This window comes from Pseudochelatococcus contaminans (assembly GCF_014195635.1).
In the GTDB taxonomy this organism is placed as follows: Bacteria; Pseudomonadota; Alphaproteobacteria; order Rhizobiales; family Beijerinckiaceae; genus Pseudochelatococcus; species Pseudochelatococcus contaminans.
Map to the genome: position 1 here is coordinate 864,235 of NZ_JACICC010000001.1, position 57,671 is coordinate 921,905.

A 57,671-nucleotide genomic window follows, 5' to 3' on the forward strand; every position below is an offset into this window, starting at 1 on the left:
ATCGCCCGCTGCCCCCGTGCCGCGATAGCTGGCCGTGATGAACAGCAGCGCGCGCTCCAGCGAGGCCAGGCTTTCGCGGCTCATGGCGATGAGGGTGCCGGCGCTGCCCAGAGAGCGCAGCGTCTGCTGATGAGCAATGCTGGCGGCCTTGCTTTTGGGATCGAAGACCGAGCGCGAAAGCGCGTTGATCTGCTCCGCCGTCGCCTGCAACAATTCGGCCGTGCGGTCGATGACGGTTTCGATCAGTCCGTGGAAAATGGCATCGGCGGTGGTGCCCGCCCCGCCCGCGCGTGAGGCGCGGGTGACATACATCGGGAATGCGCGTGGCTCGTCGTAACGCACGGTCGCCAGCGTGTTGCCTTTCAGCACGAAGGTAACGCCGGCCATGTCCGGCTCGTCATCGACAGCGACGATAAGCTTGACGGTAATATAGCGCGCGCCATTCTCATGGTAGAGAAGCTCGGAGGCCTCGATGTCGTCCATATCCTCCTGAGTCGGCATTTCGATGTTCAGGGTTTGCTCGACGAGGCGCTCCTCGGAGCGGGTCGGCTGGACGAGATCGATCCACAATGCATCAGCCGGTATGGGCTCACCGGGCTCCAGTTGGTGTCGCACGAGGCGCGAGCCGGTGAGCGGCGTGTCGGCAGACACTTCCGCATCGGCGTGATTGTTGCCGCCACGGGGTTGCACGCCCGCAGGCGCGACGCTGTAGACGATCAGCATACCGATAATCCCTGATTTGATCCGTCGCGGAAACGCAACGGCATACGCGTGACAAGATGCTTATGCGGGGCTCAAACCGTCGTCAACGCTACCCGGTGTCGACAGCCGTTTCCCGTTTGGTAAAAGACACCTATACCTGCAATCCATGACAACTGTTGACGATTCGCCAGATATGACACTGCTGCTCACTTCTGTCACCGAGGATATCGCCCGTGGAGGCGCGCTGCTGCGCCAGGGGAGCCTGGTCGCCTTCCCCACGGAAACCGTCTATGGCCTCGGCGCGGACGCAACCAACCCGGAAGCGGTGGCCGCTATCTATACAGCCAAGGAGCGCCCGCGCTTCAACCCGCTGATCGCCCACTATGCAGACAGTGAAGAAGCCTTTCGGCATGGCATGTTTGACGCCACCGCCCGCAAGCTGGCCGATGCGTTCTGGCCGGGGCCGCTGACCCTCGTGGTGCCCAAGGCAGCCGGTTGTCCTATATGCGATCTGGCTTCCGCGGGCCTTGACAGCATTGCCGTGCGAGTGCCCGCGCACCCTGTGGCGCGTGCGCTGCTGCGCGAGGCAGGGCGGCCCATCGCTGCACCGTCTGCCAATCGCTCGGGACGCGTGAGCCCAACGACGGCAGCGCATGTTCTGGGCGATCTCGATGGCAGGGTCGCCGCAGTGATCGATGGCGGCAACACGGATGTCGGCGTCGAATCGACCATCGTTTCCTGCCTTGGCGACAGGCCGGTGCTGCTGCGCCCCGGCGGCGTGACCAGAGAAGCACTGGAGGAAGTGCTCGGCGAGAGAATCGATAGCCCTCCCTACGACACATCTGCGCATAGAGCGACGGATGACAGCGGGCTTGATTCCGCGCCTGTTGCCCCCGGCCAGCTTGCATCGCACTATGCGCCGCGCGCATACGTGCGGCTTGATGCCACGCAGATCAAATCCGGCGAGGCCGCCTTACTGTTCGGCGATCCCGTTCCGGGAACGGAGCATGCAGCAGCGGTCTTCAACCTGAGTCCGGCGGGCGATTCGAGAGAAGCCGCTGCGCGACTTTTTTCCGGCCTGCGGGCACTGGACCTGCCCGGTATCAGGACAATCGCCGTCGCTCCGATTCTCGACGATGGGCTTGGGGAGGCGATCAATGACCGTCTGCGCCGCGCCGCCGCGCCCCGCGCATAACGCACCCCAACGAAAAAGGGCGCCCCGAAGGCCGCCCATTCTCGTGACAATGCTCGCAAAACGCACAGATAGCGCCTCGGCTTGAAAAGAAGTATCAGGCCTTAAGCTTGGCAGCCAGCTTGGCGACATAAGCGCCCTGGAATTTCGCGCCATCGAGATCGACCTGCGACGGCTGACGGCTGCCATCCGAAGCAGCAATCGTCGTTGCGCCATAGGGAGAGCCGCCGACGATTTCGTCCAGACGCGTCTGGCCATCGAAAGAGTAAGGCAGACCAGCGATGACGAAGCCGTGATGCAGCAGCGTCGGCAGGAAGGTAATGAGGGTCGACTCCTGCCCGCCGTGCTGGGTGGCGGTGGAGGTGAAGACGGAGCCAACCTTGCCGATCAGCGCGCCCTTGGCCCACAGGCCGCCCGTCTGATCGAGGAAGGAGCGCAGCTGCGAGGTAACCGAGCCGAAGCGGGTCGGCGAACCGAAGATGATGGCGTCGTATTCAGGCAGTTCCTCGACTGTGGCGATCGGAGCCTTCTGATCGAGCTTGAAGTGAGCCTTGCGGGCGATTTCTTCCGGCACGGTTTCCGGCACGCGCTTCACAACGGCTTCCGCGCCCTCGGCGGCAGCGCCTTCGGCGACCGCGTAGGCAAGCTGCTCGACATGACCATAGGTGGAATAGTAAAGGACAAGAACTTTCGCAACCATCGCAGGTGCTCCTTTCAGGGACAGGTGCGGCAACATATCATCGTTGGATGGTCTGACAGCAGGTAAGTCCGCAGACCGTTGCTTGCAAATTTGCAAGGAACGGGAAACGATGACACCATTGCCACCGTGCTCCGGGAATGGTCAAAATGGCCATCACTTCCGCCCTCGCACTCCGCTCCCATATTGTCCTGAACAGAAGGCCCATCCGTGCAGCACCGTCATCCTGTCACAAGTGACTCGACAAGCCGTCTTTCCTGGGACGATTTCAGGCTCGTCCGCGCCATCTGCGACAGCGGCTCGCTCACCGGCGCAGCAGAGGCGCTGGGCGTCAACCACTCAACGGTGTTCCGCCGTCTGGCCGCGCTGGAGGATCTGCTCGGGGTCAAACTTTTCGACCGGCACCGCTCCGGCTACATACCGACACCGCCGGGCGAGGAAATGCTCGCCATCTCGGAGCGTTGGGCGGACGATGTTTCGGCGCTGGGGCGCATGTTGATGGGTTGCGGAGATGCCCCCGCCGGCGAATTACGCATCACAACGAATGACACGCTGCTGATGCACATGCTGATGCCGATCTTTGCCGGATTTCGTGAAACCTATCCGAGAATACGGCTGGAGATTCTGCTCTCCAACCAATTGCTGAACCTGTCGCGCCGCGATGCCGATATCGCCATTCGCGCCACCGACAATCCGCCCGAAACGCTGGTCGGACGCCGTCTCGCCACGCTGGCCTGGGCTTTATACGGACGGCGCTCTGACTTCGGCGACGAAACCGTCGGCATCGAAGACCTGACGGGCAGGAATTGGGTGCTGATGAATGATCATTTTGCCTCGATGAAGGCCGTGCGCTACGTCACCGAAACCGTTCCGCAGGAGCGGATCGCCTACCGGGTCAACAGCGTGCTTGGTCTGTCGGAAGCTGTGCAAGCGGGCATCGGCATCGGCCCCCTGCCCTGTTTCATCGCGGATACCCAGCCATCCCTGCGGCGGCTGATGCCCCCCAACAGCGATTTCGCCACAAGTCTCTGGCTGCTGACCCATGCCGACCTGCGGCGTTCGGTGCGCGTGCGTGCATTTCTGGACTACGCTGCGGCAGCGATCAGCCGGCTGCAACCGCTCCTTGAAGGCACCATGCAACCCGCTTCGCAACCCATCCCTGCGTGATCACGTCTGTCCGGGTTTGAGCTTGTAGAAGATGTGGCGGCCGATCACGTCCATTTTCTTCAGCCGGCTCGCCCAGAAGGGGCGCACATAATTGGCGTGGTAGTGCGTGGAGCCACCCACTTCGGCGTTGTACATCGTCCCGGCCATCACCTGATCGGCCACGCGCACAGCCGTCCGCCAGGAATGCTGATCCGTAATCCGCAACGACCGCCCCTCGCAGGCGAATGAGAACTGGCAGGCCTTGAACCGATGGCGGTTCTGATACACCACGCCGCAGACGCTGGACGGATACAGGCCGCTCTTGACGCGGTTCAACACTACCTGCGCCACCGCCGCCTGTCCCGCCTCGGCCTCGCCGCGCGCTTCGAAATAAACAGCCTCGGCAAGGCACTGCGCCTCGCGCTGCATGTTGCCCGCCTTGATCAGGTGCGTGTATCCAGCGGTTACCGGCCCTGATTTGACGATAGCCGACATATTACCGAAGGTCTGTCCCGGCTGGAGCGAAACAGGCGCGGCAGCGATCTCAACCGGAATGATTTCCGCCGGAACGGGTGTTACCGACGCAAGCGCCTCTGCCGCTGCCGTCGCGGGTGTAGAGCCGTCGCTCAGCATGATGATCGTGCCAGCTGCCCGTACATAAGCCGGTGTGGTGCGCGGGGCGAGCGCGTGGCGAATGGCAATCGCCTCTTCGTCGCTGATCTCCTCCATCGTCCACATTTCATCGGCAGTGGGGATTTCCGTCGTGCCTTCCATCAACAACGTTGGCGGTAGCAATTCGATGTCGCGCGCCAGCAGCGCCTGAGAAAATGCACCACGGCCCAAAGTCGCCGCCCTTGCGCTACGACTGATCGTGGCTGGAAGCGCCGTCAGGGGTGCGCCTTTCTTCGTCCGCACGGTTTCTGGCCATCCAGTGGAACCTTGCTTGATCTCATCGCGCAACGGAGGGGTTTCTTCGTCGGCGGACGCGAACGTCAACGATGCCGATCCGATGGATGCCTGCACTGCGGGTGAAGGCAGGCCGATCATGCTGGCCGTCGCCCGCGTGACACCGGGAACGATATCTGCATCCGTGAGTGCCATGGTTCGTGACACGTGTGACAGGCTGATGCCGGTCACATCCGTTTGCTGGCCGGCTGTCGCCGTGAATGATACCAGCATGCCACCAGCCAAGGCCCAAGGCGCAGCCGTGGCAAAAGCCCATACAATTCCGGATCGACGTCGACGCATGGCCACAACTCAACTTGACGAAATCTTTTCATGGTTATCGGTCGTCAAGGTTGAGGCTTGGTTAAAAAGAGTGCGAGAAAACGAACGGCATTGCTCGCTGACTGTTTTATCGCGAATTAAAAACAAGCGGGCGCGGTTGCCAATCAAGGCAGCCGCGCCCGTAAAATGATGAGTCGAGGGTGGCGATCAGGCCTGCCCTTCGGCCTTTACGTTGAGAGCAGCCTGTGCAGCGGCAAGGCGGGCAATCGGCACGCGGTATGGCGAGCACGAAACGTAATCCAGGCCGGTTTCTTCACAGAAGGCGATCGTAGCCGGATCGCCGCCGTGTTCGCCGCAGATGCCGAGCTTGATGCCGGGACGCGCTTCGCGGCCATTGCGGGCAGCGAGCGCGACCAGTTCGCCAACGCCCTCGCGGTCGATGGTGACGAAGGGATCCGTTGCGAGAATGCCCTTCGCAACATAGTCCCCAAGGAACGTGGAGGCGTCGTCGCGGCTGATGCCAAGCGTCGTCTGTGTCAGATCGTTGGTGCCGAAGGAGAAGAACTCCGCCGTCTTTGCGATATCGCCGGCACGCAACGCCGCGCGGGGCAGTTCGATCATGGTGCCGACATAATAGTCGAGCGTCACACCGGTTTCCTGCGCCACTTCCTTGGCAACGGCATCGATGCGAGCCTTGGTCAGATCCAGCTCGGCACTGGTCATGACGAGCGGAACCATGATTTCCGGCTTGATCGTCTCCCCGGTTTCCTTGGCCACCTGCGACGCAGCCTCGAAAATAGCGCGGGCCTGCATCTCGGCGATCTCGGGATAAACGATTGCAAGGCGAACGCCGCGGAACCCGAGCATCGGATTGAACTCATGCAGCGCGTGCGCACGAGCCTTGAGCTTGTCTGCGGAAACCCCAAGAGCCTGGGCGACCTCGGCGATTTCAGCTTCCGAATGCGGAAGGAACTCGTGCAGAGGCGGGTCCAGCAGGCGAATGGTCACCGGCAGGCCCTGCATGATCGTGAAGAGTTCCACGAAATCCTGACGCTGCATCGGCAGAAGCTTGGCGAGTGCCGCGCGGCGGCCTTTTTCATCATCCGACAGGATCATCTCGCGAACGGCAACGATGCGCTCCGCGTCGAAGAACATGTGCTCCGTGCGGGACAGGCCAATGCCCTCAGCGCCGAAATTCCGCGCGGTGCGGGCATCCAGCGGCGTTTCGGCGTTGGCGCGCACCTTCATGCGGCGAACAGAGTCAGCCCAGCCCATGAGCGTCGCGAACTCACCGGAAAGCTCCGGCTCAAGCATCTTGACTTCGCCGACGATGACCTGCCCGGTGCCACCGTCGACAGTGAGAATGTCACCGGCCTTCAGCGTGACGCCACCCGAAGTGAGCGTGCCGGCCGCATAATCGACACGCACGGAACCGGCGCCGGACACGCAAGGCTTGCCCATGCCGCGCGCTACAACGGCAGCGTGGGACGTCATGCCGCCACGCGTCGTCAGGATGCCTTCGGCAGCGTGCATGCCATGGATATCCTCTGGCGAGGTTTCCACGCGCACCAGAATGACCTTGCGGCCAACTTTCCTCGCCTCTTCGGCGGCTTCGGAGGTGAAGACGATCTCACCGCAGGCCGCGCCCGGCGATGCCGGCAGGCCGGTGACCAGCACCTTGCGGTCGGCCTTGGGATCGATCGTCGGGTGCAGAAGCTGGTCAAGCGCCGCCGGCTCAATGCGGGCGACAGCCTCATGCTGGGTGATGACGCCTTCGTTGGCCAGATCGACCGCAATCCGCAGCGCCGCCTTGGCGGTGCGCTTGCCGTTACGGGTCTGAAGCATCCACAGCTTGCCGTTCTCGATAGTGAATTCGAGATCCTGCATGTCGCGGTAGTGGCTTTCGAGCAGCGTATAGATGCGCACGAGTTCCGCATAGGCGTCCGGCAGCGCATTCTCAAGCGACGGGCGCGTCGATCCCGAGGCAACGCGTGCTTTCTCAGTGATATCCTGCGGCGTACGAATGCCGGCCACCACGTCCTCACCCTGTGCGTTGATGAGGAATTCGCCGTAAAGTTCCTTCTCGCCAGTGGAAGGGTTACGGGTAAAGGCGACGCCGGTCGCGGACGTTTCGCCGCGGTTGCCAAACACCATGGCCTGAACGTTGACAGCCGTGCCCCAGCTTGCCGGAATGGCATGCAGTTCACGATACTTGATGGCGCGGGAGTTCATCCACGAGCCAAAGACGGCGCCGATTGCGCCCCAGAGCTGTTCCTTGGGATCCTGCGGGAAGGGCTTGCCGGTTTCCTGCTCGACAATCGCCTTGTACTGCTTGACGAGTTCCTGCCAGTCGGCGGCGGACAGCTCGGTATCGAGTTCGATGCCCTTGCGTTCCTTGTAGATTTCGAGCACTTCCTCGAAATGATGGTGCGCGACATCAAGAACCACGTTGCCGTACATATTGATGAAGCGGCGGTAGCTGTCCCAGGCAAAACGTTCGTCACCGGCAGCCTTGGCAACCGCAACGACCGTTTCATCATTGAGGCCGAGGTTGAGCACCGTATCCATCATACCCGGCATCGACGCCCGCGCGCCGGAACGCACAGACACGAGCTGCGGCTTGGCCGGATCGCCAAAAACGTTCCCGGTCTGGCGGGAGATATACGCAAGCGCGTCCTCAACCGCCTTTTCCAGATCCGGCGGATAGGCATGGCCGTTGTCATAATAATAGGTGCAGACATCCGTTGTGATGGTGAAGCCCGGCGGAACGGGAAGTCCGAGATTGGCCATCTCCGCGAGGTTTGCCCCCTTGCCGCCAAGAAGATTGCGCAAGCCGGAAGAACCCTCAGCCTGACCATCACCGAATGTGTAGACCCACTTTGTCATCTGGCGTTCGCCTTTTAGAGCATGATTCCGGACCACCCTGCACGGTGCCCGAAAGCATATGCTTCCACTAGAAATGAACCCTGACGAAGGCGCCCGAAAGCCCTCCGCGCAGCACCATCCCGCTTCAAGACCGGACGACCGTGACCGTTCGGTCTCATGCCGATCCGGCCTCGACGCTTCGCATTTACTTCACGCGCTTAACCGCCGCAAGGACGATAAACGCCACGATCAGGTCCGCTGCCGCATAAGCCCGCCATCATGGCGGAAAAGCAACGCGTCAAACCGGATAACGGTCGCTTGGCGTAGTCGCTTGGCGCATCCGCGGGAAAAATGCAATCGACTCCACTCTGGAATATGAACAATTCACGACACGACGCATGTTGATTCGCAGTGTGTTGCCCATATTCATCGCTATTCTGGACCTGTCAGCCTCCGATGACGCCAAAATCGGCCACGGTCAAGGTGGCCAACCGGAGAGCGTCAAGCGTCCGCAGGCGATTCGCGCGCAGATCGGCGTCATCGGCATTCACCGTCACGGCATCGAAGAATGCATCGACGGCAGGCCGGAGCGCCGCAAGCGCACGCATGGCGGCTTCGAAATCCTCACGGGCGATTGCCTCACGAACGGATTCATTGGCCACGCGCAGCGCTTCAACCAGCACCTTTTCCTGCTCCTCACCACGGGCGAGAACAAGCGATGCATCAACGCCGCCGCTGAACGTGCGGCCATCCTTCTTTTCTTCGATTCGCAGAATGTTGACAGCGCGGCGATAACCGGCCAGCAGGTTGGCGCCGTCGTCGGTTTCAAGGAAGGTTCCCAGCGCCTCAACGCGCCGCACGGCAGCTGTAAGATCGTCCTGCCCGTCGAGCGCGAACACGGCGGCAATGAGATCATGCCGCGCACCCTTGTCGCGCAGATAAACGGTGAGGCGATCAGCAATGAACGACAGCAGATCGGCCGAAACAGCCGTCTTGTCGGACGAGACAGGCAGTGCATCCAGCGCTGCGCCGATCAGTTCGCCCAACCGCACACGCAACCCGTTTTCCAGAATAAGGCGGATCACACCAAGTGCGGCGCGGCGGAGGGCAAACGGATCTTTGGAGCCGGTGGGCTTTTCATCGATAGCCCAGAACCCTGCGAGCGTATCGAGCTTGTCAGCCAGCGCCAGCGCCACCGATACGGCGGAGGACGGCACGGAATCGGATGGCCCCTGCGGCTTGTAATGCTCCTCGATGGCGGCAGCGACAGACGCGTCCTCACCTTGCGCCAGCGCATAATAGCGGCCCATCAGGCCCTGCAGTTCAGGGAACTCGCCCACCATCTCGGTGACGAGATCTGCTTTCGCCAATGTCGCCGCACGCGCCGCGATGTCAGCATCGGCCCCAGCCAAAGGCGCAATCCGGCGTGCGAGCGACACGATGCGCTCGATGCGGGCGGCCTGCGTGCCGAGCTTCTCGTGGAACACGATGTTCAGGGCCTTCAGCCGCTCAAGCCGCTGATCGAGCGGTTTCAGGCTGCTGCCGGCAAACTCCGGCAAGGGCTTCTGATCCGTTTCCCAAAAAAATCGGGCGTCGGACAACCGGGCGCGCACGACGCGTTCATTGCCGGCAACAATCGCCGCACCGCCATCGCGAGCCTCGATGTTGGAAATCAGGATAAACTTGTTTGCGAGCTTTCCGGTAGAACGCTTTGTCAAAACAAAGCATTTCTGGTTTGCGCGGATCGTTGCCCGGATCACTTCCGGCGGCACCTGGAGGTAAGCGGCATCGAAGCTGCCTATCAAAACCACCGGCCATTCCACCAGCCCGCCGACTTCTTCGAGCAAGCCTTCGTCGGGCACGATCTCATAACCTTGAGCGAAGGCAATCGTGTTGGCATCCGCCTCGATGCGGCGCTTTCGCTCATCGAGATCGAGGACAACATGTGATTTTTCAAGCGCTTCGACGTATTTCTCAAAGCTGCGTACAAGGATTGGCCCTTGGGACAGGAACCGATGCCCGCGGGTTTCGTCGGATGCGACGATGCCGTCAATCTCGAACGGCACGACGTCCGGCGTTTCGGTTTCCGGGCCAAACGTGCACAGGATCGATTGTAACGGCCGCACCCAGCGCAGGCTGCCGGGTTCGGCAGATGCAGCGCCCCAGCGCATGGACTTTGGCCACGGGAAGCCGCGCACGACTGCAGGCACGATGTCCGCCAGCACGGCCGGCGTCTTGCGCCCCTCGCGGCGAATGCGGGCAACGTAGAACTCGCCCTTCTTCGGGTCCGCCACGATATCGGCCTCCTCGATGGAATTGAGGCCGGCGCTTTTCAAAAAGCCCTGAATGGCGGCGTCCGGAGCGCCTACGCGCGGCCCCTTGCGCTCTTCCTCCACGTCCGGCTGGCGGGCGGGAAGGCCAACCACCTGCAACGTCAAACGCCGCGGCGTGACATAAGCCCGCGCGCCTTCATAAGCGAGGCCCTGCTCCACCAATGCATCGGTGACGAGCTTTTTCAGGTCTTCCGCCGCCTTGCGCTGCATGCGGGCGGGGATTTCTTCCGAACGAAGTTCAAGGAGCAGATCGGGCATGAGGCGAGCTTTTCAGAATGGGACATCTATAAACAATGCGGGAAACGCACGAGCGCGGCAATTCTCAGGCGGCGCCACCGGCATCCGTCAACAACCATGCCGCGCCGCAAGCCTTGGCAAGTTCGCGCACACGCAGAATGTAGCTCTGCCGCTCGGTCACGGAGATGACGCCGCGCGCGTCGAGCAGGTTGAACGCATGCCCGGCCTTGAGGCACTGATCGTAAGCCGGTTGCACCATGAGGTGGCGCTTGTTCGCGTCATCCGCCCCGCTGGCGAGCAGCGCGCGGCACTCTTCCTCCGCCTCGCGGAAGCGGCGAAACAGCGCTTCCGTGTTGGCGTGCTCGAAGTTATAGCGCGAATATTCCTGCTCGGCCTGAAGGAACACGTCCCGGTATGTCACCTTCTCCGCGCCTTCACGGCCATTGAAGTTGAGATCCATGATGCTCTCGACGTTCTGGAGATAGCAGGCGAGGCGTTCCAGCCCATATGTCAGCTCGCCGGAAACAGGCGCGCACTCGATGCCGGCGACCTGCTGGAAATAGGTGAACTGGCTCACCTCCATGCCGTCGCACCAGCACTCCCAACCCAGCCCCCACGCGCCAAGGGTGGGGTTTTCCCAATCGTCCTCGACGAATCGGATGTCATGCAGCCGCATATCGATGCCGATTGCTGCGAGCGAGCGCAGGTAAAGCTCCTGCAAATCCGGCGGGTTGGGCTTCAGGATGACCTGAAATTGGTAATAATGCTGCAAGCGGTTGGGATTTTCGCCATAGCGGCCATCTTTTGGGCGGCGCGAGGGCTGTACATAGGCCGCCTTCCATGGCTTTGGCCCGAGCGAGCGCAGCGTGGTGCCGGGATGCGACGTACCCGCGCCCACTTCCATATCGTACGGCTGAAGGATCACGCAGCCTTCGGCGGCCCAGAACCGTTGCAGCGTCAGGATAAGTCCCTGAAAAGAGCGGGTGGGGTGAAGGGGATCGTTGCTATCGGGAGCGCTCATCGCCGAACCATGCCACAATTTTGGCCCGCGCACACGGCGGACATGAAAAGATGCGACAAACTAGTCCTCAGCGCTTCTGAGTCAAGGTCGTCCAGACATCTCCGAGCCAATGGCCGGGCCATTTTTACCCTGCGGCGGCAGAGAGAGGCTATTTCCGCTCAAGATTCTGATGGACACGCGCGGGACGCTCTTGGCGGCGCACGCGCGGCCTGATATGGCGTTCGGCATGAGTGCTCACAGCTTTGACAACATCCGAAATTTCTCGATCGTCGCCCATATCGACCATGGCAAATCGACGCTCGCCGACCGTCTCATCCAGACCACGGGGACCATGTCCGACCGTGAGATGGTGGAGCAGGTGCTCGACAACATGGATATCGAGCGCGAACGCGGCATCACCATCAAGGCGCAAACCGTGCGCCTCGAATATCGGGCGAAGGACGGCAAGGTCTATATCCTCAACCTGATGGATACGCCCGGCCACGTCGACTTCGCCTATGAGGTGTCGCGCTCGCTGGCCGCCTGCGAGGGATCGCTGCTCGTGGTCGACGCCTCGCAGGGCGTCGAGGCGCAGACGCTTGCCAACGTGTATCAGGCCATCGACGCCAACCACGAAATCGTGCCGATTCTCAACAAGATCGACCTGCCCGCCGCGGAACCGGAGCGCGTGAAGGAGCAGATCGAGGAAGTCATCGGCATCGACGCTTCCGAAGCTGTGGAAATTTCGGCCAAGACTGGCCTCAATATCGAGGGCGTGCTGGAGGCTATCGTCACCCGTCTGCCGCCGCCCGTCGGCGATGCGGATGCGCCCTTGAAAGCGCTGCTGGTGGATAGCTGGTACGACGCCTATCTCGGCGTGGTCGTGCTTGTGCGCATCATCGATGGCCGGCTGAAAAAAGGCCAGACCATCCGTATGATCGGCACGAACGCGAGTTATCAGGTTGATCGCGTGGGCGTGTTCCGGCCCAAGATGGCAAACGTCGATTCGCTCGGCCCTGGCGAAGTCGGCTTCCTGACGGCGTCGATCAAGGAAGTGGCCGATACCGCAGTCGGCGACACCATCACCGATGAAAAGCGCCCCTGCGCCGAGGCCCTGCCAGACTTCAAGCCCGTGCAGCCGGTTGTGTTCTGCGGGTTGTTCCCTGTCGATGCAGCGGACTTCGAGGATCTGCGCGCCGCCATGGGTAAGCTGCGGCTGAACGACGCCAGCTTCTCCTATGAGATGGAGACATCCGCGGCGCTGGGCTTCGGCTTCCGCTGCGGCTTCCTCGGGCTGCTGCACCTCGAAATCATTCAGGAGCGGCTGGAGCGCGAGTTCAACCTCGATCTGATCTCGACCGCACCGTCTGTCGTGTATCAGCTCGCCATGCGGGACGGCACCACCATCGATCTGCACAACCCGGCCGACATGCCGGATGTCATGAAGATCGAAGAAATTTCCGAGCCGTGGATCCGCGCCACCATTCTGACGCCGGACGAGTATCTGGGCGCCATCATCAAGCTGTGTCAGGACAGGCGCGGTGAGCAGGTCGACCTCAACTATGTCGGCAAGCGTGCCATGGTCGTCTACGATCTGCCGCTCAACGAAGTGGTGTTCGATTTCTACGACCGGCTGAAATCGGTGTCGAAGGGCTATGCCTCGTTCGACTATCAGATCACCGAATATCGCGTCGGCGATCTGGTGAAAATGTCGCTTCTGGTCAACGCCGAGCCAGTGGACGCGCTGTCCATGCTGGTGCACCGCTCTCGCGCCGAGGCGCGTGGCCGGGCCATGTGCGAAAAGCTCAAAGAGCTGATTCCGCCGCATATGTTCCAGATCCCGGTGCAGGCGGCGATCGGCGGCAAGATCATTGCGCGTGAGACAATTCGTGCGCTCCGAAAGGACGTTACGGCCAAATGCTACGGCGGTGACGCAACACGTAAGCGCAAGTTGCTGGACAAGCAGAAAGAAGGCAAAAAGCGCATGCGTCAGTTCGGCAAAGTGGAGATTCCGCAGGAAGCCTTCATTGCCGCGCTCAAGATGGACGATTGATGCACACTGCCTCGTCGGCCGGAAATGGGCAGCGTTCGCTGGTGCCTCCACGTGTCGGTATTGGTCGTGCAGGAAACGTGGCCATGCCGTGGGAGCAGCCGGTTATTCGGAGCTTCTCACGAATTATGTAATTGGCTCGCCCACGAACAGTTTCATCAGCTCGGACAATCGCCGCACGATTTGTCCTATCGGCAGGGCGCGAGTTTCCACGCAGGGCTGGATCAAGCATTGCAAGACGAGTCGAAAGGCCAGAACAGTCTGAAGTAGGTCCTGCCGGATTTGATCAGGTCATCGCAAAATACTTCCGTAACGGATCTCAATCTGCATGTTTCTGATGATAAGCGAAGCGGTTCACCGTGCCGTGAAACGGTGAACCGCCCCATGCCCGCCTTTGGGTATTACTGGCCGGCAAGGTTGCCGTTGGCGCCCTTTTCCGGTGCTTCTCCACCCAATGCGCGGGCAATGGTGGTGGCGTTGTGGTCGATCACGCCAATATACGTGCCCTCGTAAGTACCCGGCTCACCGGCTGCATCGGAGAACAATTCGCCCCCGATGACCACCTTGTGCCCCTTCGCGGCTGCGCCTTCTATCAGCGCACGGACGTTACGATCCGACACCGAAGACTCGACGAAGACCGCACCGATCTTGCGGCTGACAAGCAGGTTGACCAGATCCTCGACCTGCTTCAACCCCGCCTCGCTTTCCGTGGATATGCCCTGAATACCCGCCACCTCATAGCCGTGAGCCCGGCCGAAGTAGTTGAACGCGTCATGCGCCGTCACCAGAACACGCGCCTGTTCCGGCACAGAGGCCAGCACCCTGTCCGCATAGTCGGCTATAGCGTCGATTTCCTTGATGTACTTGTCGGCATTGGCTTCGAAGGCCGCACGGCTTTCGGGCTGCAACTCGATCAGCGAGTCACGTGCAGCGGTTACCACGCCGGTCCATAGGCGCGGATCGAACCAGACGTGCGGATCCGGCAACGCGGCATTGTCCTCATCTGCCAGCAGGCGGTCGCGTGGCAGCTTGTCCGCCAGCGCGATGACCGGCTTGCGGCGCGCTAGAGCATCGAAGAACTCGCCCAACTGGGCCTCAAGGTGCAGTCCATGCCAGAACACGGCATCGGCACGAGCAGCAGCGGCTATGTCGGAACTCGTCTGTCTGTAAAGGTGGGGGTCGACGCCCGGCCCCATCAGCGCACGAACCTGTACATGATCGCCGCCAACGCGGCTGACTGCATCGGCAATGAAGCCTGTTGTCGCCACAACGTTCAGCTTTTCGTCAGCCAATGCCGCACCGCCACCCAAAATGCCCGCCAGCGCCGTACCGAGCACACCCGCCAGCAGAGTTCGTCTCGCCAGATGAAACATGAAACCATCCTTATTGCAAATAAATCGCAATTGCATTTTTAGCGTGTCATGCTCCACTTTGCAAGCGGATATGCGCTGCTATCAGGCATCTCTGCCTGTGCGGAGCAACGAGGCCGGCGCGTCATCCACCGCAACTTTCCAAATGTTAATCCGGCCCGGGGTGGAGTTGGCGCGAGGGGTATGCCATTGATAACGGGCACGTGAACAGATCGAATCCTTGCAGGCAGGCGACAATGCCGGACTTCCTCGACAGAAGATTGCTTTCGGCATGATCAGAATTGCCTTCGGCGCGGAAACGCCCCTCTCCTCTGCGCGTACACTTGCGGCGCTCATGATTGCAGGATCTCTATCAGCCTGTGCGGTCGGCCCGGACTATGCAAAGCCCGTCATCGACGTTCCCTCTCGCTGGAGCAATGACAAGTCTGCGCAATCGCCAAAGCCGGCTGAACTTGCCGGCTGGTGGAAGAAACTGCGTGACCCAACTCTGGACCGCCTTGTCGATGAAGCCGTCGCAGGGAATCTGGATGTCGCCTCCGCCAAGGCGCGCGTGCGAGAGGCGCGCGCCAGCTACAATCAGGCAACGGGCGCCCTCTTCCCATCCATCGATGGATCGGCAAGCGCGACGCGCAGCCAGAGTGCCGGCGCCGCGGGCGGTCGCGGCGGCGCGGAAAGTTATGGCGGCTCGTCTGGCCGTATATCGAATTCTCTACGAGCCGGATTGGATGCGAGTTGGGAGGTCGATCTCTTCGGGTCGAACCAACGCAATGTCGAAGCCACACGTTATAGCCTCGATGCAGCCGAGGATGACCTGCGCGCAGCACTGGTGACATTGATCGGCGATATTGCCGTGAATTATGTCGATGTGCGCAGTTATCAGGCGCGCATAGCGCTGGCCCGCCGCACCGCGGCGACACAACGTGAAACCGCACGGTTAACACGGGCAAAGTTTGAGGCCGGAAGCGCCTCCCGCGTCGACGTGGCGAACGCCGATGGGCAGGTAGCAAGCACCGAGGCCGGCATTCCGACGCAGGAAGCGGCAATGGCGCAGGCCATCCATCGCCTCGGTGTCCTGACAGGGCGGGCACCAAATGCGCTTGCCGGGTTGCTGACTAAAACCGCGCCGGTTCCATCCCCCCGCCTGCCACTGCCGGCGGGCGTTCCGGCGGATATTCTGTTGTCGCGGCCTGATGTCCTTGCGGCTGAACGCCGGCTGGCGGAAGCAACCGCGCGGATTGGCGAGGCTGAAGCGGCGCTTTATCCCTCCATCAGCCTCACCGGCAATGTCGCGACCTCCGGGGTGCGGCTGGGCGATCTGGCGAAGAACTCTTCGATCAGTTGGTCGTTCGGCCCCTCGCTTAGCGTGCCGGTATTCAATGCGGGCCAGTTGCGTGCGGCGGTTGCGGCAGCACAAGCCCGTCGTGATCAGCAGTTTCTTGCGCTGCACTCAAGCGTGCTGGTGGCCCTGGAAGAAGTGGAGAACGCCATCGTGGCGCTCGCTCAGGAGCGGATACGCTACGGCAAGCTGTCGGAGGCGGTCAGGAACTATCGCGAAGCAGCCGGCCTCGCCCGTACCCTGTTCGAAAGCGGTTCAACGAGTTTTATCGAGGTGCTGGACGCGGAGCGCTCATTGTATTCCGCCGAGGATGCGCTCATTCAAAGCCGCGTCAACATCGCGGCGCAGTACATTGCGCTCAACAAGGCGCTTGGCGGCGGCTGGAGCGGTGCTGTGGAAACAGCCAAACCTGTCGTTGTGGACAGCAACACCGGCCCACGACCTGCTGCATTCCTGCGCACACCGTCACAGTAATCGAAACGCACTTTCTCTTTTTTGCCGATAAATCCTGCCGCACGGTCGCGCTGATGAAAAAAGCGCACCGCCAACAGGCGATGCGCTTCTATTTTGCGGCCCCCGGGCAAAGCAAAGCCTGCTTCGCCCGAAAGACGTAAAGTGAAGTCCGTCTCAGTACTTCTCTGGAACGAAAAGCTCTTCCGGCAGAATTTCACGCTCGTAGTGCGGGTTGAAGACGCGCTCCGGCAGCGTGATTTCTTCGTGCGGAACGGGCTCGTAAGGCAGCAGGCCCAGAAGGTGATCGATGCAGTTAAGCCGCGCACGCTTCTTGTCGTTACCCTTGACGATATACCAGGGAGCCTCGGGAATGCTCGTGCGGGCGAACATGTCTTCCTTGGCCTTGGTGTACTGCTCCCAACGAACGCGCGACTGCAGATCCATCGGCGACAGCTTCCACTGCTTCATCGGATCGTGGATGCGCATCAGGAACCGGAGCTGCTGCTCTTCGTCGGTGATGGAGAACCAGTACTTGATCACCTTGATGTCCGAACGGATGAGCATACGCTCGAACTCGGGAACATCGTGGAAGAAGTCTTCGACCTGGTGAGGGGTGGCGAACTCCATCACACGCTCGACACCGGCACGGTTGTACCAGGAGCGGTCGAACAGCACGATCTCGCCGCCAGCCGGCAGGTGAGGCACGTAGCGCTGGAAGTACCACTGCGTCTTCTCACGATCGCTGGGCGCGGGCAGAGCCACAACACGAACGATACGCGGATTGAGCCGCTGCGTGATGCGCTTGATGACGCCGCCCTTACCGGCAGAGTCACGACCTTCAAAAATAACGACAATTTTCTGCTTGGTCTTCGCAACCCAATCCTGCAACTTGATCAGCTCAGATTGGAGACGAAGAAGCTCGGTGAAATACACCCGCCGATCAATCGTGTCGGAATGGGCCTGCTTGAACATCTGCCGCAACTCAAGCGACAGGGCCGGTTCCGACATTTCAAGCTCGAAATCTTCATCAAGCGTATCTTCCAGCTCGGCTTTGAGCCAATCAGCCGGGTTGTTTTCCGTGTTGTCGTGTTCCATGTGGCCATTCCTGCTGTTACAACCCACCTGCCGCCCGCCGGGCGCCCAAGTCGCAAAATTCCTCTTTGCCCTGAATAGAAAGGGTCGATGCAGTCTCGACCGGCCTCTTCTTCAGGTGCGGGCATTTGCGCGATCACAAACTCCGCCATTTAAGACCCTTTCGAGTCAGAAAACTGGCTACCAGCGGCGGGTGACATACGCGTGACGAGCACTGCACGAACGTAGACAAGAAGCTATTCGCAAGCATGGGTGACAACCGACATGTTTTGGGTGGCATCTGCTCGATCCATTGCGCCGTCTATATTTTATTAGAAAAATGTATTTCATGCATAATAATGCATTAAAACAATAATATTCAGAAAATAAAATAAAAAACAAACAATAACTGATTGTTTTTTTATTATTATAGATTGATTTTTAATAAAATAAAATTTGTCCCAGTGTTTCTCATAAACTAGATGCCCACACGTCACTCAGTTCCGCCATGAGCTGCCCCCTCTTCGAGGGGGCTCCGGCGCTTTTTCCGGTATTAATTATACCTCATCGGTCGAGGTGCCTGATTTCCTTGTCGATCTGAAGGCGGGCATGCAACTGTTTACCCAGGATCAATTCGAAATCAGGGGTGAATACAAGGCTCAGATCGGTGATCGTTTCCTGAGCCATGAAGCCAGCTTGAGGCTTGGCGTCAAGTTCTGATATTCTTCACTGACCGGCCCCGTTTCATATGTATGGAGTTAATTCAGCGACCGCACGGGTTTGGTCCCGGATTAAGAGACACGCCCACCCATGCTTGATATAAGCACTTCATAGAATGGATATTGTGGAGGTTCCGATGGAACGCGCGTTTGTCGTGCTTGGGGCGATTTTCGGTGTGGCGGGAACGGCAGCAGCCGCTGCGGCAAGTCACATTACCGGCGCGGGCTCGGGACTCGATACCGCGGCGAACTTTCTGCTGTTTCATGCGCCTGCACTGATCGGCATCGCGTTGCTTGTCAAAACCGGAACCGTACACGCCAACATCGGGCGCTTCGGCGGCCTGCTGGTGCTGGTTGGCGTTGCACTTTTCAGCGGCCAGTTGGCGCTCCGCGCGCTGGCGGATGCATCGTTGTTTCCGATGGCAGCACCAGCCGGGGGAACGACGCTGATGATTGGCTGGCTGCTTGTTGGCTTGGCAGCATTGGTTGGCCCGCGGCGCGTCTGAGTTTCTTTGACTTATGGCATGCGCTTTGGTAAAAAATCTCAATTCTGATGCTTCCTGAAGCCTCGGCCGGGACGACCCGGTCGCGATGACATCGGGCGGGGACGGCCCCGACAGGGGAAGCTCATGTCCTCCGTTTTCGTTTCCAATCTTCGTGCCGTTATCACGCCCAGAACGTTGTTCCGCCTGATTGCCGCATGGCTTGTCGTCGTCGTCTTTCAATTGGGCGGTCATTCCTGGCTATCGCAATCGATGCCGCCGACAGTGGCGGTCATCTGCTTCATCGTGCTCTTCGTCACCATTCTCATGGCCTCGTTCGGTGTGGTCGGAGAAGCTGACGAACTCGCTCACCAGTTGGGTGAACCTTACGGCACGCTGATCCTCACGCTGTCTATCGTCTCCATCGAGGTTATCCTGATTGCGGCGGTCATGGCGGGACCGGGAGAAACGCAGACGATTGCGCGCGACTCGATCTTCGCCGTGATGATGATCATCCTCAATCTCGTCACCGGGATCTGCCTCGTCGTCGGTGCGGCACGCTATGGCGAGCAGGAGTACAATACGCAGGGAGCGCTCGCGTTCATCTCGATGACGGTGGTGCTTGCAGGCGTCGCACTGCTGTTGCCGAACGCACTCGGCAAAGCAGACGGAATATTTACTCCAGTGCAGGCGATCATGCTGTCTGCATTGACCATCATTTTGTATGGCGCATTCCTGCTGTTGCAGACCCGGCATTATCGTTACCAGTTTATACAGCCGGAGCCGGGGAATCTGTCCATCCGACCAAGCACGGCACGCCCCGCTCCCCGCGAGCAGAAGGCGGTAGAGCGCGACAAATCTGCTTCAGGCAAGACCATCGCCCATGCGGTTATTCTGATCGCGCTCATGCTGCCAATCGTGTTGCTCGCGCATCATCTTGCCGTTGTAATCGACTACGGCGTGGCAAGCGCGGGCGCTCCGGTCGCACTGGGCGGCGTACTCATCGCAATTATCGTCTTCACGCCGGAATCGATCACCGCCGTTAAAGCAGCGCTCAACAATGAAACGCAGCGTGCGGTCAACCTGTGCCTCGGCGCCTTCGTTTCCACGGTCGGCCTGACGGTGCCGGCCGTCCTCATCGTCGGGCTCGCGACCGGGAAAACCGTTATTCTGGGTATTTCTCCGGGGGAAACCATCCTGTTCGCGCTCACCATGACGGTGACGACGCTTACCTATCTGGGGCAGCGCACCTCGGCATTGCAGGGTCTGCTGCACCTCACCCTGTTCTGCGTATTTTTGATGCTGCTGTTTACAGGAAGCTGACGCGACCAGAATATCGGATCAATATTTCAAGATAAAAAATCAGTTTGCGTTCGATAATACAGTTTAATCGAACGCAAACCATTTTAAATAGTGACATGCCAATCTTTGCAGTCTTTATGCTGCCAGCCGCGCCGCGTGCCAGGCTATGTGGTCGGCCATGAAGGTCGAGATGAAGTTGTAGGAGTGATCATACCCCTCGCGCATGTTCAGTGTCAGGTCGATGCCGGCCTTTTGGCAGGCGTCTCGCAGGAGCCATGGGCGCAGGCCATTGTCGAGGAATTGATCGGCGGTTCCTTGGTCAACAAGGATTTCGCTGATGCGAGACCCGCCCTCTATCAGGTTCGTGGCGTCATATTCGCGCCAGTTCGCCGGATCGGAGCCCAGATATTTCTCGAACGCCGGCCGCGACCAGTCTGCTGTCGATGGCTGGACGATCGGCGCGAAAGCCGACACCGACCGGAAGCGATCCGGGTTCCTGAGCGCGAAGGTCAGCGCGCCGTGTCCACCCATCGAGTGGCCGAAAATGCCCTGCCGCTTCATGTCGACGGGGAAATTCTCGGCGACCAGATCGGTTAGCTCCGACAGGATATAGCGCCGCATGTTGTAGTGTCTGGAAAACGGTTCCTGCGTCGCGTCGAGGTAGAAACCGGCGCCCTGCCCGAACTGCCAGTTGTCCTTTTCGTCCGGCACGTCCGCGCCGCGTGGGCTGGTGTCCGGGCAGATAATCGCCACGCCATGCTCGGAAGCCGCGCGCCGGTACTCGCCCTTGTCCATCACATTCTGATGCGTACAGGTGAGGCCCGAGAGATACCACAACAGCGGCACCGTCGACTTTTCCGCCTGGGGCGGGAGATAAAGGGCGAATGTCATCTCCCCGCCGCACGCCTCGGATGGGTGGGAATAGACGTGCTGCACGCCCTCATAGGCCTTGCTGGCCGAAACCTGCTTCATCGTATCCTCCCGGATGACATTCGTCTCGCTTAAAGCACTTTTCTTGCAGATGCCTCAGTAAACCACGACAGACCTGATGGACTTGCCGTCATGCATCAGATCGAAGGCCGTATTGATCTCTTCGAGCGGCATGGTGTGAGTAATCAGATCGTCGATGTTGATCTTGCCGTCCATATACCAGTCGACGATTTTCGGAACGTCAGTGCGGCCACGCGCGCCGCCGAACGCGGTGCCCTTCCAGACGCGCCCCGTAACGAGCTGGAACGGACGGGTGGAGATTTCCTTGCCCGCTTCCGCCACGCCGATGACGATCGACTCGCCCCACCCGCGATGGCAGCATTCCAGCGCCTGGCGCATCACGTTGACATTGCCGGTAGCGTCAAAGGAAAAATCGGCCCCGCCATCGGTCAAATCCTGAATGGCCTGCACCACCTTGTCGTTGCCGATCTCTGCGGGGTTGACGAAATCCGTCATGCCGAATTTCTTGGCCATCGCCCGCTTGGAGGGGTTGATGTCCACGCCGATGATCTTGTCCGCGCCCACCATTCGCGCGCCCTGAATGACGTTGAGACCGATGCCGCCGAGGCCGAACACGACGACATTGGCACCCGGCCACACCTTGGCGGTGTAAATCACGGCGCCGATGCCGGTGGTGACACCGCAGCCGATGTAGCAGATTTTGTCGAAAGGCGCGTCCTCACGCACCTTCGCCAGTGCGATCTCCGGCAGCACAGTGAAGTTGGAGAACGTCGAGCAGCCCATGTAATGGAACACCTCGCCGCCGTCGCAGGAAAAACGCGTGGTCTTGTCCGGCATCAGCCCCTGCCCCTGTGTCGCGCGGATCGACGTACAGAGGTTCGAACGTTGCGACAGACATGTCTTGCACTCGCGACATTCCGGCGTATAGAGCGGAATAACGTGATCGCCCGGCTTCAAAGACGTAACGCCCGCGCCCACCTCACGCACGATGCCAGCGCCCTCATGGCCAAGGATGGCCGGGAACTTGCCTTCGGAATCCAGCCCGGACAACGTATAGGCATCCGTATGGCAGATGCCCGTGGCCATGATTTCGACCAGCACTTCCCCTGCCTTGGGGCCGCCGATTTCGATAGTCTCGATGGACAGCGGCTTGTTTGCCTCCCAGGCGACTGCTGCACGTGTTTTCATGACGATGTTCCCTTCTGTTTATCAATTCGCAGTTATTTCAAACTTGAAGCAGGTCATCGAGCCGCTATTTGAGATAAGTCCGCAGCAGACGCATGATCTCTTCTATATCCGCATCGTGATCGGCAAAGCCTCCGCTTGCGTTTTCTTGCCGTTGCCCGAAAGTCTCACGCATATGGCTCTCCAGCACCTCGGCCATCAACCCGTTGGCAGCGCCGCGCAAGGCTGCAATCTGTTGCAACAGCACGCCGCACTCCGTCCCCGCCTCCACTGCCCGCTCCAGCGCTTCGGCCTGTCCCTTGATGCGGCGAAGACGCGTCAGGGCACGTTTTTTCTCTTCTGGCGAGTGCGGCATAATGCAGCCTGTTTCCGTTCGCGACCCTATTCACATATACTCTATACCAGTATATTTCCAGCACCTGAAACGGAAAAATATCCATAGCCGGACATCGGTCAGCGCGAGGCAAGGTATGGCCTTGAAGATCATACAGAGTTGAAATATCTCTCTTTCCTGATCAGGAGCCGGAGTGGTGGTCGGCAGATGGAGAATACCGATGGCGGAAGCCCCTTATCCGCATGAGCACCCTCATCGCGATGCGGCTCTGGCGGAAATTCACGCGCGGCCCGTCGACCTGATCGACGCCGAAGCCCGCGTGCGCCGTCTGGTCTTCACGGTGGACCCGCAATCCGGTGCGATGACAAAGACCATCGCGCGCTTCCTCGCGTTCGCAGCAGATCTGGACGTCAGCCCCAACGAGGCTGGCGCGCGGCGTTATGTGTTCACAACCCCGTTGCGGCAGGTCACGTGGGAGTTTCACACGGAATTCGTGACGATTACGTGGCGTGCTGCCCGCCATGACGACACCAACTGGCCGGACGACATCGGTCTTGACGCACTGGGCGAGGCGCAGCTCGTTGGGGCAATCCGCGTCGATCTGATTGATCAGGACTCAATTCCTGAGCACCTGCTGCCCGGTTTCTCGCTGCCCAGCCTTTGCTTCATCTCGGTGGAATCGGGTGGCGCGCAGGTTGCCACGGATTTCGTGCCGGATGCCGACAAGTTCATCCGCATCGAGTTTGCTGCCGGCTCGCTGTCACCGCTCCGCCGCGCCATCGTGCTGCGGCGGCTGCTGGAGATGGAGACCTACCGGACGATGGCGCTTCTTGCCTTGCCGCTGGCGCGCGATGTCACGCCCGGTCTGCGCGCGCTTGAGATAGAACTGAGCGCGCTGATCGAAAGCCTGTCGGATGCTGAAACGACCGATCAGGTGCGACAGAAGCTTGACGGGCTTGTCACTCTGTCCGTTCAGGCCGGACAGATATCGGAAAAGCTGGGTTACCGTTTTGCCGCCGCCCATGCCTATGGCACCATACTGCGCTCACGGCTTGAGAAACTGCGCGAGACAACGCTGGGCCGCGGGTCCAGCCTGTCCAGTTTCATCGGCAACCGGGTGGAGCCGGCACTGTCGACCTGCGCGGCCATCGAGCGACGGCTCGAAGCGTTATCCACCAAGATTGCCCGCACCGTGTCGCTTCTCGATGTACGCATCGGACTGGACATGCAGATCCAGAACAAGACCGTGCTGGAAACCATCGCCGAGACAGCCAAGAGCCAGTTCCGGCTTCAGCACACAGTCGAGGGCCTTTCCACCATCGCCATCACCTATTACGCCATCGGCATATTGGGATATGCCGTTTCCGCGCCGATCGAGGTGCTGAACTGGGACAAAACGCTGGTCATGTCCGCCGCGGCCGTGCCGATGCTGATTGTCGTGTGGGCCAGCATGCGCTGGATACGCAACCGCAAACACTAGCAATATCTGATAAAAGCCTCAGCTTGAGCGAACGCCTTCTGCGAGCGCTGGCATTGCGTTGCAACATGAAAATTGGCAGACGACATCAGCTTGTATGTCCTGTAGAAGAGCGTGGGATCGACCATGCGAATCTTTTATCAGGTAGCCGACCGACATGACGGACCGCTCTTCATCTCCTGCACCGGACGTTTTTACCCGCGCCGAAATGCTCGTGCAGGCTCTGCCGCATATGCAGCGCTATGACCAGCAGGTGGTTGTTATCAAGTATGGCGGCCACGCCATGGGAGACGCCGCTGCCGCGGCCAATTTCGCCGAGGATGTCGTGCTGCTGGAACAGTCCGGCGTGCGCCCCATCGTGGTGCATGGCGGTGGGCCGCAGATCGGCGGCATGCTGAGCCGCTTGGGTATCCAGTCGGAATTTCAGGCGGGCCTGCGGGTCACGGACAAAGCCACGATCGAGGTTGTGGAGATGGTGCTGGCAGGCTCCATCAACAAGCAACTCGTCGGCACCATCGCCGCTGAAGGCGGCCGGGCCATCGGGCTGTGTGGCAAGGACGGCAATATGGTCACCGCGCGTAAAGTATCGCGCAGCGTCGTCGACGAGCAGACGCAAACGGAAAAGACGGTCGATCTGGGGTTTGTCGGCGAGCCGCAGCGTGTCAACCGCGCCGTGCTCGATGCCGTGCTGGGAGCGGAACTCATCCCCGTTCTTGCCCCCGTCGCCCCGGGCGATGATGGCGCGACCTACAACATCAACGCCGACACGTTTGCCGGCGCAATCGCAGGTGCGATGCGGGCCAAGCGCTTGCTTCTGCTGACCGACGTGCCCGGAGTGCTTGACAAGAACCGGCAGCTCCTGCCCGAGCTGACCATCGAGGATTGCCGCAGGCTCATTGCCGACGGCACCATCACCGGCGGCATGATCCCCAAGGTTGAAACCTGCATCTATGCGCTCGAACAAGGGGTGGAGGGCGTCGTCATTCTCGACGGCAAGGTGCCGCATTCGGTCCTGCTGGAGCTTTATACCGATCACGGCGCGGGCACACTCATTGTCCGCTGAATGCGGGACGGCATATTGCCCGTAACCGCCAGGCTTTTTCAATGAGCAACGGCTACCTGTATCTGGGCATCGCGATCATCTGTGAGGTGATCGCGACCTCTGCCCTGAAATACTCGGAAGGCTTCACCCGCCTCCTGCCGAGCATCGTCACGGCGACTGGCTATGCCCTGGCGTTCTATTTTCTCTCGCTGACGCTCAAAACGATTCCGGTTGGTATCGCCTACGCGATCTGGAGCGGGATCGGCGTGATCGCCATTACCATCATCGGACTCATCGCCTTCGGCCAGAAGCTCGACACACCGGCCGTCATCGGCCTCGCGCTTATCACCGCGGGGGTTCTTGTCATCAATGTGATGTCAAAGACGACCGGTCATTAACTGGAATCTGGCCAACAAACACATCGCACTACTATTGAAAACTGCGTCCACAGCTATATGCCGGGATACACGATGAATGGCCAAGATACTTCATGCGCGCGAATGGAATTGTGCGAAGGCAGTTTGCGGCTTGGCGTAAAGTTCTGATTGGGGAACGTCCAGGCGTTCGTGACAAGGGGCCGTTCGAAGAGACCGGCCCTTTATTTTTTCGATATGTAGCAATCCCTTGCATCCGGCGTTATCAATCTCCGTCTCACAAACCGGCGAGAATGGGGATTTGATCGCTTTGGACCGGAACTCTCATCTTTTAGCCGCGTTCCCGCTTCAAGATGCCCGCGAACATGCCGGAGAGCATGTGACAAACTGCATTAGGAGGAGGATAATGCATTGGCGTATGTTGCCATGACAGCTTCAGGCCCGGGAAACAGGCGGATCGCTGCCATCGATTTCTGGCGCGGGCTGGTGTTGATCGTCATTTTCATCAACCATATCCCCGGCAACATCGTCGACCGCCTGACGCCGCGCAATTTCGGCTTTTCCGACTCGACCGAAGCCTTCGTTTTTATCGCTGGCCTGTCCGTGGCGCTGGCATGGGGACGTTTTACCGCTCGCGGCGACACCGCCAGTGTCGTGGACCGTGCATGGCGGCGCACGTCCCTGCTTTACATGGTGCATCTGTTACTGACATTCACGGCCATCGCCCTTTATGCCAACGCATTCGTGCTGACGGGCAACGAATCGTTTCTTCTCGATCACGGACGCGACGTGATTTTTGAGGAGCCGGCGACAGCGCTGCTTGGCATCGTCTTCCTCGGGCACCAGCTTGGATATTACAACATCCTGCCGCTCTATATTCTGCTGGTGTTCCTGTCCCCGTTCATCCTGTTTGCGGTCTGGCGAGCGCCCCTGATCTCGCTGGCGGTGTCTGTGGCGATTTATATCGTCGCGCAACTGCCGCAGGTCAACTTACCCAGCTGGCCGTTGCCGGGCTTGTGGGCATTCAACCCATTCGCCTGGCAGTTCGCATTCGTCGCCGGCATGGTGATCGGCGTGCTGTGGAAACGCGACAAGCTAAGCCTTCCAGCCTCGCGGCCATTGATGATCGTCTCCACCGTGCTCGTGGCCTTTGGCGCTATCGTTGCCACGGATGCGTTCGGCTTCGCCCCCGGCCTGTTCGCGGCTGTCTACGGACTGGGCGGTTTCGACAAAACCGATATGAGCGTGATGCGATTCATGCATTTTCTCGCGCTGGCCTATCTCGTCACCCAATTGCGTGTCGGCGAGCAAATGCTTCGGTTCCAATGGGGGCGTTCACTGGCGCTGATCGGCCGTCATGGGCTTGCGGTTTTTGCTCTCGGCTCCGTGTTGAGCAGCGCAGGCCAGATTTATACCGCGCTCACGGAAGGCACGCGTCTCGCGAGCGGCACAATTACCGGCCTTGTCGTCGTGCCGGCGGGAATCATGTGCCTGTACTGGTTCGCGCGTTTTCTGGAAAGCCGTTCCAGCCGTGCGACGGCGACGGCAACAGTGACGACACAAACGGCGACGTGATCACCACGCCGCCGCTCAGTAAAAGCTATTGTATCAGTATTTACCAGAGCATTTCGGCCTTTCAATAAAGTGCCGAAATGCTCTAGCGCCGGCCGACGATGAAGATGCGAGGGAAAGCAAGCAAGACCTTGCCATCGGAGCGCTCGGGATAAAACTCTGCAAGTTTCTCGGTATATTCCGTGAGGTAAAGAGCGCGCTCAGAAACGTCCAACGGCTCGATATACGGCATGAGGCCCGTTCCCTTGACCCATTCGACGATGGCATCGACACCGTCAAGCGGATGCTGATAGATCGTATGCCAGATGTCCACCCGCTCAAGATGCGGAATGAGCATGTCATAATACTCGCCCACCGCAGCAAGGCGGAGCCGCTCCACGCCAGCCAGCCGCGAAGACCATTGCCCTGCCCCGGCAACCTCACGCATCAGGTTGTGCGATGGCTGGGCAAGGTTATCCGGCATCTGGATGGCCAGCGCGCCACCTGGCGCGAGCAGTTCGACCAGCCCTGGCAGCAACGTATCGTGATCCGGCACCCATTGCAGCGCGGCATTGGCATAAATGACGTCGAAAGGCCCCTCATCCCGCCATGCCCCACCAGCCGCGCCAGAGAGCGCACCGATATCGCCTTCCACAAACTGCACGTCTGGCAGACGCTGACGCGCCTTGGCAATCATGTCCGATGAGTTGTCGACGCCGATTACCTGCGCGTCCGGAAAACGCCGCACCAGCAATTCCGTCGAATTGCCGGGACCGCAGCCAAGGTCGACGATGCGCGACGGCGTTTCAACCGGCACCTGCGCCAACAAATCCCGCGCCGGACGCGTCCGTTGATCCTCGAACTTGAGATATTGTACTGCGTCCCACTGTGGCATGTCCGTCCCCGATTCCGCTTGTTGAAACGTGTCACGACCTTTCAAAGGCCGGGACACGATCAAGCTTGTTATATTCTGCCGCAACCTGCGTCAGCGGCTGAATTTCTTGTATTGAATGCGCTTTGGTATCGTGGAGTCGATGCCCAGACGCCGCTTCTTGTCTTCCTCATAGTCCTGGAAGTTACCCTCAAACCATTCGACATGGCTATCGCCTTCGAAGGACAGAATGTGGGTCGCGATACGGTCAAGGAACATACGATCATGGCTGATGATAACGGCGCAGCCGGCGAAGTCTTCCAGCGCCTCTTCAAGCGCCCGCAGGGTGTCGACGTCCAGATCGTTGGTCGGTTCGTCGAGCAGCAGAACGTTCGCGCCGGACTTGAGCATCTTGGCCAGATGAACGCGGTTGCGCTCACCGCCGGAGAGCATGCCGACCTTCTTCTGCTGATCGCCGCCCTTGAAGTTGAATGCGGAGCAATACGCACGCGAGTTGATCTCGCGCTTGCCCAGATAGATGATGTCATTGCCGCCGGAGATTTCTTCCCAGACGGTTTTCTTGGCGTCGAGCGCATCGCGCGACTGATCGACGTAACCAAGCTGCACAGATTCACCAATGGTGATGGAGCCGCTGTCAGGCTTTTCCTGTCCGGTAATCATGCGGAACAGCGTCGTCTTACCCGCGCCGTTCGGCCCGATAACGCCGACAATGCCGCCGGGCGGCAGCTTGAAGCTGAGGTCATCGATCAGCAGCCGGTCACCGAAGCCCTTCGTCAGGCCGTCGAAGTCCACGACATTGTTACCCAGCCTCTCGGCGATGGGGATGATGATCTGCGCCGTGCTCGCAGCCTTGTCGCTGGCCTTCTGCACCAGATCCTCATACCGCTGGATACGCGCCTTGCTTTTGGCCTGACGGGCGCGCGGCGAGGCCGAAATCCACTCGCGCTCGCGCTCCAGCGTGCGTTGGCGGGCTTCTTCCTCACGGCCTTCCTGCACCAGACGCTTCTGCTTCTGTTCCAGCCACGAGGAATAATTGCCCTCGTAAGGGATGCCGCGGCCGCGATCCAGCTCCAGAATCCAGCCGGTAACATTGTCGAGGAAGTAACGATCGTGGGTGACGATCAGGATCGCGCCTGGATACTGACGCAGATGCCCCTCTAGCCACGACACGGTTTCAGCATCGAGATGGTTGGTCGGTTCGTCGAGAAGCAGCAGGTCCGGCTGCCAGAGCAGCAGCTTGCACAGCGCCACACGGCGTTTTTCACCGCCCGAGAGCGATGCGACATCGGCATCGTCGGGCGGGCAGCGCAGAGCGTCCATCGCCTGATCGACACGGCTGTCGAGATCCCAAAGATCTTGCGCTTCGATCTCGTCCTGCAACCGCGTCATCTCGTCGGCGGTTTCCTCGGAGTAATTGAGCGCCAGCTCATTATACTTGTCGAGAATAGCCTTTTTCTCGGCCACGCCTTCCAGCACGTTTTCGCGCACGGTCTTGTTCGGATCGAGCTGCGGCTCCTGCGGTAGATAGCCGACGCGCACGCCGTCTGCGGCCCACGCCTCGCCGGTGAATTCCTTGTCCGTCCCGGCCATGATGCGCAGCAACGTGGATTTACCCGCGCCGTTGACACCCAGCACGCCGATCTTGGCGCCGGGATAAAACGACAGGTGTACGTTATCCAGCACCTTCTTCCCACCGGGATAGGCCTTGGAAACGCCGCTCATATGGTAAACGTACTGAAAGGAGGCCATAGCTCTCTCATTTAAAGGCATCCGCGAGCTTGATCAGCCCTTGGCGCACAAATCCATACACTCTCAGGAAGCAGTTAGCAGGCCGCAACGCAAGCTTCAAGCGCGGCGACCGCAACGGAGCTTTGCCGCGGAGCGCTCAGCGGGCGGCGAACGCGATTTCAGGCTGCACTTTAACCGGGTTGAAACGACGCCAGAATCGTCACATTACTTGCCATGAATAATCTGGACGATTGAATGCAAACGCTGAACGGCCACACGACACTTCGCTTTAACTGGCGGCCCGCCATTCGCGCGCTGCCGGATGACTGTCTCGTGGCGGCCATTGGCGACGTTCATGGCCATGCCGATTTGCTGGCCGTCATGCACGACGCCATCAAGCGTGAGCTGGATGAAATCGGCCCGCGCAGCGCAACCGTCATCCATTTAGGCGACCTTATCGACCGCGGGCCGCAAAACATTGATTCGCTGCTTCTGGCGCGACGTGGAATAGAGGGGGCGGTGAACATCACCCTGCGCGGCAATCACGAGGACCGCTTTCTCGCCTATCTGGCCGGCCGGTCGGATGCGATCGGGCCGTGGATCGATGCCGGTGGCGGCAGCATGTTCAAGGAACTCGACCTCGACCCCTGGAATGTCAATCCGGAAGAGTTCCGCCGCCGATTCGGTGAGGATCTGGCCCAGTGGCTCGAAGCCACGCCTTTCATGCACCGCATCAATCAACTTGTGTTCGTGCATGCGGGAATAGACCCGAAGCGCCCGCTCGACCGGCAAGACCCTTACACTTTGATGTGGACGCGCCGGGAATGGCTGGATCAGCCCGGCCCCTACCCCGAGGGAGTTGCCGTGATTCACGGGCATATTCCGCGCAGGACGGTCGACTTCCGCAGCCATCATCGCATCGACCTCGACAGCGGCGTCGTCAACTGGGGGGTGCTGTCAGGGCTGGTTATCAGCGGCGGAAGAATGCGTTTGCTGCAGGTCAGCCACGCTTTTTCTCCATCTTAATACTTCAGCCGCAAATCTGACATAGTACATGCAGATAAGGGAAGCATTACTTCCCTCTTTTTCCAACTGCTTGCGGCTTCTTGTCATGTCCGACACATCCATCGCCCGCCCCTTTGCGGCGGGCAACAACACCACGCTTGCCGGTATCGGCCTGATGGTGTTCGGTCTGTTCCTTTTTGGCGCCAATGACGTCATGGGCAAATGGCTCGTGGCCGATCATTCCGTTGGGCAGATGCTGCTCATCCGCTCGGCGGCGGCACTGCTGATTCTGGCGCCTTTCATCTGGCGGGAACGGGCGACGTTCTTCTCCGTCGAGCGCCCCTTTATCCAGATCGCGCGGGCCTTCTGCGGCACGGCTGAGGTCGCCCTGTTCTACTGGGCCGTGGCCTATCTGCCGCTGGCGGATGTCATGACCTTCTATCTTGCCGGGCCGATTTACGTCACCGCTCTTTCAGCACTGTTCCTCGGCGAACGTGTCGGCCCCGCACGCTGGGCCGCCGTGGTTGTCGGCTTCTGCGGCGTGTTGATCGCGCTCGGGCCGTCGATCACCGAGTTTTCCTGGCCGTCGATGATTGCACTTGCCGGCAGTCTCGGCTTTTCGGGACTGATGGTCATGACGCGCCTGTCTCGCGGCACCGGCGATCTGCAGTTGATCTCGTTTCAGATCATCGGCGGGTTGGTCTTTGGCGTCGTGGCCGCGCCTGTCGGCTGGATGACGCCAAGCACCAATGGCTTCCTGATGATGGGTCTGCTGGGCATCATCTCGATGTGCGCCTATCTGTGCGTCAACCGTGCTCTCAAACTCGCACCCGCATCGGTCGTCGTGCCTTATCAGTACACACTGATTATCTGGGCCGTGGTCTTCGGTTACGCGTTCTTCAACGAGATTCCCGAGGCTACGACGCTGATCGGCGCGGCCATCATCGTCGGTGCGGGCATCTTCCTGTTCGTGCGTGAACAGGCACAGAAGCGCTTGCGCCGTCGGCATGAAGTGCAGCCCGCTACCGCGGAGGTTCCGCTGGAACCACGCGCCTGAACGCGGCACCGGAGCGTCAGGCATCAGGCTTTTACAAATGCCGATATGCGGCGGGGTGTTACTGGAGCGTTTACCTCCTGCCGCGTATCATCGTATAAGATATCATGTCCGAGTCCGATATAACCGACAACAGTCCCGAATCCCGGGCGGCAATCGCCGCGCTGCTTGATTTTTACGTCGAGGCGGGCGTCGATATCGTATTGGACGATGCGCCGGTGGATCGTTTCCGCGAGAGCGCAGAAGCACGCCCGTCTGCAGCACAGATCAAACGTCAGGCTCCGTCTCCCGCATCGCCAACGCAACCGCGCCTCGCTGCGACAGCCAATGCGTCGCCAGGCAATGCAGGGTTTCTCGCGACAGCCGACGACCCCGTATTCACTGCTCAGGAGCTGGCTCGCAACGCTGACACCCTTGACGCCCTTCGGGTCGCGCTGGCGGGATTTGATGGATGCGCGCTGAAAAAAACTGCCAAAAATCTCGTATTCGCTGACGGCACCCCACAAGCCCGCGTCATGTTTGTGGGTGAAGCACCGGGGCGTGATGAGGATCTTCAAGGCAAGCCGTTTGTCGGAAGGTCCGGTCGCCTGCTCGATCTGATGCTTGCCGCGATTGGCCTCGATCGCACGAGGAATGCCTATATCGCCAACATCGTCCCATGGCGCCCGCCGGGAAACCGGACGCCGACGCCGCAGGAAGCAGCCACGTGCCATCCGTTCATCCGGCGGCAGATCGAGTTATGCGATCCGGATATTTTGGTGTGCCTTGGTGGCCCATCCGTTCAGGCCCTGCTTGGCGTGAAAGAGGGTATCCTGAAAACGCGGGGACGATGGTTCGACTATAACACCGGAAAGCGCGACATTCGGGCGCTGGCAACGCTGCATCCCGCATATCTGCTGCGCCAACCATCCCAAAAGCGTCTGGCGTGGCGGGATTTCAAGGCGCTCAGAAAGGCGCTTGGTGCGTGAGGAACGCAACGAGATATCCGGCCTAACCAAGCGGCAGCATCCCGTAAAATATAAATTTTGAAAAGCCGACGCTATAGTGCCGCGCGCTCGTGGAGCAATTGGACAATGGCCGATTGCAATTCGACAGTTCCCTCGCCCGTCCGGCTTGAGGTTGCGATCACTGATGGATACGCCGCAGGGCGACGGATGATCGATTCTTCGATCGTGCGAATGCGATCGGCGAGAGGGCCGGGCTTCAGTGCATCGGCCTTGGTCAGCACGATCTGATATGACACTGCAGCCTTATCGAGACTGTCGAGAACCTTGAGATCGTTGTCTTTCAGGCCATGCCGGGCGTCGATGAGGACGTAGACGCGGGCCAGATTGGCGCGACCGCGTAGATAGGCGTAGATCAGATCCGTCCACGCGGCGACCTTGTCCTTGCCAACCGCCGCATAGCCATAACCAGGCATATCCACGAGGGTAAAGGCGGATTCCTGCCCCTCGCCGATGCGGAAAAAGTTGAGTTCCTGTGTGCGTCCCGGCGTACTCGACGTTCGCGCCAGCGCCTTGCGGCGCGTCAGCGCGTTGACAAGGCTCGACTTGCCGACATTGGAGCGACCGGCAAAAGCGATCTCCAGCCCATGCATGGGCGGCAAGCCTCCGAGAGACCCCGTTCCCCAGAAGAACTCCGCCGTGCCTGCAAACAGTTTGCGCACTATTTCGTCATGTTCAGGATGATCAGTCATTTGCCATTGCATCATGCCAGGCCATTTCGTGTCTGATTGAAACGCGATAACGGTCCAAGGTTTTGAGTGTGAACGAACGCTTTCCGAACCGCAAATGCGGCAAAAGGGATGCACGAGAACAGTCCCGCACATCCCACGCTCTAACTTCTATATTTTACCGCAACTTGCGTTCAGATCGATCCATCACCTTGAACGCAAACTGCTCTAGCCCTTTTTGGGTTGTTTCTTGCGGAACATGTTTCGCAAATTACCCCAAAGCTCAATCTTCACACCGTTCTTGTGCATGATGTAGCCCTGCTGGATCACCGAAAGCAGGTTGTTCCAGGACCAGTAGATAACCAGACCGGCAGGGAACGATGCCAGCATGAAGGTGAAGATGATCGGCATCCACGTGAACATGGTCTGCTGGATCGGGTCCGGCGGCGCCGGGTTCATCTTCATCTGGATGAACATGGTGAAGCCCATGATCACCGGCCACACGCCGATCATCAGGAACGGTCCAAGGAGCGGAACCTGTGCCGGATCCCACGGAATGAGGCCGAACAACGTCAGAACCGGCAGCGGATCGGGCGCGGACAGATCCTTGATCCAGCCAAAGAACGGCGCATGGCGCATTTCGATGGTGATGAACAGCACCTTATAGAGCGCGAAGAAAACCGGGATCTGCACCAACATCGGCCAGCAGCCGGCGATGGGGTTGATCTTCTCTTTCTTGTAAAGCTCCATCAGGGCTTGCTGCTGCTTGGCGCGATCTTCCTTATAGCGCTCGCGGATGGCGACCATCTCAGGCTGAACGGCCTTCATCTTCGCCATGGAGGCGTAGGAGCGGTTCGCCAGCGGCAGGAAGGCGAGTTTCACAAGCACCGTCACCACGAGGATAGCGACACCGAAGTTGCCGATCAGCCTGTAGAAGAAATCAAGCAGCAGGAACATCGGCTTGGTGATGAAGTAGAACCAGCCCCAGTCGATCAGCAGATCAAAATTCTTGATGCCAAGCGTCGTCTCGTAATGAGAGATCGCGCTCACCTCCTTCGCGCCAGCGAAAAGGTGCATGCGGTTTTCGATGCGGCCGCCCGGTTCCAGCGCCTTTGCTGGCCCCAGAACGTCTGCCTGATAGATAGGCTGACCGTTTGCACCCGTGCGCAACGAGAAGCGACCAGCGAAGGGCGTTTCCTGATTGGGGATAAGCGCGGTAGCCCAGTACTTCTCGGTGATGCCGATAAATCCGCCAACCGTGTTGGCAAATTCCACGCCGGTGCCGCCGGTAGCTAGTTTGGGCTCCTCGGCCATGCTGGCGAAGGAGATCTCGCGCAGGCCCTCACTGCCGAGCACACCGATCATGCCCTCGTGCAGCAGATAGAAATTTTCCGTCTTCGGCGTGCCACGACGCGTCACCAGCGACCAGGGATGCAACGTCAGCGCTTCGCCGGTGGCGTTCTCAACACTGTCCGTGACAGTGAACATCGCGTCGTCATCGACAGCGATCACGCGACGGAAAACGAGCCCTTCGCCATTATCCCACGTCAGCGTCACCGGCGCCGCAGGCGTCAGGCGGTCGCTGTCAGCCGTCCACTCGGTCGTTGGTGTCGGCAAGGCGACAGTCCTGCCATCCGCTGCGACCCAGCCGAAATCGGCGTAATAGGGTTCAGGGCTGGATGGCGGCGACAGAAGAACGATGATCGGGCTGTCAGGATTGACCGTCTCGCGATAGTGCCGCAACGCCACATCGTCGATACGCCCTCCGATAAGGGAGAACGACCCCTTGATGGCGGGGGTATCGATGATAACACGCGGATTAGCCGCCACGGCCTGCTCGCGAGAGACCGGCGTTGCGGGCGCACCTGGCTGGGAAGGCACCTGCCCGGCTGTCGCCGATTGCGGAACAGGCACGGCCGGATCAGACGTCGGATTGACCGGCTGAGTCTGCGTCGTTTCCTGAACGGGCGGCGAAAGCTCGTCGGCGAAGAAATACTGCCAGCCTATCAAGATTAGAAACGATAGCGCGATGGCTAGAATCAAATTCTTATGGTCGCCGCTCATGAACCACCCGTGGGATCTTGTTGTGTCGTGTTGCGTGAACGGGCATCGCCCCCGCCGCGTCCTCTTTTCGGCGCCCGGTCCTGCCGGACACGAGGATTACCCTGTCGAGGCGGCGAGGAAAAGGCCCGTTTGAGATCTGCCTCGATGACATCCGCCTTGGCGGTCAGCATTTCCGCCCGGCCAATGATGACGAAGTCGATATCGGCCTGTGGCCAGAAGGGCTTCAACCGGGACAGCAAGCCACGCAATCTGCGTCGGATGCGGTTGCGCCCAACCGCGTTCGCGGTCTTTTTCGTGACAGTCAGGCCAAAACGGGGACCGCGAATCTCCTCGGTCGCCCGGCCAGAAGCTTTATTGCTGGAAACGTCGCTGCCTTTTGTCGCAACGGCGCGCTGCATAACCTGCACCGTCATGCGGCTGCTGTGCACGCGTCGTCCTGACGCAGCGGCAGCGAGAAATTCAGCCCGCTTGAGGAGGCGCGGCAGCTTGCCGGATGCAGGAATCGTGGCAGAAGCTCCCGAATCGCCATTCAGGCAAGCGCCGGCGATGGGCGCGTCAGGCACGGTTCCAGGGACAGTGTTCATTACAGATACCATGCCCGGAAACCCGGCCCAGATCCGGGTGTCTGCTCGCCTGTCGCGGATACTTTCCTGACATGCGCCGGCATCCCGTCACATGTCCAGGCACATTGAATGCCAGCTTTGGTACGGCAAAAAGCTCGGAACGCAGGTTCTGAATTCATCAGAAGGCTACCCATTCCGACAATGAAGCGCACAGGCATTTTGATACGTGCGACGCCTTCCCCGCGCCTGGGCATCACAGAGCCATGGCGCGGGGAAGGCGTCGCACAAACTGAAAGCCTGCTCAGGCGCTCAGACGCTTGCGGCCGTTGGCGCGGCGCGAAGCGATGACGGCGCGGCCGCCCTTGGTCGACATGCGCGCACGGAAACCATGGCGGCGCTTGCGAACGATCTTGCTTGGTTGATAAGTCCTTTTCACGGCCTTGAACTCCGGTCGCACGAATAACAGAAAAACAGCGCGATCGATGCGTTCGCCCGCGCCCTGTATCGCCGCCTTGCAATGGCGACGACCAGCAAAACTAATGATGTCGTTTGTAACAAAACAACAAGCGGCGCCCACGACAGGCACCGCCATACCGATTGGAGCTTATGACGGGATTCACCCAGAAAGTCAACGCCCACTTTGCATTCTGTGCTTCAGTCCGGCCTGTTCTCCCACCTTTTTGACGCACCCATATTCGTCGATGAAACTGCGATACCGAATATCGTGCGGTCGGCGGCTTTGATCCCGCAGCCACAAATGTTGGCGAAGCGGGTTTCCTTTTGCGACTGAATCAATTGTCAGGTATCAAGAAAGTCCATGGGCAACGTGCCGGATCGTCATCCGTGAATCATCTCCTGCGGGCCGGTTCTTTTGCAGACATTGAAGGAACAGGGCATGAGATATCCAATCGCCTGTCATTGCAGCAGATGTTCCGGCGATACTTATCCATCGTCCACGGCATGCAATATTCGGCTGCCGACAATGCGTTCTCCACATCAATGCCCCCACTTTTCTGGAGGCGCCGCGCCATGACACATCGCGGCATGACACAAAGTGAATTAACGCAACACAACGTGGCGCCGCGCGAGGCACAAGCAAGAGCACCCGCGACAGAGCCGAACAGCCATGCAGGGCCGCGGCCTACTGCCTCCGAACCGCGGAAGGTCGATTTCTGCATCGTCGGCTCCAGTATGCCTGCCCGACTGGTTGCATTGAAGGCCGCGGAAGCTGGCGCCTCGACATTGCTTGTTACCTCTCCAACGGCAGCAACTACACCAGCAGGCGTATTTTATGCTCCGCTGGCTCTGGTTGAAGCGGGCAAGCTCATCTATGCCGCCACCAGCATCGACAGGCTGAATTTACGTGATCGGGATAGCCTGCCTGCCACACACGGCGAAGAACTCACCGCCCCGCGGCTATCCGGCGAAGGGCTTGTGCGCCACCTCCGTCTCGTCGGTGAGACTTTGGCGCTGCGCACTGACAGCAAACGCCTTCGCGCCTTGCAAGTCTCCATCTTGACGGAGGAAACACGGTTCGAGGACACAAGAACCCTGCGCGCAGGCGACCACCGCATCGCAGCTCGCCAGTTCGTGCTGGCTCCCGATCTGGAATGGGATATTCCCGGCATTCCCGGCATCGACGAAATCGATTACCTCACCCCGGATCGCCCGATCATTGCCTCCCGGCCAGTGGAACGGCTTGTGGTGATTGGCATGTCCGACAGTGGCCTGGCACTGGCGCAGGCGCACAGGCATCTCGGCGCAGATGTCACGCTGCTGCCTTCTCCCGATGACGACAGCGCTGCCTTTGACGACGAGATCATCCGGCTGGCGCTGGCTGGCCTTGCTCGTGACGGCGTCGTCATTGATCCCGACGCACGTGTAACGCGGATCGAGGCTCGCGGCAGAGAGGCCGTCGTTCACATCTCTGGACACAATGGGCCGCATCATTTCGAACCTTCACAGGTCTTGCTGGCCCCTCGCCTGCGCGCGCGCTTTACCGACCCCGACTGGGCGACCGCGCGGATATCGACCACCAACGGCCAGCCAGTCGTCAACGCAGCACTCCGTACTTCAAATTCGCGCGTGTCCGTTATCGATGCCACGAGGGCCGGTGATATCTTCTCGTTCAGGCTGGACGACGACGCGGATTTTCTGGTCGATAGCCTGCTGCGAGGCCGCAGGCAGCCGTCGGCTCCGTCGATCCGCGCCATCCCGACAACGCCAGCGGTTGCTATCGTCGGCGCAAGCGAGGCCGCCGCGAGGGATGCCCACGGGCGCATCAAGGTGACACGTGCGTCCCACGCGCACCATCTGTCGCGGATCGCACGGCATCGCATCTTGTCACAGCCAGCCGGAGAGTTGAAGGTCATTGCCACCCGCAGCGGCCGCATCGTCGGCTGCGCGATTGCTGGAGACGGTGCGCTCGACGTTGCCGGCCTTTGGGCTCTGGCCATCAGCCGCAAACTGAAACTCGACGACTTGGCGCGTTTGTCGTTTCCGGATATTGCGCTGAACAGCCTGACCCGACGCGCCACGCGCCTGTCGATTTACGGATGGCCGCTGGCAGGCAGCATGCTTCTGCGCCTCGCACGTCTCTGGCGAAGGATTCGCGGCTGAAGCATGATCATGAATCGGCACACCGCGCAGCCAGACGACTCTCCCGGCGATTCCTCCAAGGTTGAAGGGAAAGCCGGAAACCGTCGGATCATCAGCCTGCCCATACGCCTGCTTGTGCTGATGCTGATATTCGCGTTGGTTGTGGAATTGCTCGGCCTTGTTCCGGCTATCACGGCATTTCGCCGGAGCTGGCTTAACGACCGCCTCTCCGCGGCGCAGATCGCGGCACTGGTTGTCGAGGCCTCGCCGGATGCATCCATTTCCCCGGCGGTAGAAGAGCGCCTTCTCGACGGCGTGGGTGTGATGGGAATAGCGCTGGGCAGCAGCGGAGCGCGCCATCTGCTGTCTAACGACCTGATGCCCAACCAGCCGCTGCGCACTTACGATATGCGTGATACCGGCTGGCTGGAGCAGATGTGCGACACGTTGGCAGACCTGTTCATCAACAATGATCGCGCCATCCGTGTCATTGGTGATGGGACCGGCGACGTCGCCTTTGTCGAGCTTATCATGGACCCCGCGCCGTTGAAGTCCGCCATGCTGGCGTTCGCGGTGCGAGTTGCGGGTGTGTCCTTCCTTGTCTGGGGCGCGGCGGCTATCGCCTTATACTGGGCGCTGATGCGGCTGATCGTGCGCCCCGTGCGTCGGCTGGCAGGGCACATCACCGCTTTCGAACGCGAGCCGGGAAATCCCGCGCGCATCATCATTCCATCCGGCAACAGAGACGAAATCGGCGAAGCGGAACAGGCGCTTGAACGCATGGAGCGCACGCTGGCAGCGGAGTTACGCCAGCAGCAACGTCTGGCTGCCTTGGGCCTGGCGGTTTCGAAAATCAGCCACGAACTGCGCAACCTGCTCACCGCTGCACAGCTTATGTCAGACCGTCTGGCGCAAGTCTCGGACCCCGTGGTGGAGCGTTTTGCGCCGCGTCTTATCGCCAATCTCGACCGGGCGATCAATTTCTGCGAATCGGCCCTCTCGTATGGCCGTGTGACGGAGGCGCTACCGCAGCGCAGGCCCGTAAAGCTGCTGCCGCTGATCGACGAGCTCAGGGATAACCTCGGCCTTGGCGATCACACGCCCATCCGCCTCTCAGCTGACGTCCCGGCAGATCTGACGCTTTACGGAGATCCGGATCAACTATCGCGCGTGCTGCTGAATCTGGGCCGCAATGCCGTGCAAGCATTGGAGCAGGGTATGAGCACCAATGCTACGAGTACACTTGCTACAAATACAAATGGCAAACCTACAGTCAGCGCTTCGGACGACAGGCCCCTAACCCGCGCAATTTCCATCAGTGCCCGCATCCTCTCCCCTGAGGAACGCAGAACTCAACCGGAAGCAGATGACGATCAGGACGCGCTTGCAGAAGCGGAGATTCGTTTCGCAGATGACGGCCCAGGATTCGCGCCCCGTGCGCGGGAACGTCTGTTCGAGGCTTTCAGAGGCACAACACGGCCGGGAGGCTCAGGCTTGGGCCTGCCAATCGCCGCAGAACTGATACGCCTGCACGGCGGCAGCATCACACTCGAACCCGATACGAGAGGCGCGTGTTTCGTCATCCACTTGCCGGCGACAAAGCGATGACAATTTTTCACTTTTTATATCAGTTGGTTACATCAATACCGCGCAATAATTCATATAATTTTGCCGGTTAGGGCTTGCCAAGAGCCCGACTCATCGATACTAACGCGTCATCGACGGGTTGCGAAACACCGCCCCGGACGAGAAGGCGCCCGTAGCTCAGCTGGATAGAGCACCAGACTACGAATCTGGGGGTCAGAGGTTCGAATCCTTTCGGGCGCGCCAAATATTTCAAAGACTTACGAAAAACGAACCGTTGCAAAAATCCGATTTGAAACGGTTTTTGAAACGGTTTTGGACAATCGGATAGCACTTCGGGAATCCTCGTAGTGCAGCGTTCCAAGAGCGCCTACATCGGTTGCCGTTCCACTCCGACGCGCGCTGGCGAGACATGCGCGATAGTGATCCCGATGCCTGGGCCGATGCCGCCGATCTCGACCGGACGATCCGCACCGGGTTTCGCGGGTTTCGTGGCGAGGTCTATTGGCACCGTTCGGCTGTTCCCCTTGATGCCGTGGATCTGACGACGGATACCGACCGGGGCCAGCTCGATCTCTGGCTGAACGAATGTGAGGGTCGGTGCGGCGCGCGAAGGCGGCTTCCGTCTTTGCGCAGCCACGGCGTTCCGGGCTGTCCAGCCGCAAGAGAGTAAGAGGAGTGTGGGGGTTTTCGTGACGGGTTTGAGGTCGAGAGAGAGGCTCTCGGCGCCCGTTGCGGAGACTACCACGATGGCTACTGCCGTTCAGAAGATCACCCTGTCGTCCTCGCGCGACATTCCCTTCAACAAGCTGATCCTCAGCCAGTCGAACGTGCGGCGCATCAAGGCTGGCGTGTCGATCGAGGAACTGTCGCAGGACATCGCCCGGCGCGGCCTGCTTCAGGGGCTCAATGTGCGTCCCGTCGTTGATGCCGATGGCAATGAGACCGGCATGTTCGAGATTCCCGCCGGCGGCCGCCGCTATCGGGCGCTCGAACTGCTGGTGAAGGCCAAGCGTCTGGTCAAGACCGCGCCCGTGCCGTGCGTCGTGCGCGAGGCCGGCTGCAACATCCTCCCCGAGGACGACAGCCTGGCCGAGAATATCCAGCGCGCGCCGCTGCACCCCCTCGACCAGTATCGCGCGTTTCAGGATATGCGCCTCAAGGGCATGTCCGAAGAAGAGATCGCCGCGGCCTTCTTCGTCTCGGCGAACGTGGTGAAGCAGCGCCTGCGCCTGGCGTCTGTCGCGCCCTCGCTGCTCGACCTTTATGCCGAAGACGGCGTGACGCTGGAGCAGCTCATGGCCTTCACCGTCAATCCCGATCACGCCCGTCAGGAACAGGTCTGGGACGCGATCAAGGATAGCTGGTCGAAGGAGCCGCATCAGATCCGGCGCATGCTGACCGAGACGACGGTGCGCGCAACCGACAAGCGCGCGCAGTTCGTCGGCGTCGATGCCTATGAGACGGCTGGCGGCATCGTGCTGAACGACCTGTTCCAGTCGGACGATGGCGGCTGGCTTCAGGATGTCGCTCTGCTCGACCAGCTCACCGACGACAGACTGAAGGCCGAGGCCGAGGTCATCGCCGCCGAAGGCTGGAAGTGGGTCGATGCGCGCGTCGAGACGCCCTATGGCTACGGTCATGGCCTGCGCCGGCTGATCGGCACGACCACCCCGCTGACCGATGAGGAACAGGCGAGTTTCGACGCCCTGACGACCGAATATGAGGCGCTGGAAGCCGAATATGCCGAGGCCGAGGAATATCCCGACGCGGTGGACGAGCGGGTCGGTGAAATCGAAACCGCGCTCGCAGCCTTCGAGGATCGGCCGGTGATCTACGATCCGGCGGAGATGGCCCGCGCCGGCGTGTTCATCAGCATCAACCGCGAAGGCCGTCTGTCGATCGATCGCGGCTATGTCCGTCCCGAGGACGAAGCGCCCCTGGCCGTGGACGCCGAGAACAACCCCGAAGGCGCGGAATCCGATGGTGCGGTGTCCTCGGACCCGGCCGTGCAGCGCGCGGTCATCACCGTCGGCGGTCAGCCGGCCGAACCCGAGGAGGAAGATGACGTCATCAAGCCGCTGCCGGAACGGCTGGTCACGGAACTGACGGCCCACCGGACGCTGGCGCTACACGATGCGCTGGCGAACAATCCCCATGTCGCCATGACGGCGCTGCTGCACCGGCTGGTGATGGAGCGATACCACTATTCCGCGCCGAACGGATGCCTGGAAGTCACCGTGCGTCACCACTTTTTCTCGACCCAGGGCACGGACCTGAAGGACAGCCCTTCGGCCAAGGGGATCGAGACGCGGTATGAGGACTGGAAGGCGGACCTGCCGACCGATGACGACGCGCTTTGGGACTGGATCGCCGCGCTCGACGACGCCAGCCGCATGGCCTTGCTCGCCCATTGCGTCGCCTATGGCGTAAATGCGCTTTACGAAAAGGTCGACCGTTACGGCGGCTCCGGGGTGTCGCAGCACAGCCTGGATCAGCGTTTGGCGCAGGCCGACCGGCTGGCGCGCGCGACGGGTCTCGACATGGTGGAGAACGCCGGATGGCAGCCGACGGTCGAGAACTATCTCGGCCGTGTCACCAAGCCGCGCATCCTCGAAGCGGTGCGCGAGGGCGCTGGCGAACGCGCGGCTTCCCTGATCGAGCACCTGAAGAAGGGCGATATGGCCAAGGAGGCCGAACGCCTGCTGGCCGAGACCGGCTGGTTGCCCGAGCCGCTGCGTCTGTTCGAGCCGGATCAGGCCCCGGACGATGCGGGCGCGCAGGACGACGTCGAGGCGCTGCCGGACTTCCTTGCCGGTGATGACGAGGATGACGTCCATGCCAAGGATGATGCGGCGCATATGATCGCTGCCGAATAATCCTCACCGATGGGGCGGCTCCGGTCGCCCCGTTCCTTTCCACACCTTCGATCCATCAGGCCCGGCATCCGCCGGGCCTTTCTTGTTTCACGGAGACCTCTTTCATGTCCGCAAATATCATCCACGACACCGCGCCGCTCGGGGCATTGATCCGCTACACCGACCACGCCCCGAAGCCGCCGGCCCGCTTTACCAAGAAGCTCGCGGCCTGGGAGCGCCGCAACGGCGTCGGCCGGCTGGTGAGGAAGGAACCGGCGCGCGAGCGCCCGACCTATTCCTCTCCGGCCTCCATCACCCTGCATGAAGGCAATTTCGCCAGTGCCGGCGTGATCCTCGTGACCGTCATGCGCTCGCATTCGGTCGACAGCGATCTATCCTTCGAGATCGTCGAGCGCCCCGCCATCGGCATGGTGCGCGTGCTTCAGGATTTCGGGGGCAACAGCGAGTTGCTGCACCTGGCCGAAAGCCGTGAGGCCGCCGAGCTGTGGCTGCTGAAGAACCGATACCGTTCGGCCCGACTGGAAGATGTCACCGCCGACGAGGTTGGCGCCGATGTCGTTGAAGGCCGGGCAGCAGCCTGATCGCAACAGCGAGCAGCAATCGCTGTTTTGTCATCCGGCCCGGTCTCCCCGCAGGAGGCCGGGCCTTTTTCGTTTTCAGGAGGCCATCCATGTCCATCACCATCGACGCGATCTTCGCGCAGGACCGCGAAAACCCTTCCACCGAGCGCAGCTTGCCGTGGGAGGAAAGCCGGAACGGGCTTGTCGTCGATCTCGAACCGAAACCGCATTGGGCCAGCGACATGCTGGTCTTCAAGCTGACCACGCGGGAATATTGCACCTACACAGACTGGTCGGAGAATGGACCGGCAGCGCGGTTCTTTCATCATATCGACACCACCGGCGACGCGGTGATGATGAAAGCCCGAGCGATGATCGCCCGCGAGACCGCGGACGGCCTGTGGCGCTGACGGCTTCGTCCCGGACCATGCAATGCCTCTGGCCTAAAGCCAGCGGTTCGATGCCGCGTCCGACCATAGAGCAACCTCATTCTCCCGATGGCAAGCCGGATGCCGTCGTGGCGCGGAACACTTGTCTTCCCAAAGATCAGCGTGGCGGCAAGGCCGGCGGGCATGACATCTCGCATAGGGGTTTCCGGCTCCAGTCAGATGCGAAACACCATCCCCCGCTTCCATTCGCAAACCTTGGTCCGATCCGGCTCTTAATCAATCAACCCATCAAGGGTCGGCTACGCGAGCGTGCCGCCGCACGGATTCGGGACATGCCCGAACGCCTGCGGTGATTGCAGATCCGGTCAGACACTTCGGGCGCCTGTCGCGCGGGGGATGGTCCTCCGCCTCTCAAGACAGGAGCCGGAACCATGTCCTATACAGATGCCACAGCCTTCGCCGCCAGCCTCGCCACCACGCTGATGGTCGCAATCGTCGTGTTCCAGGCAGGGGACGGCACCCACGGCGCCATGGTGGCGAGCGAGTTCGACGGCGACGAGGATATGGTCGAACTCGAAATAGATCCCTGGCAATAAGGCGCTTGCGCCTCACATCGACGGCCCGGATCGTGCAAGGACGCGACCGGGCCTTCCATCTTGCGATGGCCGCTCATCGCAAACAGCAGCGCCGGGGTCAATGCCTCCGGCCAGAGAGAGGGAGAGTGTGGGCCGGTTGGCCGTGACGGGTTGAAGGCTGGAGGAGAGGCTTCCGCCGCCCGTCGCGGAGTGATCCCGATGACCTATTCTCGTGCTGCGACCTTCCGGCCGATCGGCCAGATCCTTACGACCGAAGTTCTTCCCCAGCTCTATCGCGCCCAGAATTCATCGCTGCGCGCCTTCTGTATTGGCACCGTCAGCTATGACGGCGGCGACGATCCTGCCAGCTTCGACCGTATCGTCCTGCTCGGCGAATGCCCGTCTCCTGAAGAGGCCATGAGTTTCGCCGCCCTGCGCCTGTCGCGTGGCGACATCCACGCCAGTTCCGACGACAGGCTATGTTTTCACCCGCGCGTCATGGTCATTCAGGACCGCGAACAGGCTCTGGTGCTCGCCGGAGAAGTCCGCGCCCGGATCATCCTTTGGCAGCAGCCGGTTGCCTCTGACTGCGAGGCCCGCCGTATCGTGAACGAGGCCAGCCGGCTGCGCGGCATGGCCTTTTCGGCGTCGGGAAACGGCGATCACGGATCGGCCCGCAACCTGCGTTACCGCGCCAGCCTGCTTGAAGCGCGGCTGGTCGATCCCTTCTGGCGTGAGACCGCGGCCGAACTACTCAGCCTGCCGCAAGCCGCCTGATCTTCCACCCAGTTCTGCCCGGCGTGATGCCGGGCATTGTCATGTTCGGAGACCATCATGGCCGATTATTACACCCATTTCTCCTGCCTACTCGACGTAGGCACTCCCGAAAACGCTGCCCGCGCGCTCGACCTCTATAATGCGCAGTCCGAGGAAAATGCCGCCGAAGACCCGCCCTCGGATAGTTTCCTGCTTTCGATCCAGCCCGAGCATGGCGGCACGCAGCTCTGGATACGCGATGACGTCACCGGCGATCCCGAGCATGTCATCCAGTTCGTCAAACGCTGCGCTGCCGAGTTCGGCCTGACCGGACTATGGGGATTCCAGTATGCAACGACATGCTCGAAACCACGGGTGGGAGCGTTCGGCGGCGGGGCACACGTCCTTGATCTGGCCACCGGCCAAACCGTTGCCTGGACCTATACCGATGGCTGGCTTGCCGAGGTGCTGGACAGAGGTGATCCCAATGCCTGAGATCATCGAAACGACCGTCTATCGGCTCGACGAGCTTTCTGATGCGGCGAAGGACAAGGCGCGCGCCTGGTATCGCGAGGGCGGCTTCGACTACGAATGGCATGATGCCGTCTATGAAGATTTCCAGCGTATCGCGGAAATCCTCGGCATCCGCTTCAAGACCCGCACTGTCCGCCTCATGGGCGGCGGCGCTGGCCAAGAACCCTGCATCTGGTTCAGGGGCTTCTGGTCGCAAGGCGATGGCGCGTCGTTCGAGTGCCATTATTCCTACCGGAAGTCTGCCTCGGCCGAGATCATGGCCCATGCGCCGCAGGACGAGATGCTGCACCGCATCGCCGACGCCTTACAGGCAATCCAGCGGTGCAATTTCTACCAGCTTCACGCCGAGGCCAGCCTTCGCGGTCACTATTGTCACGAATATTGCATGGGGATCTCCGTCGAGCGCGACAGCCCAACCTGGCAGGACATGACCGCCGACGCCGAGGACACCGTGATCGAGGCGCTGCGCGATCTCGCGCGCTGGCTCTATCGCCAGCTCGAACGCGAATACGACTGGCTCTCCTCGGACGAGGCCGTCGACCAGACCATCGCCGCCAACGATTACACGTTCTCGGCGTCGGGCCGACGTTTCGGCTGAACGGCGGGGTGTAGCGACTCCGCCAGTGAAAGGAAAAGGTGGGCCGGAACGGGTTTGAGCCAGTGCGGTCGAGAGCGCTGCGCGGCTCGATCCGTTCCTGCTCTCTGGAGGCACAGACCCCATGTCAGCACCCGAAACCACGATATGCCATGCCACGCTTGTTCCCAATCAGCGTCGCGAGACTTTCCTTCCAACCCTGTTCGGTCGGCAACATCTGATCATCGCCGAAAATACGCTCTACAATCTGATGGGCTTGCTCAGTCCACGCGACTATGGCGGGGGCTTCTGGGATTTCTACGAGCATGAAGGCAAGCCTCTCTATCTCGTGCCGACGTCCAGGCCCCGCTACCGGATCACCTGCGAGACCAATGGCTACGAGGGCGACGTCTCCGCCGGCGCCGCTGGCATCATCGCCACGCTTTTCGCCCTCTCGCATCTTTCCTTCAAATACGAATCCGTCCTTCTGGCCGAGGGATATAGCCGCCTTTACGCTTTTGCAGCGGATCACCCCGAAGCGTCGGAAATATTTCAAGCCATCGACTGAGCATTCCGAGCGCCCCACCTCACGGCAGGGCGCTTTTTCCATGTCGGCCACGGCCGGTCATTTGAGAGCAAGAGGCGGGCCGGAAGGGGTTTGAGCCGGTGCGGTCGAGAGAGAGCATCACCCGGTTCATCCCGCTTCGCTCTCCGAGGTTCCCTCCCATGACATATGCTACTGCCGCCGCTCAGCTTCCGGCCGCACCGCTCGTTCCTGCCGCCGACACGGCCTTCGCCGTCCATCAGGCAGCACTTCTCCTCCTTCCCCATCTCGAACGCGGCCAGCGCGTCGATGCCGCGACCTTGCGCGGCGCGATGGAAACCGCCTTTGGCGCGTCCGACGCCACCGGCGCCTGGGACTGGAAAACCGCCTATGAAGCCTGCGAGGCGGCGACCGTGCTGTTTCTGCGCAAATACGGAAAGGCGCTTTTCCGCAAAGCCGGGTCTCAGGCCGCCAGCCTGCCGCTACTGACGAAGATCGCCGGGCTGCTGCCCACCCACACGCGCCGTTCGGAAGAAAGTCAGACCTTCCAGCAGTTCTCGACGCCGATCCCGCTTGGCCTGATCGCCGCTACCGCCGCCGCCATCACCCCCGCCGACCGGGTTCTGGAACCCTCGGCAGGCACCGGGCTTCTCGCCATCCTGGCGGAGATCGCCGGCGGATCGCTGGTGCTGAACGAGCTGGCGGAGACCCGCGCCGATCTTCTCTCCCACCTCTTTCCGGCCAATCCCGTCACCCGCTTCGACGCGGCGCAGATCCACGATCATCTCGATCCGGCGCTCGTTCCGAGCGTGGTGTTGATGAACCCTCCCTTCTCAGTGATGGCCAATGTCTCCGGCCGGATGGCCGACGCGGCCTATCGCCATGTCGCCTCGGCCCTGGCGCGTCTGGCCGATGGCGGCCGGCTGGTGACGATCACCGGATCGAGCTTCGCACCCGATACGCCCGCTTGGGCAGCGGCCTTCATCCGGCTTCAGGAACATGGCCGCGTGGTGTTCACCGCGCCCATCGACGGCGCGGTCTATGCCAAGCATGGCACCACGATCGACACCCGCCTGACCGTCATCGACAAGCTGCCCGCCGACGATCCGACCGTATTCCCGGCCTCGCCGGGGATCGCGCCCGATGTTGCCACCCTGATCGGCTGGATAGGCGAGCATGTTCCGGCGCGCTTGCCGGTCGATGCCTCGGTCGCCGTTCCCGTTGCCGCGCTCGCAGCGCCGCGCACCGTTCGCGGTTATCTCGCCCGCGCCGCCGCATCCTCTCCCGTCCGCACCGTCGCCGAGCCCGAGGGCGTCGAACTCGCCTATGACACCGTCGACTGGACGCCCGCCGAGGACGGCCGCATCACCGACGCCATCTATGAAGAATACGGGTTGCAGGCGATCCGCATTCCCGGCGCTGCGGCCCATCCCACCAGGCTGGTGCAGTCGGCGGCCATGTCCAGCGTCGCGCCACCCAGGCCGAGCTACCGGCCGCGGCTTCCCGCCAGCATCGTCACCGATGGCCTGCTATCCGACGCACAGCTTGAGACCGTCATCTATGCCGGCGATGCCCATTCGGACTTCCTCGCCGGTTCGTGGACGCTGGACGAGACCTTCGATGTCGTCTCGGCAGCCCCCGACGATGCACCAAACGCCGTCCGCTTTCGTCGCGGCTTCATGCTCGGCGACGGCACCGGCGCGGGCAAAGGCCGCCAGTCGGCCGGGATCATCCTCGACAACTGGATGAGAGGGAGGCGCAAGGCCGTCTGGATCTCCAAATCCGACAAGCTGCTCGAAGATGCGCAGCGCGACTGGTCGGCGCTCGGCATGGAGCGTCTGCTGGTCACGCCGCTGTCGCGTTTCCCGCAGGGCAAGGACATTCGACTGCCCGAAGGCGTCCTGTTCACCACCTATTCCACGCTGCGTTCCGATGAGCGCGGCGAGAAGGTTTCGCGCGTCCGCCAGATCGTCGATTGGCTGGGTTCCGACTTCGATGGCGTGATTATTTTCGACGAGAGCCACGCCATGCAGAACGCGGCGGGCGGCAAGGGCGAACGCGGCGATGTCTCCGCCTCGCAGCAGGGGCGCGCGGGGCTTCGCCTCCAGCACGCCCTGCCGAATGCCCGCATCGTCTATGTCTCGGCGACCGGCGCGACCACGGTTCACAATCTCGCCTATGCGCAGCGGCTCGGCCTGTGGGGTGGCGAAGACTTTCCGTTCTCGACCAGGGCGGAATTCGTCGAAGCCATCGAGGCCGGCGGCGTCGCGGCGATGGAGGTGCTGGCTCGCGATCTTCGGGCGCTCGGCCTCTATACGGCGCGGTCACTCTCCTATGATGGCGTCGAATACGAACTGGTCGAACACCAGCTTACGCCGGAGCAGACCCGCATCTATGACGCCTATGCCGGGGCGTTTGCCGTCATCCATAACAATCTCGACGCCGCGATGCAGGCCGCCAACATCACCGGCGGCGGCGATGGCGGCTCCGCCACGTTGAACCGGCAGGCCAAGTCCGCCGCACGGTCCGCCTTTGAATCGGCCAAGCAGAGGTTCTTCGGCCATCTGCTCACCAGCATGAAGACGCCGACCCTGATCGCCGCGATCGACCGCGATCTGGCAGACGGTCATGCCGCCGTGATCCAGATTGTTTCCACCGGCGAGGCGCTGATGGAACGCCGCCTGGCGGAACTTCCCGCCGAGGAATGGAACGACGTCCGCGTTGACATCACGCCGAGGGAATACGTCCTGGACTACCTCGCCCATTCCTTCCCGGTGCAGCTCTACGAGCCGTTCACCGACGACGAGGGCAATCTATCGTCGCGCCCCGTCTATCGCGACGGCCAGCCGGTCGAAAGCCGCGAGGCCGTCGCCCGCCGCGACCGGCTGATCGAGAAACTCGCCTCGCTTCCTCCCGTTCCGGGCGCGCTCGACCAGATCGTCCAGCGTTTTGGCACGGATATGGTGGCCGAGGTGACGGGACGCTCGCGGCGCATCGTCCGCAGGTCGGGTGCCGACTCCATGACCAGCCCCGGCGGCGTTGATCGTCTCGCCGTCGAGAACCGCGCCGGCTCGGCCAATCTCGCGGAAACCGCCGCCTTCATGGACGATCAGAAGCGCATCCTGATCTTCTCGGACGCCGGCGGCACCGGGCGCTCCTATCACGCCGATCTCGGCGCGAAGAACCAGCGCCTGCGCGTTCACTATCTGCTCGAACCGGGCTGGAAGGCCGACGCCGCCATTCAGGGGCTTGGCCGCACCAATCGCACCAACCAGAAGCAGCCGCCCCTGTTCCGGCCGATTTCGACGAATGTGAAGGCGGAAAAGCGCTTCCTTTCGACCATCGCGCGGCGTCTCGACACGCTGGGCGCGATCACGCGAGGCCAGCGCCAGACCGGCGGACAGGGCCTGTTCCGGCCCGAAGACAATCTGGAATCCCACTACGCGCGTGATGCGCTGCGCCAGCTTTACATGCTGATCGTGCGCGGCAAGGTCGAAGGCTGCTCGCTGCAAATGTTCGAGGACGCTACCGGCCTCAAACTGATGGATTCTACCGGCATCAAGGACGAGTTGCCGCCGATCACCACCTTTCTCAATCGGCTGCTGGCGCTCACCATCGAATTGCAGGGCGTGCTGTTCACCGCCTTCGAGCAATTGCTGAACGCCAGGATCGAGGGCGCCATCGCCAGCGGAAGCTATGATGTAGGACTCGAAACGCTGCGGGCGGAATCGTTCACCGTCAACGACCGCCAGACCATCCACGTTCATCCCGGCACCGGGGCCGAGGCCCGGCTGCTGACCATCACCCAGCGCGAGCGCAACCGGCCGGTCACGCTCGACGCGGCCCTCGACCAACTCGCCGACCCTCGGGCGAAGCTCCTCATCAACGAGCGCTCTGGTCGCGCCGCCGTCCAGATCCCGACCACCAGCGTCATGCTCGACGATGGCGAGATTGAACGGCGCATCCGCCTGATCCGGCCGATGGAGGCGCACAACGTCCCAGTCAAGATGATGGACGAAACCCACTGGGTCGAGACCGATCAGTCCACCTTCACCCGGCTTTGGGAGAAGGAGGTGGCCGAGGTGCCGGAATTCGTCGACAGCACAATCCATGTCGTCAGCGGTCTGTTGCTGCCGATCTGGAAACGCCTGCCGAACGACTCGACGCGGGTTTACCGGCTCCAGACCGACGAGGGTGAGCGCATCGTCGGCCGTCGTGTTTCGCCCGCCTGGGTTGCCGGCGCGATGGCGACCGGCACATCGTCGCTGACGCCGGACGACGCCTTCATGGCGCTCACGGACGGCAAGACCATCCTCGACCTCAGCGAAGGGCTTCAGCTTCGCCGCAGCCGCGTCATGGGCGCCAATCGCATCGAGCTGTCCGGCTTCACCGATGTCATGCGGGACCGCCTGCGGGCCTATGGCCTCTTCCACGAAATCATCTCGTGGAAATTGCGGATGTTCGTGCCGATCGACACCAGCGGCCCGGCCGTTCTGGCCAAGGTGCTGGAGCGGTATCCCGTCCAGCGCATCGGTGAACGGGAGGCGGCATAAATGGCTCGCCACGACGCCTCCGAACTCGCGCACCGTCTCGGCCGGGAGGCCGAGGCGGTATGCCGCCACTATCTGTCGTCGGGCAAACGCGCTGGACGTTACTGGCTGGTCGGCGATGTGCAAAACAGCGCCGGCCGCTCGATGTTCGTGCGCCTGACCGGACCTGAATCCGGTAAGGGTGCAGCGGGCAAATGGACCGACGCGGCAACGGGCGAACACGGCGACCTGCTCGACGTCATCCGAGAAAGCTGCGGCCTCATCGACTTCAGGGACGTCACTGAGGAAGCCCGGTCCTTCCTCAGCCTGCCGAGGTCGGAGCCCGATCCGCATCCCAACCCCCGCGCGGGAAGAACGCCAGCGGGATCAACGGAGTCAGCGCAGCGTCTGTTCGCCATGGCGCAACCGATTGGCGGGACAGTCGTGGAAACGCATCTGCGCAAACGTGCGATTACGGCTTTGCACGAAACCGGCAGCCTGCGGTTCCATCCGCGCTGCTACTATCGTCCCGAGGGGCACGCGCCCACCGAGACCTGGCCCGCGATGATCGCAGCCGTCACCGACCTTGGCGGCGTCCAGACCGGCGCGCATCGCACCTGGCTCCTGCCCAATGGTAGCGGCAAAGCCCCTGTCGAAACGCCGAGGCGGGCGATGGGCAATCTCCTGGGGCACGGCGTCCGCTTCGGTGTGGCGGATGATGTTCTGGCGGCCGGCGAAGGGATCGAGACCGTGCTGTCGGCCCGCTCGGGTCTGCCCCATATGCCGATGATGGCCGCGCTCTCAGCGGCTCACCTTGCCGCCATCCTGTTCCCGGCAACGCTGAAACGGCTCTATATCGTGCGCGATGCCGATCCGGCGGGGGATGGCGCGCGAGACCGCCTGGTCGAACGGGCCAGAGGCGTCGGGATCGAGGCGATTGTCCTGTCGCCGGTGCTCGGGGACTTCAATGAGGATCTGCGCCAGCTCGGCATCGATGCACTACGGTCGGCCTTGCGGGTTCAGATCGTCCCCGAAGACGTCAGCCGGTTTTTCGCAATGTGAGGCGGCATCGGTCAGGCTGGGGAATGAGCACGGCAGCGCGGAACCTGCCATATCCGGTCAGGGTGTTTCCTTCTGGGTCGGAGAGGCCGCCGCCCACGGCCTTCTGAGAGGGCGATCGAGCCGTCAAACGGCCCTGACCGGCAATGGCTGCGCCCGGCTATTTTCCGCCGCGCCCTTTGGGCGCTTTGCATCGCGAGGCAAAATAGCCGGTCTGCGCCATCCAGCGCTGGAGGCTTGGCCCTCCGCTTCGCTGCGGGTGCAGGTCCGGGCCGCCCGACAGCTTTCGTCGCCTGCGAAGGCCGCGATGGGCGCGGTCGATCCGACAAGGGCGAACACCATGATGACCGAATATGATGACGCAGGTTTCGAGCCGCAACACACTTCATCCCCTACCGATCACCTCCTCAACGAACTCCAGCTCTACGGCTACCGTCCGTTCGAGGATGAACCCGACCCAAGGCCGCTTCCCGAAGGCAATGCCGTCGCTGGCGCCGTCGCCGACATCTTCGACGCCCTGATCGCAACGCTCAGTGACACCCGCCTCGAACCCGACCTCGACGAACTGCTGTGGTCGACCGTCAATCTCTTCCACCGCGCCACCGCCCGGATCGAACGCGATCTGGACGATAACGAGCAGGCCCAGCGTCGCGGCCAGCGGGAACAGGACGGCTCGGAGGTAAAGTCGGTCGAGCTTGAGCGCCTGACGGCAGAGGGGCAGACCTTCATCGAGCGGCGCAACAGCATGGAACTCTTCCGCGATGTCGCCGCCGAACAGTTCGAGCGCCAGACCGGATCGGCCTGGCGGCCGCGCTCAGGATCGATGGTCAACCACCGCAATCTGACCTCGGCGATGATCGACAGCCGGGACTTCCTCGCCGCCAAGCGTCGGGCGGAAACCGAGGTGATGCTGCCCGCCGGATCCAGGGTCGCCTTCACCGGCGGTCTCGACTTCAACGACCATCGCCTGATCTGGGCCAAGCTCGATCAGGTCCATGCCAAGCATCCCGATATGGTGCTGCTGCACGGTGGATCGCCCAAGGGCGCCGAGTTGATCGCGGCGAAATGGGCCGACACCCGCAAGGTTCCGCAGGTCGCCTTCAAGCCCGACTGGACCAAACACGCCAAGTCCGCGCCCTTCAAGCGCAACGACGCCATGCTCGATGTCCTGCCGGTTGGCGTCCTGGTCTTTCCCGGCACCGGCATCCAGGAGAACCTTGCGGACAAGGCCCGCAAGCTCGGCATCCCGGTCATGAAGTTCGACGGCGGCGCGTAAAGCGCCGCCGCCCGGCGGCTGGTTCAGCCGGGCAGTGCCTCAATCTGAATTTCTTGAATTACCGCTACCGACACCATCCCAGCCGTTCGGGGAGCTTTCGTCGGCACCCGAAACCCGCCGTCCGTCGGAAATAGGGCAACGGGAAACTGGGGGTCGATCACAGACCGACAGCTATTGAGCACGATCAAGAACGTAGCGTGCTTTTAGAGCAACCGCTGGCTCTCAAACGCGGCCGCAATTTTTTTCCTTCGGCTTCTGGGTCGAATTGCTTCTATCCCATCCAGGGCGACAGCGGAAAGCAGTCAGGAGACGAATAGGTCGCGCACCCGGATAAGACAGTTGCCGGTCTCGGCGGCCCTGCGAACCTTCTGCTCGATGACGTGGTTGATCGGTATTTGCCGCTGCAGTGCGTCATGGATGTCAAGCCCCTCCATGCAGACGATCCGTTTGCCACGCCCAAATGCGACCAGTCCGTCCTGTGAGAAGCCGGAGTAGCTGACGAAGAGCCCTCGGGCCCAGGCGGCCTTCTGTTCGATTTTGCCGTGAAAGGCATGGAGATCGCCAATACCGGTCAAGTTGCTTTGCCATTTGGCCTCGAGCAGATATATTTCGCCATCTAGGACGAAGCTACCGTCGATCTGCTCTCCCCGATTGCGGAATGGATCCCGCGCTTTCATGCCGAAGGTGTCGAACAAGGACTTGAGGAACGCCTCGAAGCGATAGCCACGATCGTGGGGTGGATGATTGTTCAGTGAGATCAGGTCTTGCCGTATCTGTTCGAGAGCGGGCCAACTGTAGGCAGGACGCACCAGCGTGCTCTCAGTGGCAGGCTTGTTACCACGCAGCCGATCGATGATGTCGAGCAGACGACCATGTGCGTTCGGCACATCATCGGGAAGACCCCGCATCTGCCGGAATGCCTCCCGATGCTCCCAGAGCGCCTGCAGGGTCCTCACCGCTGTCTCGGTGTCTGCCTGTTTGAGGTAGTAGCGGAGCCGCTTTCCCTTTGAGCCACCCTCGGCGTAATACAGGTCGTCATTGATATCGACGTTAAGTTCATCCGCAAAGAACTCGGCGAACGTGCGGTCGGAAAAATTGAGTACATAACCACCGCCCATGTCGAAGATCTGGTCGAGCGTGGCCATGTCTATAGGTCTGATCTTTGGCATGAATCCTCCCCGTTCGCCTGATGAAACAACCCCGTATCAGCACGCTCATCCCCACGACGAACCGTCGTGGGCCGCCATACCATAATTACTCAGATACTAAGGCATACTGTCATTCTCTAATTTCTACTCGTTGAATTCGAAACACATTTATGATTCTAGCTTTGATGTATACCGGACGTTGAAACTGACCTATAGACCTGCTCATGACACAAATCACCGACTGGCTTAGGGCGAAGGCGCATGGCTTCAATCACCTCTCAAACGAGGAGGTGAGCGCCATCTCGGACTTCTCGCTGCTCTGGGCCCTTTTCGAGTCCCGCCTGCTCAACACCGAAGGAAGTGCCCGGTCCATCTCCGACATGGTAGATGACTGGCAAAAGGACGGGACACTCGACGCGCCGTCCTTCGATCCGGAGCTCGGCTATTTTCGGCAACGCTATTTCGCAAATGGCGCCTTTACCGGTCACTTCGACCACCTGCATCTGCGAAAGAACGATCAAGAGCCGCTGATCCGCGCTGTCATCGACGGCAGCGACAATGATCCGCGCGATCGCGTCGCCGCCGTCCTGATCATCATTCTCCGCTATCGCAACAACCTCTTCCATGGCGTGAAATGGCAGTACAAGCTCGCCGGCCAGCTTGGCAATTTCACCGCCGCGAACACCGCTCTGATGAAGGTGCTGGATCGGCACGGCGCGCTCCTTGAAGGGTAGCGCCATGCCGGGTGTTATCGATGTCTGGGACGCGCGCACCTTGGATTTTGGCCTGCTTGAAGTCCTCGAAGAGCAGGCGGAAGAGATCATTGGCTACTTCGATACCGATCACGCCATCTTCCTGTCCTACGACAACGTCGACGGCCCCGACCGTCCCATCATGCGCCCAGACAATCCGCATGCGGCCGCGTACTATGCCCTGCTTGACAGAGTGGGAGATCTTATGGCGTCACGCACCATCCGCGCCTTCCACTACACCCGGTTGACCGACGCCGAAGTCGCGGAGCTGCGCCGTTCGGGCATCCACTTATCCACCCCGACCACCCTGCGCCGCCGCCTCGATGCGCTGGTTGTCTCGGGCGCCCTGCCAGCCGAGATCGGCGATCGGCTCTACGACGCGAGCCCGTTTCATAGCGAGCAGCGCGACGCCCGCTCCGAGAAGTTCTGGATGGTCTCCCATCCCATTGCGATCGACGACAACGGCGTCGCTCCACTAATGGCACGCTGGGGCGGCGAGGTGGCTTCCTTTTGGGTCAGCGACGCGGCGCTTTCCGCGCCGTTGACACGGCTCGGCAAGGCACGGATCGCTGAGATCGCAGTCCCGCTTGAGGCGACCCGTCACAGGCATGCCGCCAGCAAGGCGGTGGTCGCGACCTTCGGACGCGCGCGCGGCGCGATCCCAGAGAAATCGGTCTTCGATCTCTATTTAAAAGCTTCGCTTCCGGCGTCGGCGGTGTTCGACCTCCATACGGAGGGCGACGCTGCATTCATCGCCATGGGGCGAACCTATCCCGCCGGCTTTGTCGATGTCGACGTCGGCCGCTGGAAAGAACTCACCGGCGAAGAAGACTGAACGAAACTGGGCTCCGAAACTCGTGGACTCGGTGAAGTCAGCTTTCTGGGCGTAGCCGCCCGAAAAGTGCCGTTCCGCTTACCACCCGAGGCTGTGTGAAAACTCGGTCTTCTCAATCGTCGCTAGAACGCTATTCCACCCACGTGTCCTGAGGGCTGAATTTCGTAGATTTCACGACGAAATCCTCAGCTTAAAGGTTCTAAATGGGCCGAAAACGCCGAAGCTTTTGCCTTGGGGAGAATCATTTTCTACTCAATGTTTTTCTTGTTGAGTTTTCCCACAGCCTCCACCCCATAGCGGAAAATTCGAACTGAGACATTATCCTGAACCGCCAATACTTGACACGGCGCCATGTTCATCGTCCAATTTGGTATCCTTGCAGAACCGGTGAAGCAGCATAGTCGCAGGCGGAGCGTATCTTCCGGCAGCCTGTGGTGATCCTCAACCGTTCAGCTGGAGGTTCTCTCATGACGCTGATTCTGCTCGCCATCTCACTCACCATCGCGGCTTGCGTGATCGCCTATAATCTCGCGATTTATGCCTTGCCTGTCATGGCCGCCATCTCTGCCGCGCAATATGCTTGGGGTGCGGGAGCCGGCGTCCTGATGTCAGGTGTCGCGGCCATCGGCGCGGCTTTGCTGTCAGTCGCGCTCGTGATCGCGGTTCTCGGCTTTGCTAAAAAACCCGCTCTGCGTCTGATCGCGCTCGCTGTCTTTGCCGTGCCCGCCACCATCGCCGGTTACGCGCTGGTCTATGGCGTCACGAAGAACGCTGTCGATTCCACGCTTGCACTCAATCTGCTCGGCGGCATGGGCGGTCTCTTCATCGGCATCGCGGCGATGGTCAATCTGAATGCTCTCGGTGTCTCCGTTCTGTCGCGCTGATCCGGCCGCCACGCTCCGCCGCTTCCTATCGAAACCAAGGCTGGATGCGCCTGCCAAGTTTTCGGTTCCCACTCAAGATCGAGCAGTCGTGCGGGTGCTGATCATGCCGTTTTCTTTTCCA

The 57,671-nt window shown here is 60.9% G+C and carries 50 protein-coding genes and 1 tRNA gene (1 of these 51 running past the window's edge); 32 read left to right on the forward strand and 19 right to left on the reverse strand.

Translation table 11 applies throughout. The annotated features are described in order from the left end of the window. On the reverse strand, positions 1 to 723 hold the 5' portion of the coding sequence (corA, locus tag FHS81_RS03715; protein ID WP_183750647.1) for a magnesium/cobalt transporter CorA. Its footprint begins 318 nt before the window's first position; 723 of the gene's 1,041 nt are visible here — the first part of the coding sequence; it begins with the start codon at positions 721 to 723; its stop codon lies off the left edge, out of view. A 172-nt stretch (positions 724 to 895) separates the two neighbouring features. On the opposite strand from corA, the gene FHS81_RS03720 reads away from it, so the two are divergent. Then, positions 896 to 1,897: an L-threonylcarbamoyladenylate synthase gene (locus FHS81_RS03720; protein WP_246374473.1), complete on the forward strand. Its 1,002-nt coding sequence runs from the start codon at positions 896 to 898 to the stop codon at positions 1,895 to 1,897. A gap of 94 nt (positions 1,898 to 1,991) precedes the next feature. Here FHS81_RS03720 and wrbA read toward each other — a convergent pair whose 3' ends face one another. Then, positions 1,992 to 2,594: an NAD(P)H:quinone oxidoreductase gene (gene wrbA / locus FHS81_RS03725; RefSeq protein ID WP_183750649.1), complete on the reverse strand. Its 603-nt coding sequence runs from the start codon at positions 2,592 to 2,594 to the stop codon at positions 1,992 to 1,994. A 207-nt stretch (positions 2,595 to 2,801) separates the two neighbouring features. On the opposite strand from wrbA, the gene FHS81_RS03730 reads away from it, so the two are divergent. After that, positions 2,802 to 3,758, forward strand: coding sequence for a LysR substrate-binding domain-containing protein (locus tag FHS81_RS03730; protein ID WP_183750650.1), 957 nt, complete (start codon positions 2,802 to 2,804; stop codon positions 3,756 to 3,758). Here FHS81_RS03730 and FHS81_RS03735 read toward each other — a convergent pair whose 3' ends face one another. Further along, entirely contained in the window at positions 3,759 to 4,838 is a 1,080-nt protein-coding gene (locus FHS81_RS03735; RefSeq protein ID WP_246374486.1) for a cell wall hydrolase, read from the reverse strand. 61 nt (positions 4,839 to 4,899) lie between these two features. Here FHS81_RS03735 and FHS81_RS03740 point away from each other — a divergent pair, with 61 nt between their 5' ends. Then, a complete protein-coding gene (locus FHS81_RS03740; protein WP_210281537.1) occupies positions 4,900 to 5,154 on the forward strand; it encodes a hypothetical protein in 255 nt (84 codons plus the stop codon). 17 nt (positions 5,155 to 5,171) lie between these two features. Here FHS81_RS03740 and ppdK read toward each other — a convergent pair whose 3' ends face one another. From ppdK to FHS81_RS03755, 3 genes are all read right to left on the reverse strand, one after another. After that, on the reverse strand, positions 5,172 to 7,850 hold the full coding sequence (gene ppdK / locus FHS81_RS03745; RefSeq protein WP_183750652.1) for a pyruvate, phosphate dikinase: 2,679 nt from the start codon (positions 7,848 to 7,850) through the stop codon (positions 5,172 to 5,174). Between the two features lie 425 nt (positions 7,851 to 8,275). Next, positions 8,276 to 10,420 (reverse strand): glycine--tRNA ligase subunit beta, encoded by a 2,145-nt coding sequence (gene glyS, locus FHS81_RS03750; RefSeq protein WP_183750653.1) that lies wholly within the window; start codon positions 10,418 to 10,420, stop codon positions 8,276 to 8,278. A gap of 64 nt (positions 10,421 to 10,484) precedes the next feature. Beyond that, entirely contained in the window at positions 10,485 to 11,420 is a 936-nt protein-coding gene (locus tag FHS81_RS03755) for a glycine--tRNA ligase subunit alpha (RefSeq protein ID WP_183750654.1), read from the reverse strand. A 226-nt stretch (positions 11,421 to 11,646) separates the two neighbouring features. On the opposite strand from FHS81_RS03755, the gene lepA reads away from it, so the two are divergent. Next, positions 11,647 to 13,452: a translation elongation factor 4 gene (lepA, locus tag FHS81_RS03760; RefSeq protein ID WP_183750655.1), complete on the forward strand. Its 1,806-nt coding sequence runs from the start codon at positions 11,647 to 11,649 to the stop codon at positions 13,450 to 13,452. 398 nt (positions 13,453 to 13,850) lie between these two features. On the opposite strand, the gene FHS81_RS03765 is transcribed toward lepA, so the two are convergent. Beyond that, positions 13,851 to 14,822, reverse strand: coding sequence for a metal ABC transporter solute-binding protein, Zn/Mn family (locus FHS81_RS03765; protein ID WP_183750656.1), 972 nt, complete (start codon positions 14,820 to 14,822; stop codon positions 13,851 to 13,853). 268 nt (positions 14,823 to 15,090) lie between these two features. On the opposite strand from FHS81_RS03765, the gene FHS81_RS03770 reads away from it, so the two are divergent. After that, entirely contained in the window at positions 15,091 to 16,629 is a 1,539-nt protein-coding gene (locus tag FHS81_RS03770; protein WP_183750657.1) for an efflux transporter outer membrane subunit, read from the forward strand. A gap of 153 nt (positions 16,630 to 16,782) precedes the next feature. Here FHS81_RS03770 and ppk2 read toward each other — a convergent pair whose 3' ends face one another. Further along, complete coding sequence (gene ppk2, locus FHS81_RS03775) at positions 16,783 to 17,703, reverse strand: polyphosphate kinase 2 (RefSeq protein WP_183750658.1); 921 nt, start codon at positions 17,701 to 17,703, stop codon at positions 16,783 to 16,785. Between the two features lie 552 nt (positions 17,704 to 18,255). On the opposite strand from ppk2, the gene FHS81_RS18655 reads away from it, so the two are divergent. From FHS81_RS18655 to FHS81_RS03785, 3 genes are all read left to right on the forward strand, one after another. Next, entirely contained in the window at positions 18,256 to 18,399 is a 144-nt protein-coding gene (locus FHS81_RS18655) for a hypothetical protein (protein WP_210281510.1), read from the forward strand. Between the two features lie 136 nt (positions 18,400 to 18,535). Next, positions 18,536 to 18,904, forward strand: coding sequence for a DUF423 domain-containing protein (locus FHS81_RS03780; RefSeq protein WP_183750659.1), 369 nt, complete (start codon positions 18,536 to 18,538; stop codon positions 18,902 to 18,904). 123 nt (positions 18,905 to 19,027) lie between these two features. After that, entirely contained in the window at positions 19,028 to 20,203 is a 1,176-nt protein-coding gene (locus tag FHS81_RS03785) for a calcium:cation antiporter (RefSeq protein ID WP_183750660.1), read from the forward strand. A gap of 114 nt (positions 20,204 to 20,317) precedes the next feature. Here FHS81_RS03785 and fghA read toward each other — a convergent pair whose 3' ends face one another. The 3 genes from fghA to FHS81_RS03800 form a co-directional block, all read right to left on the reverse strand. Further along, the gene (gene fghA, locus FHS81_RS03790; RefSeq protein ID WP_183750661.1) at positions 20,318 to 21,154 is read right to left on the reverse strand and encodes an S-formylglutathione hydrolase; all 837 of its coding nucleotides are present in this window, start codon (positions 21,152 to 21,154) and stop codon (positions 20,318 to 20,320) included. 54 nt (positions 21,155 to 21,208) lie between these two features. Further along, positions 21,209 to 22,321 carry an S-(hydroxymethyl)glutathione dehydrogenase/class III alcohol dehydrogenase gene (locus FHS81_RS03795; protein WP_183750662.1) on the reverse strand — a complete coding sequence of 371 codons (1,113 nt, stop codon included), beginning with the start codon at positions 22,319 to 22,321 and terminating at the stop codon, positions 21,209 to 21,211. A gap of 64 nt (positions 22,322 to 22,385) precedes the next feature. Continuing rightward, positions 22,386 to 22,673 (reverse strand): metal/formaldehyde-sensitive transcriptional repressor, encoded by a 288-nt coding sequence (locus tag FHS81_RS03800; RefSeq protein ID WP_183750663.1) that lies wholly within the window; start codon positions 22,671 to 22,673, stop codon positions 22,386 to 22,388. A gap of 199 nt (positions 22,674 to 22,872) precedes the next feature. Here FHS81_RS03800 and FHS81_RS03805 point away from each other — a divergent pair, with 199 nt between their 5' ends. The 4 genes from FHS81_RS03805 (at position 22,873) to FHS81_RS03820 (ending at position 27,120) form a co-directional block, all read left to right on the forward strand. Continuing rightward, positions 22,873 to 24,132: a DUF3422 domain-containing protein gene (locus FHS81_RS03805; protein WP_183750664.1), complete on the forward strand. Its 1,260-nt coding sequence runs from the start codon at positions 22,873 to 22,875 to the stop codon at positions 24,130 to 24,132. A gap of 154 nt (positions 24,133 to 24,286) precedes the next feature. Beyond that, positions 24,287 to 25,192, forward strand: coding sequence for an acetylglutamate kinase (gene argB / locus FHS81_RS03810; protein ID WP_183750665.1), 906 nt, complete (start codon positions 24,287 to 24,289; stop codon positions 25,190 to 25,192). Positions 25,193 to 25,233: 41 nt separating this feature from the next. After that, positions 25,234 to 25,569 (forward strand): SMR family transporter, encoded by a 336-nt coding sequence (locus FHS81_RS03815; protein ID WP_183750666.1) that lies wholly within the window; start codon positions 25,234 to 25,236, stop codon positions 25,567 to 25,569. A 402-nt stretch (positions 25,570 to 25,971) separates the two neighbouring features. Next, on the forward strand, positions 25,972 to 27,120 hold the full coding sequence (locus tag FHS81_RS03820; RefSeq protein WP_183750667.1) for an OpgC family protein: 1,149 nt from the start codon (positions 25,972 to 25,974) through the stop codon (positions 27,118 to 27,120). Positions 27,121 to 27,202: 82 nt separating this feature from the next. Here FHS81_RS03820 and tam read toward each other — a convergent pair whose 3' ends face one another. Together tam and ettA are read right to left on the reverse strand one after the other, a co-directional pair. Then, positions 27,203 to 27,991 (reverse strand): trans-aconitate 2-methyltransferase, encoded by a 789-nt coding sequence (gene tam / locus FHS81_RS03825; RefSeq protein WP_183750668.1) that lies wholly within the window; start codon positions 27,989 to 27,991, stop codon positions 27,203 to 27,205. A 90-nt stretch (positions 27,992 to 28,081) separates the two neighbouring features. Further along, on the reverse strand, positions 28,082 to 29,737 hold the full coding sequence (gene ettA / locus FHS81_RS03830) for an energy-dependent translational throttle protein EttA (protein WP_183750669.1): 1,656 nt from the start codon (positions 29,735 to 29,737) through the stop codon (positions 28,082 to 28,084). Positions 29,738 to 29,971: 234 nt separating this feature from the next. On the opposite strand from ettA, the gene FHS81_RS03835 reads away from it, so the two are divergent. From FHS81_RS03835 to FHS81_RS03845, 3 genes are all read left to right on the forward strand, one after another. Beyond that, complete coding sequence (locus FHS81_RS03835) at positions 29,972 to 30,742, forward strand: metallophosphoesterase (RefSeq protein WP_183750670.1); 771 nt, start codon at positions 29,972 to 29,974, stop codon at positions 30,740 to 30,742. Between the two features lie 85 nt (positions 30,743 to 30,827). Next, on the forward strand, positions 30,828 to 31,778 hold the full coding sequence (locus FHS81_RS03840) for a DMT family transporter (protein WP_183750671.1): 951 nt from the start codon (positions 30,828 to 30,830) through the stop codon (positions 31,776 to 31,778). Between the two features lie 104 nt (positions 31,779 to 31,882). Then, complete coding sequence (locus FHS81_RS03845; RefSeq protein ID WP_183750672.1) at positions 31,883 to 32,743, forward strand: uracil-DNA glycosylase; 861 nt, start codon at positions 31,883 to 31,885, stop codon at positions 32,741 to 32,743. Between the two features lie 71 nt (positions 32,744 to 32,814). On the opposite strand, the gene yihA is transcribed toward FHS81_RS03845, so the two are convergent. From yihA to rpmH, 4 genes are all read right to left on the reverse strand, one after another. Continuing rightward, the gene (gene yihA, locus FHS81_RS03850) at positions 32,815 to 33,471 is read right to left on the reverse strand and encodes a ribosome biogenesis GTP-binding protein YihA/YsxC (protein WP_183750673.1); all 657 of its coding nucleotides are present in this window, start codon (positions 33,469 to 33,471) and stop codon (positions 32,815 to 32,817) included. 204 nt (positions 33,472 to 33,675) lie between these two features. Then, the gene (gene yidC, locus FHS81_RS03855; protein WP_183750674.1) at positions 33,676 to 35,511 is read right to left on the reverse strand and encodes a membrane protein insertase YidC; all 1,836 of its coding nucleotides are present in this window, start codon (positions 35,509 to 35,511) and stop codon (positions 33,676 to 33,678) included. Continuing rightward, entirely contained in the window at positions 35,508 to 36,074 is a 567-nt protein-coding gene (gene rnpA / locus FHS81_RS03860; protein ID WP_183750675.1) for a ribonuclease P protein component, read from the reverse strand. The genes yidC and rnpA overlap by 4 nt, the downstream gene beginning before the upstream one ends. A 301-nt stretch (positions 36,075 to 36,375) precedes the next feature. Then, positions 36,376 to 36,510: a 50S ribosomal protein L34 gene (gene rpmH / locus FHS81_RS18870; protein ID WP_183750788.1), complete on the reverse strand. Its 135-nt coding sequence runs from the start codon at positions 36,508 to 36,510 to the stop codon at positions 36,376 to 36,378. Positions 36,511 to 37,118: 608 nt separating this feature from the next. Here rpmH and FHS81_RS03870 point away from each other — a divergent pair. The 3 genes from FHS81_RS03870 (at position 37,119) to FHS81_RS03880 (ending at position 40,502) form a co-directional block, all read left to right on the forward strand. Continuing rightward, a complete protein-coding gene (locus FHS81_RS03870; protein WP_281374404.1) occupies positions 37,119 to 38,693 on the forward strand; it encodes an FAD-dependent oxidoreductase in 1,575 nt (524 codons plus the stop codon). A 9-nt stretch (positions 38,694 to 38,702) separates the two neighbouring features. Further along, positions 38,703 to 40,280 carry an ATP-binding protein gene (locus FHS81_RS03875; protein WP_183750677.1) on the forward strand — a complete coding sequence of 526 codons (1,578 nt, stop codon included), beginning with the start codon at positions 38,703 to 38,705 and terminating at the stop codon, positions 40,278 to 40,280. A 145-nt stretch (positions 40,281 to 40,425) separates the two neighbouring features. Further along, a tRNA-Arg gene (locus tag FHS81_RS03880) sits at positions 40,426 to 40,502 on the forward strand. Positions 40,503 to 40,626: 124 nt separating this feature from the next. Here the strand turns inward: FHS81_RS03880 and FHS81_RS19335 are convergent. Then, on the reverse strand, positions 40,627 to 41,004 hold the full coding sequence (locus FHS81_RS19335) for a hypothetical protein (RefSeq protein WP_183750678.1): 378 nt from the start codon (positions 41,002 to 41,004) through the stop codon (positions 40,627 to 40,629). A 1-nt stretch (position 41,005) separates the two neighbouring features. Between FHS81_RS19335 and FHS81_RS03890 the strand changes: the two genes are divergently transcribed. From FHS81_RS03890 to FHS81_RS03940, 11 genes are all read left to right on the forward strand, one after another. Continuing rightward, positions 41,006 to 43,135, forward strand: coding sequence for a ParB/RepB/Spo0J family partition protein (locus tag FHS81_RS03890; protein WP_183750679.1), 2,130 nt, complete (start codon positions 41,006 to 41,008; stop codon positions 43,133 to 43,135). Between the two features lie 104 nt (positions 43,136 to 43,239). After that, positions 43,240 to 43,716 carry a hypothetical protein gene (locus tag FHS81_RS03895; RefSeq protein WP_183750680.1) on the forward strand — a complete coding sequence of 159 codons (477 nt, stop codon included), beginning with the start codon at positions 43,240 to 43,242 and terminating at the stop codon, positions 43,714 to 43,716. Positions 43,717 to 43,805: 89 nt separating this feature from the next. Then, complete coding sequence (locus FHS81_RS03900; protein ID WP_183750681.1) at positions 43,806 to 44,105, forward strand: hypothetical protein; 300 nt, start codon at positions 43,806 to 43,808, stop codon at positions 44,103 to 44,105. Positions 44,106 to 44,515: 410 nt separating this feature from the next. Further along, positions 44,516 to 44,680, forward strand: a complete 165-nt coding sequence (locus tag FHS81_RS03905; RefSeq protein ID WP_183750682.1) for a hypothetical protein — start codon at positions 44,516 to 44,518, stop codon at positions 44,678 to 44,680. Positions 44,681 to 44,878: 198 nt separating this feature from the next. Continuing rightward, positions 44,879 to 45,436: a hypothetical protein gene (locus FHS81_RS03910; RefSeq protein WP_183750683.1), complete on the forward strand. Its 558-nt coding sequence runs from the start codon at positions 44,879 to 44,881 to the stop codon at positions 45,434 to 45,436. Between the two features lie 57 nt (positions 45,437 to 45,493). Beyond that, positions 45,494 to 45,910, forward strand: coding sequence for a hypothetical protein (locus FHS81_RS03915; RefSeq protein ID WP_183750684.1), 417 nt, complete (start codon positions 45,494 to 45,496; stop codon positions 45,908 to 45,910). Further along, entirely contained in the window at positions 45,903 to 46,547 is a 645-nt protein-coding gene (locus FHS81_RS03920) for an antitoxin of toxin-antitoxin stability system (protein ID WP_183750685.1), read from the forward strand. Before FHS81_RS03915 ends, FHS81_RS03920 begins: the two co-directional genes overlap by 8 nt. Before the next feature lie 121 nt (positions 46,548 to 46,668). Continuing rightward, positions 46,669 to 47,091 (forward strand): antirestriction protein, encoded by a 423-nt coding sequence (locus FHS81_RS03925; protein WP_183750686.1) that lies wholly within the window; start codon positions 46,669 to 46,671, stop codon positions 47,089 to 47,091. Positions 47,092 to 47,249: 158 nt separating this feature from the next. Beyond that, on the forward strand, positions 47,250 to 51,620 hold the full coding sequence (locus FHS81_RS03930; protein WP_183750687.1) for a strawberry notch family protein: 4,371 nt from the start codon (positions 47,250 to 47,252) through the stop codon (positions 51,618 to 51,620). Continuing rightward, the gene (locus tag FHS81_RS03935; RefSeq protein WP_183750688.1) at positions 51,621 to 52,658 is read left to right on the forward strand and encodes a DUF7146 domain-containing protein; all 1,038 of its coding nucleotides are present in this window, start codon (positions 51,621 to 51,623) and stop codon (positions 52,656 to 52,658) included. A gap of 337 nt (positions 52,659 to 52,995) precedes the next feature. After that, positions 52,996 to 53,931, forward strand: coding sequence for a DUF2493 domain-containing protein (locus FHS81_RS03940; protein WP_183750689.1), 936 nt, complete (start codon positions 52,996 to 52,998; stop codon positions 53,929 to 53,931). A 302-nt stretch (positions 53,932 to 54,233) separates the two neighbouring features. Here FHS81_RS03940 and FHS81_RS03945 read toward each other — a convergent pair whose 3' ends face one another. Next, on the reverse strand, positions 54,234 to 55,076 hold the full coding sequence (locus FHS81_RS03945; protein WP_246374503.1) for a restriction endonuclease: 843 nt from the start codon (positions 55,074 to 55,076) through the stop codon (positions 54,234 to 54,236). A gap of 227 nt (positions 55,077 to 55,303) precedes the next feature. On the opposite strand from FHS81_RS03945, the gene FHS81_RS03950 reads away from it, so the two are divergent. The 3 genes from FHS81_RS03950 (at position 55,304) to FHS81_RS03960 (ending at position 57,550) form a co-directional block, all read left to right on the forward strand. Next, on the forward strand, positions 55,304 to 55,813 hold the full coding sequence (locus tag FHS81_RS03950) for a hypothetical protein (RefSeq protein WP_183750691.1): 510 nt from the start codon (positions 55,304 to 55,306) through the stop codon (positions 55,811 to 55,813). Between the two features lie 4 nt (positions 55,814 to 55,817). Beyond that, the gene (locus FHS81_RS03955; protein WP_183750692.1) at positions 55,818 to 56,666 is read left to right on the forward strand and encodes a hypothetical protein; all 849 of its coding nucleotides are present in this window, start codon (positions 55,818 to 55,820) and stop codon (positions 56,664 to 56,666) included. A 467-nt stretch (positions 56,667 to 57,133) separates the two neighbouring features. Further along, positions 57,134 to 57,550: a hypothetical protein gene (locus FHS81_RS03960; RefSeq protein ID WP_183750693.1), complete on the forward strand. Its 417-nt coding sequence runs from the start codon at positions 57,134 to 57,136 to the stop codon at positions 57,548 to 57,550. The last annotated feature ends 121 nt before the right edge of the window (positions 57,551 to 57,671 follow it).

Coding starts and splice junctions, on each gene's coding strand:
- FHS81_RS03720 (WP_246374473.1), top strand. CDS start 896: ATGACACTGCTGCTCACTTCTGTCACCGAGGATATCGCCCGTGGAGGC.
- wrbA (WP_183750649.1), bottom strand. CDS start 2,594: ATGGTTGCGAAAGTTCTTGTCCTTTACTATTCCACCTATGGTCATGTC.
- FHS81_RS03735 (WP_246374486.1), bottom strand. CDS start 4,838: ATGGCACTCACGGATGCAGATATCGTTCCCGGTGTCACGCGGGCGACG.
- ppdK (WP_183750652.1), bottom strand. CDS start 7,850: ATGACAAAGTGGGTCTACACATTCGGTGATGGTCAGGCTGAGGGTTCT.
- glyS (WP_183750653.1), bottom strand. CDS start 10,420: ATGCCCGATCTGCTCCTTGAACTTCGTTCGGAAGAAATCCCCGCCCGC.
- FHS81_RS03755 (WP_183750654.1), bottom strand. CDS start 11,420: ATGAGCGCTCCCGATAGCAACGATCCCCTTCACCCCACCCGCTCTTTT.
- lepA (WP_183750655.1), top strand. CDS start 11,647: ATGAGTGCTCACAGCTTTGACAACATCCGAAATTTCTCGATCGTCGCC.
- FHS81_RS03765 (WP_183750656.1), bottom strand. CDS start 14,822: ATGTTTCATCTGGCGAGACGAACTCTGCTGGCGGGTGTGCTCGGTACG.
- FHS81_RS03770 (WP_183750657.1), top strand. CDS start 15,091: ATGATCAGAATTGCCTTCGGCGCGGAAACGCCCCTCTCCTCTGCGCGT.
- ppk2 (WP_183750658.1), bottom strand. CDS start 17,703: ATGGAACACGACAACACGGAAAACAACCCGGCTGATTGGCTCAAAGCC.
- FHS81_RS03780 (WP_183750659.1), top strand. CDS start 18,536: ATGGAACGCGCGTTTGTCGTGCTTGGGGCGATTTTCGGTGTGGCGGGA.
- FHS81_RS03785 (WP_183750660.1), top strand. CDS start 19,028: ATGTCCTCCGTTTTCGTTTCCAATCTTCGTGCCGTTATCACGCCCAGA.
- fghA (WP_183750661.1), bottom strand. CDS start 21,154: ATGAAGCAGGTTTCGGCCAGCAAGGCCTATGAGGGCGTGCAGCACGTC.
- FHS81_RS03795 (WP_183750662.1), bottom strand. CDS start 22,321: ATGAAAACACGTGCAGCAGTCGCCTGGGAGGCAAACAAGCCGCTGTCC.
- FHS81_RS03800 (WP_183750663.1), bottom strand. CDS start 22,673: ATGCCGCACTCGCCAGAAGAGAAAAAACGTGCCCTGACGCGTCTTCGC.
- FHS81_RS03805 (WP_183750664.1), top strand. CDS start 22,873: ATGGCGGAAGCCCCTTATCCGCATGAGCACCCTCATCGCGATGCGGCT.
- argB (WP_183750665.1), top strand. CDS start 24,287: ATGACGGACCGCTCTTCATCTCCTGCACCGGACGTTTTTACCCGCGCC.
- FHS81_RS03815 (WP_183750666.1), top strand. CDS start 25,234: ATGAGCAACGGCTACCTGTATCTGGGCATCGCGATCATCTGTGAGGTG.
- FHS81_RS03820 (WP_183750667.1), top strand. CDS start 25,972: ATGACAGCTTCAGGCCCGGGAAACAGGCGGATCGCTGCCATCGATTTC.
- tam (WP_183750668.1), bottom strand. CDS start 27,991: ATGCCACAGTGGGACGCAGTACAATATCTCAAGTTCGAGGATCAACGG.
- ettA (WP_183750669.1), bottom strand. CDS start 29,737: ATGGCCTCCTTTCAGTACGTTTACCATATGAGCGGCGTTTCCAAGGCC.
- FHS81_RS03835 (WP_183750670.1), top strand. CDS start 29,972: ATGCAAACGCTGAACGGCCACACGACACTTCGCTTTAACTGGCGGCCC.
- FHS81_RS03840 (WP_183750671.1), top strand. CDS start 30,828: ATGTCCGACACATCCATCGCCCGCCCCTTTGCGGCGGGCAACAACACC.
- FHS81_RS03845 (WP_183750672.1), top strand. CDS start 31,883: ATGTCCGAGTCCGATATAACCGACAACAGTCCCGAATCCCGGGCGGCA.
- yihA (WP_183750673.1), bottom strand. CDS start 33,471: ATGACTGATCATCCTGAACATGACGAAATAGTGCGCAAACTGTTTGCA.
- yidC (WP_183750674.1), bottom strand. CDS start 35,511: ATGAGCGGCGACCATAAGAATTTGATTCTAGCCATCGCGCTATCGTTT.
- FHS81_RS03870 (WP_281374404.1), top strand. CDS start 37,119: ATGACACAAAGTGAATTAACGCAACACAACGTGGCGCCGCGCGAGGCA.
- FHS81_RS03875 (WP_183750677.1), top strand. CDS start 38,703: ATGAATCGGCACACCGCGCAGCCAGACGACTCTCCCGGCGATTCCTCC.
- FHS81_RS03890 (WP_183750679.1), top strand. CDS start 41,006: ATGGCTACTGCCGTTCAGAAGATCACCCTGTCGTCCTCGCGCGACATT.
- FHS81_RS03895 (WP_183750680.1), top strand. CDS start 43,240: ATGTCCGCAAATATCATCCACGACACCGCGCCGCTCGGGGCATTGATC.
- FHS81_RS03900 (WP_183750681.1), top strand. CDS start 43,806: ATGTCCATCACCATCGACGCGATCTTCGCGCAGGACCGCGAAAACCCT.
- FHS81_RS03905 (WP_183750682.1), top strand. CDS start 44,516: ATGTCCTATACAGATGCCACAGCCTTCGCCGCCAGCCTCGCCACCACG.
- FHS81_RS03910 (WP_183750683.1), top strand. CDS start 44,879: ATGACCTATTCTCGTGCTGCGACCTTCCGGCCGATCGGCCAGATCCTT.
- FHS81_RS03915 (WP_183750684.1), top strand. CDS start 45,494: ATGGCCGATTATTACACCCATTTCTCCTGCCTACTCGACGTAGGCACT.
- FHS81_RS03920 (WP_183750685.1), top strand. CDS start 45,903: ATGCCTGAGATCATCGAAACGACCGTCTATCGGCTCGACGAGCTTTCT.
- FHS81_RS03925 (WP_183750686.1), top strand. CDS start 46,669: ATGTCAGCACCCGAAACCACGATATGCCATGCCACGCTTGTTCCCAAT.
- FHS81_RS03930 (WP_183750687.1), top strand. CDS start 47,250: ATGACATATGCTACTGCCGCCGCTCAGCTTCCGGCCGCACCGCTCGTT.
- FHS81_RS03935 (WP_183750688.1), top strand. CDS start 51,621: ATGGCTCGCCACGACGCCTCCGAACTCGCGCACCGTCTCGGCCGGGAG.
- FHS81_RS03940 (WP_183750689.1), top strand. CDS start 52,996: ATGATGACCGAATATGATGACGCAGGTTTCGAGCCGCAACACACTTCA.
- FHS81_RS03945 (WP_246374503.1), bottom strand. CDS start 55,076: ATGGCCACGCTCGACCAGATCTTCGACATGGGCGGTGGTTATGTACTC.
- FHS81_RS03950 (WP_183750691.1), top strand. CDS start 55,304: ATGACACAAATCACCGACTGGCTTAGGGCGAAGGCGCATGGCTTCAAT.
- FHS81_RS03955 (WP_183750692.1), top strand. CDS start 55,818: ATGCCGGGTGTTATCGATGTCTGGGACGCGCGCACCTTGGATTTTGGC.
- FHS81_RS03960 (WP_183750693.1), top strand. CDS start 57,134: ATGACGCTGATTCTGCTCGCCATCTCACTCACCATCGCGGCTTGCGTG.